Source organism: Photobacterium makurazakiensis (genome assembly GCF_050336715.1).
Classification (GTDB): domain Bacteria; phylum Pseudomonadota; class Gammaproteobacteria; order Enterobacterales; family Vibrionaceae; genus Photobacterium; species Photobacterium makurazakiensis.
Map to the genome: position 1 here is coordinate 57,672 of NZ_JAKJSJ010000015.1, position 57,671 is coordinate 115,342.

The 57,671-nt window shown below is 42.4% G+C and carries 41 protein-coding genes, 3 tRNA genes and 2 pseudogenes (2 of these 46 cut by a window edge); 28 read left to right on the plus strand and 18 right to left on the minus strand.

Annotation, left to right across the window (positions count from 1 at the left end):
• From L4D09_RS07500 to L4D09_RS07525, 7 genes and pseudogenes are all read left to right on the plus strand, one after another.
• Nucleotides 1-1,251: the 3' portion of an ABC transporter transmembrane domain-containing protein gene (locus L4D09_RS07500; protein WP_428456870.1), read on the plus strand. 405 nt of this gene lie to the left of the window's left edge; only the last 1,251 of its 1,656 coding nucleotides appear in the window; its start codon lies off the left edge, out of view; it ends in the stop codon at nt 1,249-1,251.
• Nucleotides 1,252-1,254: 3 nt separating this feature from the next.
• On the plus strand, nt 1,255-3,402 hold the full coding sequence (locus tag L4D09_RS07505; protein WP_428456871.1) for a peptidase domain-containing ABC transporter: 2,148 nt from the start codon (nt 1,255-1,257) through the stop codon (nt 3,400-3,402).
• A gap of 20 nt (nt 3,403-3,422) precedes the next feature.
• The gene (locus tag L4D09_RS07510) at nt 3,423-4,835 is read left to right on the plus strand and encodes an HlyD family type I secretion periplasmic adaptor subunit (RefSeq protein WP_428456872.1); all 1,413 of its coding nucleotides are present in this window, start codon (nt 3,423-3,425) and stop codon (nt 4,833-4,835) included.
• Nucleotides 4,836-7,217: a response regulator gene (locus L4D09_RS07515; RefSeq protein WP_428456873.1), complete on the plus strand. Its 2,382-nt coding sequence runs from the start codon at nt 4,836-4,838 to the stop codon at nt 7,215-7,217.
• A gap of 207 nt (nt 7,218-7,424) precedes the next feature.
• Nucleotides 7,425-12,695: pseudogene (locus L4D09_RS07520) on the plus strand (cadherin-like domain-containing protein); the annotation flags it as partial.
• A 348-nt stretch (nt 12,696-13,043) separates the two neighbouring features.
• Nucleotides 13,044-13,589, plus strand: a pseudogene (locus tag L4D09_RS28885) (cadherin-like domain-containing protein); the annotation flags it as partial.
• Nucleotides 13,581-14,681, plus strand: a complete 1,101-nt coding sequence (locus L4D09_RS07525) for a cadherin-like domain-containing protein (RefSeq protein ID WP_489685998.1) — start codon at nt 13,581-13,583, stop codon at nt 14,679-14,681. The pseudogene L4D09_RS28885 and the gene L4D09_RS07525, both read left to right, overlap by 9 nt.
• 89 nt (nt 14,682-14,770) lie before the next feature.
• On the opposite strand, the gene L4D09_RS07530 is transcribed toward L4D09_RS07525, so the two are convergent.
• From L4D09_RS07530 to L4D09_RS07540, 3 genes are all read right to left on the minus strand, one after another.
• A complete protein-coding gene (locus L4D09_RS07530) occupies nt 14,771-15,436 on the minus strand; it encodes a PEP-CTERM sorting domain-containing protein (protein ID WP_428456874.1) in 666 nt (221 codons plus the stop codon).
• A 368-nt stretch (nt 15,437-15,804) separates the two neighbouring features.
• The gene (locus L4D09_RS07535) at nt 15,805-18,990 is read right to left on the minus strand and encodes an efflux RND transporter permease subunit (RefSeq protein WP_428456875.1); all 3,186 of its coding nucleotides are present in this window, start codon (nt 18,988-18,990) and stop codon (nt 15,805-15,807) included.
• Nucleotides 18,990-20,105: an efflux RND transporter periplasmic adaptor subunit gene (locus L4D09_RS07540; protein ID WP_428456876.1), complete on the minus strand. Its 1,116-nt coding sequence runs from the start codon at nt 20,103-20,105 to the stop codon at nt 18,990-18,992. The genes L4D09_RS07535 and L4D09_RS07540 overlap by 1 nt, the downstream gene beginning before the upstream one ends.
• A 236-nt stretch (nt 20,106-20,341) precedes the next feature.
• Here L4D09_RS07540 and L4D09_RS07545 point away from each other — a divergent pair, with 236 nt between their 5' ends.
• Both L4D09_RS07545 and L4D09_RS07550 read left to right on the plus strand, forming a co-directional pair.
• Nucleotides 20,342-21,292: a M23 family metallopeptidase gene (locus L4D09_RS07545; RefSeq protein WP_428456877.1), complete on the plus strand. Its 951-nt coding sequence runs from the start codon at nt 20,342-20,344 to the stop codon at nt 21,290-21,292.
• Between the two features lie 8 nt (nt 21,293-21,300).
• Nucleotides 21,301-21,642 carry a bactofilin family protein gene (locus tag L4D09_RS07550; protein ID WP_428456927.1) on the plus strand — a complete coding sequence of 114 codons (342 nt, stop codon included), beginning with the start codon at nt 21,301-21,303 and terminating at the stop codon, nt 21,640-21,642.
• A 67-nt stretch (nt 21,643-21,709) separates the two neighbouring features.
• On the opposite strand, the gene L4D09_RS07555 is transcribed toward L4D09_RS07550, so the two are convergent.
• The 4 genes from L4D09_RS07555 to L4D09_RS07570 form a co-directional block, all read right to left on the minus strand.
• The gene (locus L4D09_RS07555) at nt 21,710-24,151 is read right to left on the minus strand and encodes a penicillin acylase family protein (protein ID WP_428456878.1); all 2,442 of its coding nucleotides are present in this window, start codon (nt 24,149-24,151) and stop codon (nt 21,710-21,712) included.
• A gap of 173 nt (nt 24,152-24,324) precedes the next feature.
• A complete protein-coding gene (locus L4D09_RS07560; RefSeq protein WP_428456879.1) occupies nt 24,325-25,629 on the minus strand; it encodes a TRAP transporter large permease in 1,305 nt (434 codons plus the stop codon).
• 3 nt (nt 25,630-25,632) lie between these two features.
• On the minus strand, nt 25,633-26,154 hold the full coding sequence (locus L4D09_RS07565; RefSeq protein WP_428456880.1) for a TRAP transporter small permease: 522 nt from the start codon (nt 26,152-26,154) through the stop codon (nt 25,633-25,635).
• A gap of 11 nt (nt 26,155-26,165) precedes the next feature.
• Entirely contained in the window at nt 26,166-27,197 is a 1,032-nt protein-coding gene (locus tag L4D09_RS07570; protein ID WP_428456881.1) for a TRAP transporter substrate-binding protein, read from the minus strand.
• A gap of 250 nt (nt 27,198-27,447) precedes the next feature.
• Between L4D09_RS07570 and paaZ the strand changes: the two genes are divergently transcribed.
• The 14 genes from paaZ (at nt 27,448) to L4D09_RS07640 (ending at nt 41,284) form a co-directional block, all read left to right on the plus strand.
• The gene (paaZ, locus tag L4D09_RS07575; RefSeq protein ID WP_428456882.1) at nt 27,448-29,505 is read left to right on the plus strand and encodes a phenylacetic acid degradation bifunctional protein PaaZ; all 2,058 of its coding nucleotides are present in this window, start codon (nt 27,448-27,450) and stop codon (nt 29,503-29,505) included.
• A gap of 273 nt (nt 29,506-29,778) precedes the next feature.
• The gene (paaA, locus tag L4D09_RS07580) at nt 29,779-30,708 is read left to right on the plus strand and encodes a 1,2-phenylacetyl-CoA epoxidase subunit PaaA (RefSeq protein WP_428456883.1); all 930 of its coding nucleotides are present in this window, start codon (nt 29,779-29,781) and stop codon (nt 30,706-30,708) included.
• A gap of 15 nt (nt 30,709-30,723) precedes the next feature.
• Nucleotides 30,724-31,011 carry a 1,2-phenylacetyl-CoA epoxidase subunit PaaB gene (gene paaB, locus L4D09_RS07585; RefSeq protein WP_428456884.1) on the plus strand — a complete coding sequence of 96 codons (288 nt, stop codon included), beginning with the start codon at nt 30,724-30,726 and terminating at the stop codon, nt 31,009-31,011.
• A gap of 14 nt (nt 31,012-31,025) precedes the next feature.
• Entirely contained in the window at nt 31,026-31,784 is a 759-nt protein-coding gene (paaC, locus tag L4D09_RS07590) for a 1,2-phenylacetyl-CoA epoxidase subunit PaaC (RefSeq protein ID WP_428456885.1), read from the plus strand.
• A 9-nt stretch (nt 31,785-31,793) separates the two neighbouring features.
• Nucleotides 31,794-32,300: a 1,2-phenylacetyl-CoA epoxidase subunit PaaD gene (gene paaD, locus L4D09_RS07595; RefSeq protein ID WP_428456886.1), complete on the plus strand. Its 507-nt coding sequence runs from the start codon at nt 31,794-31,796 to the stop codon at nt 32,298-32,300.
• 13 nt (nt 32,301-32,313) lie between these two features.
• Nucleotides 32,314-33,369 carry a 1,2-phenylacetyl-CoA epoxidase subunit PaaE gene (gene paaE, locus L4D09_RS07600; protein ID WP_428456887.1) on the plus strand — a complete coding sequence of 352 codons (1,056 nt, stop codon included), beginning with the start codon at nt 32,314-32,316 and terminating at the stop codon, nt 33,367-33,369.
• A gap of 12 nt (nt 33,370-33,381) precedes the next feature.
• Complete coding sequence (locus L4D09_RS07605; protein ID WP_428456888.1) at nt 33,382-34,167, plus strand: enoyl-CoA hydratase-related protein; 786 nt, start codon at nt 33,382-33,384, stop codon at nt 34,165-34,167.
• Between the two features lie 4 nt (nt 34,168-34,171).
• On the plus strand, nt 34,172-34,960 hold the full coding sequence (gene paaG, locus L4D09_RS07610; RefSeq protein WP_428456889.1) for a 2-(1,2-epoxy-1,2-dihydrophenyl)acetyl-CoA isomerase PaaG: 789 nt from the start codon (nt 34,172-34,174) through the stop codon (nt 34,958-34,960).
• 3 nt (nt 34,961-34,963) lie between these two features.
• A complete protein-coding gene (locus L4D09_RS07615) occupies nt 34,964-36,502 on the plus strand; it encodes a 3-hydroxyacyl-CoA dehydrogenase (RefSeq protein WP_428456890.1) in 1,539 nt (512 codons plus the stop codon).
• A 1-nt stretch (nt 36,503) separates the two neighbouring features.
• Complete coding sequence (gene paaI / locus L4D09_RS07620; protein WP_428456891.1) at nt 36,504-36,953, plus strand: hydroxyphenylacetyl-CoA thioesterase PaaI; 450 nt, start codon at nt 36,504-36,506, stop codon at nt 36,951-36,953.
• Entirely contained in the window at nt 36,946-38,151 is a 1,206-nt protein-coding gene (gene pcaF / locus L4D09_RS07625) for a 3-oxoadipyl-CoA thiolase (protein ID WP_428456892.1), read from the plus strand. Before paaI ends, pcaF begins: the two co-directional genes overlap by 8 nt.
• A gap of 95 nt (nt 38,152-38,246) precedes the next feature.
• Nucleotides 38,247-39,542: a phenylacetate--CoA ligase PaaK gene (paaK, locus tag L4D09_RS07630; RefSeq protein ID WP_428456893.1), complete on the plus strand. Its 1,296-nt coding sequence runs from the start codon at nt 38,247-38,249 to the stop codon at nt 39,540-39,542.
• Nucleotides 39,543-39,708: 166 nt separating this feature from the next.
• Nucleotides 39,709-40,635 carry a PaaX family transcriptional regulator gene (locus L4D09_RS07635; protein WP_428456894.1) on the plus strand — a complete coding sequence of 309 codons (927 nt, stop codon included), beginning with the start codon at nt 39,709-39,711 and terminating at the stop codon, nt 40,633-40,635.
• Between the two features lie 58 nt (nt 40,636-40,693).
• Nucleotides 40,694-41,284 (plus strand): acyltransferase, encoded by a 591-nt coding sequence (locus L4D09_RS07640; protein ID WP_428456895.1) that lies wholly within the window; start codon nt 40,694-40,696, stop codon nt 41,282-41,284.
• A 29-nt stretch (nt 41,285-41,313) separates the two neighbouring features.
• Here the strand turns inward: L4D09_RS07640 and L4D09_RS07645 are convergent, their stop codons facing one another.
• Entirely contained in the window at nt 41,314-42,111 is a 798-nt protein-coding gene (locus tag L4D09_RS07645; protein ID WP_428456896.1) for a glutathione S-transferase N-terminal domain-containing protein, read from the minus strand.
• Nucleotides 42,112-42,253: 142 nt separating this feature from the next.
• A complete protein-coding gene (locus L4D09_RS07650) occupies nt 42,254-43,264 on the minus strand; it encodes a DUF2860 domain-containing protein (RefSeq protein WP_428456897.1) in 1,011 nt (336 codons plus the stop codon).
• Nucleotides 43,265-43,963: 699 nt separating this feature from the next.
• On the opposite strand from L4D09_RS07650, the gene L4D09_RS07655 reads away from it, so the two are divergent.
• Entirely contained in the window at nt 43,964-44,359 is a 396-nt protein-coding gene (locus tag L4D09_RS07655; protein WP_428456898.1) for an H-NS family histone-like protein, read from the plus strand.
• A 222-nt stretch (nt 44,360-44,581) separates the two neighbouring features.
• On the opposite strand, the gene L4D09_RS07660 is transcribed toward L4D09_RS07655, so the two are convergent.
• On the minus strand, nt 44,582-45,685 hold the full coding sequence (locus L4D09_RS07660; protein ID WP_428456899.1) for a M20 family metallopeptidase: 1,104 nt from the start codon (nt 45,683-45,685) through the stop codon (nt 44,582-44,584).
• Nucleotides 45,686-45,857: 172 nt separating this feature from the next.
• On the opposite strand from L4D09_RS07660, the gene L4D09_RS07665 reads away from it, so the two are divergent.
• The 3 genes from L4D09_RS07665 to L4D09_RS07675 are packed head-to-tail and all read left to right on the plus strand — an operon-like array spanning nt 45,858 to nt 50,922.
• On the plus strand, nt 45,858-46,835 hold the full coding sequence (locus L4D09_RS07665) for an ATP-grasp domain-containing protein (RefSeq protein ID WP_428456900.1): 978 nt from the start codon (nt 45,858-45,860) through the stop codon (nt 46,833-46,835).
• The gene (locus L4D09_RS07670; RefSeq protein ID WP_428456901.1) at nt 46,822-48,255 is read left to right on the plus strand and encodes an ATP-grasp domain-containing protein; all 1,434 of its coding nucleotides are present in this window, start codon (nt 46,822-46,824) and stop codon (nt 48,253-48,255) included. The genes L4D09_RS07665 and L4D09_RS07670 overlap by 14 nt, the downstream gene beginning before the upstream one ends.
• 9 nt (nt 48,256-48,264) lie before the next feature.
• Complete coding sequence (locus tag L4D09_RS07675) at nt 48,265-50,922, plus strand: M14 family zinc carboxypeptidase (protein WP_428456902.1); 2,658 nt, start codon at nt 48,265-48,267, stop codon at nt 50,920-50,922.
• A 66-nt stretch (nt 50,923-50,988) separates the two neighbouring features.
• Here the strand turns inward: L4D09_RS07675 and L4D09_RS07680 are convergent.
• The 8 genes from L4D09_RS07680 to L4D09_RS07715 form a co-directional block, all read right to left on the minus strand.
• A tRNA-Val gene (locus L4D09_RS07680) sits at nt 50,989-51,064 on the minus strand.
• 40 nt (nt 51,065-51,104) lie between these two features.
• Nucleotides 51,105-51,181: transfer RNA gene (locus L4D09_RS07685), tRNA-Val, on the minus strand.
• 45 nt (nt 51,182-51,226) lie between these two features.
• Nucleotides 51,227-51,303 (minus strand) — tRNA-Val (locus L4D09_RS07690).
• A gap of 255 nt (nt 51,304-51,558) precedes the next feature.
• A complete protein-coding gene (locus tag L4D09_RS07695; protein WP_428456903.1) occupies nt 51,559-52,344 on the minus strand; it encodes a ParA family protein in 786 nt (261 codons plus the stop codon).
• Nucleotides 52,345-52,412: 68 nt separating this feature from the next.
• Entirely contained in the window at nt 52,413-52,673 is a 261-nt protein-coding gene (locus L4D09_RS07700; RefSeq protein WP_428456904.1) for a DUF5062 family protein, read from the minus strand.
• A gap of 95 nt (nt 52,674-52,768) precedes the next feature.
• Nucleotides 52,769-53,800, minus strand: a complete 1,032-nt coding sequence (locus L4D09_RS07705; RefSeq protein WP_428456905.1) for a DUF3080 domain-containing protein — start codon at nt 53,798-53,800, stop codon at nt 52,769-52,771.
• 98 nt (nt 53,801-53,898) lie between these two features.
• The gene (locus L4D09_RS07710) at nt 53,899-55,269 is read right to left on the minus strand and encodes an MATE family efflux transporter (protein ID WP_428456906.1); all 1,371 of its coding nucleotides are present in this window, start codon (nt 55,267-55,269) and stop codon (nt 53,899-53,901) included.
• Nucleotides 55,270-55,413: 144 nt separating this feature from the next.
• Nucleotides 55,414-57,234: a sensor domain-containing diguanylate cyclase gene (locus L4D09_RS07715; RefSeq protein WP_428456907.1), complete on the minus strand. Its 1,821-nt coding sequence runs from the start codon at nt 57,232-57,234 to the stop codon at nt 55,414-55,416.
• A 166-nt stretch (nt 57,235-57,400) separates the two neighbouring features.
• Here L4D09_RS07715 and L4D09_RS07720 point away from each other — a divergent pair, with 166 nt between their 5' ends.
• Nucleotides 57,401-57,671 carry the beginning of a riboflavin synthase subunit alpha gene (locus tag L4D09_RS07720; protein WP_428456908.1) on the plus strand. It continues 344 nt past the right edge of the window, so only the first 271 of its 615 coding nucleotides appear in the window; the start codon lies at nt 57,401-57,403; the stop codon falls past the right edge of the window.

Genomic DNA, 57,671 nt, shown 5'->3' on the forward strand with positions numbered 1-57,671 from the left:
TCCGTTAGGGATGTCGGTGAATTAAAAGAGTTCTACTCTGGTCAGTCATTGGTTGCTCATATTAATGCTTTCTCTGCCTGTATTACGGCAATCATTATTGGTTTGATGGAGCCACTCGCCTTGGTTGTCCCTATTATTGTCATTATTTGCTTGGCAGTAATGAATCGTATTTCCGATAAAAAGACACAGAAGGTTCTACAGCAGTCGCGTGAACTTGAATCGAATGCAAACTCCAGACTAATCGAGGTCATCCGTTCGGTCGATACGCTGAAAGGCTATGCGATGGAATCAAGGATTGAAAATTGGCTCAGGCCGTTATTTAAKCAGCGTGAACTGCTTAACTTCAACCATACTCTGCAAGTTGGCGAACAGGATAATCGTACACAATATATTTCAGGGTTAGCCGTTATTGTTCAGGTCGTAGTTTGTGCAGGTTTGGTAATTCAAGGGGAATTATCACAAGGTGCAATGGCCGCGATTGTTATGCTAATGAATCGCTTTAGTGGCCCGTTACAGCAATCCTTCTCTTATTGGTCTCGCTATAAACAGCACAAAATCTATAAACATGAAATAGAGCAGGTACTTAGTCTTGATAGTGGCGAGACAGATCGCACTCATACGTTAGCTGACAATTTTGAATTAACGGTTACGCAGGTCAGTGGGGCTGATGACTTACGTCAGTATCAATTAACCCCAGGTATGCTGGTCTGTGTCACGGGCAGTAACGGTTCAGGGAAAACCCGCTGGCTAACACGTTTAGCGGGACATGACTTTGCAAACACCAGCGAAGTTATGATCGCTGGGCGAGCTTTACAGCAATATGACGAAAGTGACTGGAACCGAAGGGTAACCTATATTGACCAAGACACCGATTTCATTACAGCATCGATTATCGATAATTTAACGTGCTTTAGACCTCACCTAAATTCGTTAGCTTTAGCTATATGCGATGCGTTTAAAATTCGAGATGAAATTAATTTATTATCAAAGGGCTTTTATACGCAAGTCACTAATGGATTGAAAAACACGGTCCCGAATAAAATCGCTCAAAGCTTGTTAATTGTTCAGGCCATTGTAAATGGTAGTCATGTGGTGTTACTTGATAACGTTGATTGGATATCCGATGAAGATTACATACGGTCTCTAGACCAAGTAATTAGAACCTTTTCCTCTCGACACATTTTTGTGGTGTCAACGCATAACCCAATCATTATTAATAATGCTGATCTTGTTATCAGCGTTGAGGGCTAGTCGATGCAGGGTTTTGTCAATATAGCCGATGTTAGCCAGCGACTGAAAACATTCAACCACAGTTGGATAGGGCAGGTTAATGAAAAGAATCCACTCGTATCAACAATGTCTACTTGGTTGGTGGCAATTGGTTGGGAAGGCACAGCAGAAAAGCTAGCCGATTTTATCATTTTAGAAGAAGAGAGTAACTTTGCGAATATCGAAAAAACATTTAGCCGATTAGGCTATAAAACATCACAAGAAACAATCAACCTTAAACATTACCAGAATATGACGGTGCCTTTTTATATTGAAGGCAACGGTGTTGAAGGGCTCGTGGTTGAATATAGTGAAGGTAACGCCGTTATTTGGGACCCTTATTCAGGGCAGTTAGAAAATTTTTCAATTCCTGAATACACAGTTGATATTATCTTCATTGATGATTACTCGCGTTATTATAAAGAGCCACCTCCACAAACAGCGGATAAAAGCAATTGGCTTAAGCATGCTTTTCTTCGCTATAAAACAGAGATAAACCTTTTATTGTTACTGAGTTTTTTCATTAACCTTATGGGGTTAGTAACTCCGCTTTATATCATGAGTATTTATAATTTGGCTCTGACCAGTGGCAGTTTAAGTACTTTAGGGTGGATAGCGGTTGGTGCATCGGTCGCTTGTACATTTGAGTTTGCGTTAAAAAACATTCGATTACGTATACTTGCCTCTTCTGGACGTGAGCTGGCAGAAACGATTTCTTATGAGGTGTTTTGTAAGCTGATTTGGCTGCCGTATCGACTGATAAAAAATGCGGGAGTAACCAACCAAATTGCCCGCGTTAAAGATATTGACCAATTTCGTAAGTTGGTCACAAGTACAGGTACGTTGGCGTACCTTGATTTACCTTTCATCGTTATCTTCATTGGTGCTTTGGTCGTGTTAGCTGGTTCTGCTGCTTTAGTAACACTGGGTGGTATTGTGTTATTTATTGGCTTTGGATTTTATGCGCGTTTCCAATACCAATCACAGATGATGAAGTCATCGAGAGCGAATAGTAATAAGCAAAGTAGTTGGTTTGAAATACTCAGCAACCTGCGGGGAATAAAATCATTGCCCCTAGCTCAAATATTGAAGGTCAGGTTTGATATAGCTAATGGGCAGTCAGCAAAAGACAGTTATCGACTAGCAGGGTTGCAAGGATTTATTGGTGACTTCGGCGCATTTTTGACGCAATTTATTGGTGTTCTAAGCATTGTCGTAACGGTTGAAGGTGTTTTAGCTCAAGAAATTGAGCCGGGTGTGATGATTGCCATGGTGATGCTGGTCTGGAAAGCGCTTGGTCCACTTCAAGCTATCTATAACACCATTATTCGAATGAAGCAGTTATCCATATCAGGGCATCAAGTTAATCGCTTAATGGGTTTAGATGATGAGCGAGCATCACTGAGCAATACACTGCCTATTGAACAACTGGATGGCAACGTTGAATTATTGAATATTAACTACCGTTATGCAGGAACAAGTACAGGGCTGTCCCAAATAAATGCCAACTTTTACAAGGGTGACATTGTAACAATTGTTGGCCCCAGCGGTTCGGGGAAATCAACGTTATTGCGCATTATCGCGGGTCTGTATGATAACTATCAGGGCAAAGTGGTGGTGGATAGCTATAACCTTCAGCAATTTCCATCGTATGTTTACCGTAATGCGATAACGTATATTCCACAAGATACATGGTTATATAACTGCACAGTACGTCAAAACTTCATGCTAGCTGTTAGTAATGTTGATGATCACACCATGGAAAGTGCGTTAAATAGCTTTGGATTAGATAAATGGTTACCTCATGGTATTGAAACTGTTCTCGATAAACTATTTCTTGATGCTTTGCCTAGCGGCATAAAAGTGAGATTAAAATTATCAATGGCATTTTGTAAACGCAGTGGGTTAGTGATTTTAGATGAGCCAGGCTTGGGATTAGATGTCGAGTCAAGTTATCAATTTAGAGCCAAATTAAAAGAGTTGAGCCGTGGTGCCACAGTTGTCGTTGCGACGCGTAATACCGAATATCTAAGGTTGTCGGATAAAGCATTGTTATTGGATGAAATGGGCAATCAAAAATATTTCGGAGCCTCCGATAAGGTCATAACAAGCTTGGCTAAACAAATAAAATAGCTATGTGAAAGGGAATAAATATGGCTGAAGAACCTGTTGAGCAGAGAAAAAATCAACTTGAAGTAAAAGATGAACGCGCCGAACTGGTCGGGCGAATTGATGCTATTAGTAAAGAGACGAGTCGCCATACAAATAGCGCTGTACATGTGCTTGAAGGTAAAATGTTAGCGGGGCGAAAGGCTACGCATACCGTTGTTGTGACGATTTTTTTCTTTTTTTTATTGGCGATTGCCTGGTCTTATTTTGCTAAGCTGGAGGAAGTGTCCACCGCGCGGGGAGAACTTGTTCCTGTTGCTGCGCTTGAGCGGTTACAGCATCTTGAAGGCGGTATGATTGAACATTACTCCGTTCAAAAAGGGGATGTCGTTCAAAAAGGCGATATCATTGCCAAACTTAAGGATAAAAGTCGGACTTCTCAAGACGCTATATCTAAAAATCAATTATTAAGCCATTTATTTGCGCGGGAACGTTTATTAGCGCTATTTAACGGTGTGCCTGTTCAATTTGATAATGTAAGCAATGATAGTAGCTTAAACTATCGTGCATTAAGGTTGGTGCATGACCAAATGTATCGCTCTGAATTAGCATTAATTACAGCTGAAGATAGGTTGTTATCTGGGCAGGTTGAGAGTAAAGAAAAGCTGATCAAAAGTATGAATCAACGCCTTGTCTCATCAAGAAAACAACTGGGGTTGATTAAAGAGCAAGTGCAAATGCGACAGACACTTTATGATCAGCAAACCTCGTCGTATTTAGAGTTGGTAAATAGCCAGATTCAAGAAATGAATATGATACGGGAAATAGAAAACCTGCAAGAGTCGATCATGACAACGGAAGATGCGTTAGTTGATTTGAATAACCAATGGTTACAAACAGTCTCTTCCAGAAATGCAAAATATAGTGCTGAGTTGAAACTTGAAGAAGACCAAATACAAGAATTAAGCCAAACACGGCATGTCGATATTGATAAAACCGAACGGCTTGTTATTCGTTCGCCAGTTTATGGCATCATTCATGATCTCCCTTTGAAACATGAGTCAGCCATACTAGAGCCTGGTGGAATACTTGCCGAGATCATCCCTCTTGAAGAAGGGTTAAAAGCGGAAGTTAAAATTAACCCGAAAGATATTGGCTTTGTCCAAGTCGGTCAGCCTGTTGCGTTGAAGTTTGATACTTATGATTTTACAAAATTTGGTGCATTGAAGGGTATTCTAACCAATATCAGTGCCAGTAGTTTTAAAGAAGATGATGAAATTTATTATAAAGGTGATGTTAAATTATCATCGAATGTCCTTTCTTCAACAGGGAGTCAATTTCCAGTTAAACCGGGAATGGAGATGAATGCGGATATCAGCACTGGTGAAAAGCGTGTGATTGAATATGTTGTTAAACCCGTGGTGTTTGGCTTAAAAGAAGCATTTAGGGAGCGGTAAATGTTTAGTGTGTTATTTAAATGGAATTATAAGCGCTTACTTCTTGCTGTAGGTACGGTTGGAGCAGCTATAGCCTGTTTTGCAATTGTTCTAATATGGGCATCGTATCGCCATGGCCTTGCTCAAAAAGAGCATGTCATTGAGTTAGTTAATGCTGACTACCACAATGAAACTTTACCTATTAGCTTGGTTGATGATAATCAACTATCAGCACAAGGTAGTTATATTCTGGCTATGCGACAAACATTGCTTGGACTTTCCAGTTCGCAAGAAGGGGAGCTAGAGGTACTTATCACGAGTATGATTAACCAATTGGATGGCTTGTGGTTAGTTGAGTCTGCGACTGAGTACGTTAATCGTGATGCCGATACTCTAGAAAGTTCATTGGTTGAACTAAAAGGGCAGATAGAAAATCTATTACAGGTAAACCAACGATTGCATGAAGAGAATAAGCTACAGCTTGGTTTTTCAATGGATATACCGTTAAAAGCTGTACTTCAAACCCTTGAGGCACATCAGAAAGGGACAAGTCGTCAACCGGAAGCTTTAAGGGGGCTTTTACGCTCTTCGAATGAGTTGGAAGAGCAATTAAGTAAGTCAAAACAACACTTTATTGTTCAATATGAGCAACAATTAAGTCAAGAAAAGCAAATGGCGATAATACTGACTACTTTGGTGTTAGTCATATCAACAATCTTGTTTTTTTTATTGATGATGCAATGGAAGTTGCGTCAAAAAGAAAAGGTACAACTACAATATTTAAGCAACTTGTTAGAAGCACATAGCCACATCGAAAAGGATAACAATACGAGTGATATTGATCAGCTTGCATCGCTAATTAAGCTGGTGATGAAAGCTAACTCACATAAGATTGAGCTTTTAAATGAAACTGAAATTGAGAATGATAAATTACAATCATTAGCTTCATTTTTGGGTTATGAAATACATGCATTAACCAGTATTGTTGCTGGGGGACTGTCCATCAATGATGATGTCGATAATGACAGTAAAAATGTATTTAGCTCTGAAATAAACATTGCCCTTGAGTCACTTGAACAACTTTCTGATAACTTCATTTCTGTCTTTTCTCATAATAAGCAATCATTAGATGAGAAAATCATTATCAGGGATCAAATTAAACGTGTTGTCGTACTACTGAATGCGAAATGCCGCGCTCTAAATAAAGAAATTGATTTCTATGTTACTCCTGCCGTACCCGAATCAACATTAGGCAATAACTATCGCTTTTATTGGTGTTTGTATAACGTGCTTGTGCGCTTGGTTGAGCAAGTCGGCCCTCGTAAATTCACTCTTATTGTTGACTGTGATAGTACAGCACTCGATAAGGTAAAGCTGTCCGTGACGTTATTGCCTGTAAAAGATGAATTGACGGCGTTAGACACCCTGCGTCATCAATTCCACCATGATACTGAACAAGGTACTGGTAAATTCGATGATAGTTTCTACTCTAAGCTCGTTAGTAATTTCTTTACGGGTGGTGTTGTTTTCAAACCTTTACACGATGAATCTATTGCTGCAGAAATTTCATTCGAGCTGGTTGCGACAGCCAGATTAGAAGCCCTCTCAACAGAACCTACAGCAAATGTAATTGTGTGTGGAGAACCCTGCCTTGAGCGCGAAATACTCTTGCTCAAACTACAGGATACAGGTCTGAATTATGAGGTTGTAAGCTCGTTGCACCAATTAATGAAGCGTATTGCAAATGGTGTTGGGTATAGCTGTGTCGTTCTAATGGATGGATTCAAAGGGGTCAACATGACCACAATGCTAAAAGGCGTGACTGGTCGAACCCAAGGTAAAACCGTTTTTGTTTCAAGACGAAACGAGTTATCTGAAGAGCTTAGTGAAAGGCTAACTGCGGTATGGCATTACCCAATTTATCATGATGATATTGCTGCACTGTCAGAATTTATTCGTTCTCAAGGCGCATCAGAAATATCTGCTAAACCAGCAGGAACGAAAGAAGAACGCTTTGTTGAGAAGCAACTTCTTGTTGTTGATGATGACCCCTCTCAGCAGTTTATTCTATCAAGAATGCTTAAACGCATTGGCGCGAATGTGAAAGTCGTTAATAGCGGAGAGAGTGCGATTGATGAGTGGCAGGATAATAATTATGACATTATTTTTATGGATTGCTTAATGCCAGGAATGTCGGGTATAGAGGCAACACAATCAATTCGTGACAAAGAGCGCACGATGCAACAAACAGGACAGTTAAGCCGTAAGGTTGTGATCATTGGTAATACAGCATTAACCACCCAAGAAGAAATTAATGAATGCCTAAATTCCGGCATGGATAATGTGCTACTCAAACCATATAAATATGAAACTATTTTTAATATGATTAGCCGCTACGCCTGATTTGTAACTATCTGATAATTAGAATATCCCTTGAATCCGCTCTGCTAAATGTATGGCGGATTTTTTGTATGTTTAATTTCTTGATCTGTGTACGATTTTTTATACATTTCTACGTGTTTTTTTGGCACTCCTATCAATAGGCGACCACAATTCTTATATTGCGAATAATATAATTGCGCTGCGCTGAAAATATTGAAGGGAGTCGGTATGAGTAATAACAATCAGCCATCTAAGGATGAAAAAATCTTAAACGAAGCTGTTGAAACTTCGGGAGAATCATCCAACTCGGAACAGGCTGCTCAGCAACAGCGACAACAGGAAAATCAGCAAAATGCCAATGTAACAACGAGTTCTGAAAACTTGCGCCAAGGTGGTCGTAATCAACATGGTCGTCAAGAACAAAGGCAAGCTCAAGAGCAAGGTGAGAGGGCGTCACCACAGCAAAATGGAGAGCCAGAAAATCAAAGTCAACGAGGCTCTCAAGAAAACTCGCAAAGCCAAGTTATAGAAGATAATGGTGGAGAGGGGTCTGACGAACAAAATGAATCAGGTGTTCAGTCGGTAGGCGGTCAATCTGGACCTGCGCCACAAGGAAGCGGCGGGCGTCAACAAAGTGAAGAGCCTGCGCAGCAAGGTGCCCCTCAAGCAGCACAAAACAATAACGCTTCTCCTCAAGGAGCAAATAACAGTCCGCAACAACAAAGCAATGATCCTGATGTTGCTGTCACATCAAAAGACTTTGCGGTCAATGTTGCACCGAGCGAAGGTGAAGAAGCGGCAAGTGATTGGGATCAGGAAATCACTGAACAAGTCTTCGAAATCAATGTTGAGGACGTAAACGATGGCCCCGAAGCAGGGGATCATATTGAAGCTGTCATGGATGAAGACGGCACGCTGACGTTATCGCAAGATGAGTTATTAGCCAATGCTAGCGATATTGATGGTGATGACTTAACGGCCAGCAACCTGACCTCGGCCAATCCCGATGTTGAAATCACTGAAAATCCCGACGGCAGCTTCACCATTTCGACACCAGAAAACTTTAATGGTGATCTATATCTTAGCTACGATATTTCAGATGGTATCGAGACCGTATCGAGCGGTGTCGATTTATCGGTAACGCCTGTCAACGACGGCCCTGAAGCGGGCGATCATATTGAAGCTGTCATGGATGAAGACGGCACGCTGACACTAACGCAAGATGAGTTATTGGCAAATGCTTCAGATATCGATGGCGATGACCTAACGGCAAGCAACCTGACCTCGGCCAATCCCGATGTTGAAATCACTGAAAACCCCGACGGCAGCTTCACCATCGTAACACCGGAAAACTTTAACGGTGAGTTATACCTTAGCTATGATATTTCAGATGGTGAAGAAACGGTTTCTAGCGGTGTCGATTTAACGGTTACCCCAGTTAACGACGGCCCTGAAGCTGGCGATCATATTGAAGCTGTTATGGATGAAGACGGTACGCTGACCATGTCGCAAGACGAGTTATTAGCCAATGCCAGTGATATCGACGGTGATGAATTAACAGCCAGCAACTTGACGTCTGCCAATCCCGATGTAGAAATCACTGAAAATCCCGATGGCAGCTTCACCATTACCACACCCGAAAACTTCAACGGTGAGTTATACCTTAGCTATGACATTTCAGATGGTATCGAGACTGTATCTAGCGGTGTTGATTTAACGGTTACTCCAGTTAATGACGGCCCTGAAGCCGGCGATCATATTGAAGCTGTTATGGATGAAGACGGTACGCTGACCATGTCGCAAGACGAGTTATTAGCCAATGCCAGTGATATCGACGGTGATGAATTAACAGCCAGCAACTTGACCTCGGCGAATCCTGATGTAGAAATCACGTCAAACCCAGATGGTAGTTTCACCATCGTAACACCGGAAAACTTTAACGGTGATCTATACCTTAGCTACGATATTTCAGATGGTATCGAGACCGTATCAAGCGGTGTTGATTTAACGGTTACCCCAGTTAACGACGGCCCTGAAGCGGGGGATCACATCGCCGCTGAAATGGATGAAGACGGCACGCTGACCTTGTCGCAAGATGAGTTATTAGCCAATGCCAGTGATATCGACGGTGATGAATTAACAGTCAGCAACTTGACGTCTGCCAATCCTGATGTAGAAATCACCCCGAATCCCGATGGTAGTTTCACTATTACCACACCAGAAAATTTCAACGGTGAGCTATACCTTAGCTACGATATTTCCGATGGTATCGAGACCGTATCAAGTGGTGTCGATTTAACGGTTACCCCAGTTAACGATGGCCCTGAAGCTGGCGATCACATTGCCGCTGAAATGGATGAAGATGGTACGCTAATCTTGTCGCAAGATGAGTTATTAGCCAATGCCAGCGATATCGATGGCGATGATCTAACGGCTAGCAACTTGACGTCTGCCAATCCCGATGTTGATATCACTGAAAATCCCGACGGCAGCTTCACCATCGTAACACCCGAAAACTTCAATGGTGAGTTATACCTCAGCTACGATATTTCTGATGGTGAAGAGACCGTTTCTAGCGGTGTTGATTTAACGGTAACCCCAGTTAACGACGGTCCTGAAGCTGGCGATCATATTGAAGCTGTTATGGATGAAGACGGTACGCTAACCTTGTCGCAAGATGAGTTGTTGGCAAATGCTTCAGATATCGATGGCGATGAACTAACAGCAAGCAACCTGACCTCGGCCAATCCYGATGTGGAAATYACGCCGAATCCAGATGGCAGTTTTACCATCACCACGCCAGAAAACTTCAACGGTGACTTATACCTCAGCTACGACATTTCTGATGGTGAGGAAACCGTCTCAAGCGGTGTTGATTTAACGGTTACCCCAGTYAACGACGGCCCTGACGCTGGCGWTCACATTGCCGCTGAAATGGACGAAGACGGCACGCTGACGTTATCGCAAGATGAGTTATTAGCGAATGCTAGCGATATTGACGGCGATGACCTAACGGCCAGCAACCTGACCTCGGCCAATCCTGATGTGGAAATTACGCCGAATCCAGATGGCAGTTTTACCATCACCACGCCAGAAAACTTYAAYGGTGASYTATACCTYAGCTATGAYATTTCWGATGGTGAAGAAACGGTTTCTAGCGGTGTTGATTTAACGGTTACCCCAGTTAACGACGGCCCTGAAGTGGGTGAACACATTGCCGCAGAAATGGACGAAGACGGCACGCTAACCTTGTCGCAAGATGAGTTACTGGCCAATGCTAGTGATATTGACGGCGATGACTTAACGGCCAGCAACCTGACGTCTGCCAATCCCGATGTTGAAATCACTGAAAATCCCGACGGCAGCTTCACCATTTCGACACCGGAAAATTTTAATGGTGATCTATACCTTAGCTACGATATTTCAGATGGTATCGAGACCGTCTCAAGCGGTGTTGATTTAACGGTTACCCCAGTCAACGACGGCCCTGAAGCCGGCGATCACATTGCCGCTGAAATGGACGAAGACGGCACGCTGACGTTATCGCAAGATGAGTTATTAGCCAATGCTAGCGATATTGACGGCGATGATCTAACAGCCAGCAACCTGACCTCGGCCAATCCCGATGTGGAAATCACGCCGAACCCAGATGGTAGTTTTACCATCACCACGCCAGAAAACTTCAACGGTCAGCTTGATCTGAGTTTTGATATTTCAGATGGAGAAGCGAGTATTGCAAGCAATGTTGACTTAACGGTTATCCCTGTCAACGACGCTCCTGATGCTGGTGATGAGATATTCCTAACGGCTCAAGAAGATACCATTGTAGGTGTCTCGATGCGCGAAGAGCCAATGATCCGTCTCGATCAAGAGCCTGAATTTGGCACAATAGAAGCACTTATTGATGATGAGTGGGTTGCCATGCAGGTTGGCGACGAGGTAACGCATGACACTGAAATTCGTTGTGCGCCTGATGAAGATGCCGTCCAAGCAGTAACTCACGATAGTATGATTGGTACGTTCGACGATAACGCCAAACTTGACGATTGGGGAGAGGCAATTGATAGCCATACCCGACAATTTACTGATGGTGATTTGACAGTAACTACCTCCAGTAATGATGGCCCGTTAGGTGCTTGGAATGGTAATACTCATGTCGGGCACGGTATTGGTGACAACGATAGAAATGGATTAAGTCGTGATGAAAAACTTACAGTCGAAATTGATGGCGAGAACATAAACCAAATTAGTTTCACGCTGGATGGTTTAGGTGGCTACTTTATGAAGTCATCGGCTAAGTTTACTGAAGTTGAAATAAAGGCTTTCGATGATGAAGGGAATGTTATTGATTCGGAAACTTACCATAAAGATGACCCGCATAGCTATGTTACCACTTACACGTTAACCGCTGATGAACCTGTTGCGAGTTTTGAGCTAGGGACGATTCAGGGAAATGGTACTTATGTTGTTCAGAACATGACCGTTTCGCAAGTGGCACCGGATTCAGCAATATTCACTTCAATTGATATTGATGGTTCGGAAATGACCGAAGAAGTGGCTTTCCATCATCAAGAAAATCAAGCGAATGAGCCCATTGAACTTTCGGCTCAATTATCTGAAGCCTATTCGCAATCTGAAGAGGCGACTCAGTTTGCCCCAGTCGTGATCACCGAGCAGCAATTACTTGAGCAAGCATCAGATATTGATAGCTTGGATCTCGATATTGTCGATCTTACTTTGGTGGGAAATGATGCCACTTTGCAGGATAACGGAGATGGTACATATAGCGTTATTCCGAATGAAGATTATAACGGCACAGTAGAACTTACTTATAAAGTCACAGATGGTGAATTGACGACTGAAAACAGTATCCATATTGATTTTGAAGCGGTAAATGATGCGCCAGAAGTGCAGCAGCCATTAGCTGCAGAAGTAAATGAAGATCAAGAGTTAATCCTTTACCCTGATTTCCTATTAAGCCAAGTCACTGATATTGAAGGGGATGACTTATCACTGGTTGGGCTTGAGATCAAAGCACCACTAGGCGGTACGTTGACACCAAATCCAGATGGAAGCTACTCGTTTGCACCTCCGCCAGATTTTAATGGCTTGGTTGAACTAACATACAGCGTTACTGATGGAGAACATACTGTTGAAGGCAATGTGAGTGTCGATGTGATCCCCGTAAATGATGCACCATTTGCAACGGGTAATGCTTCGCTCACAACGTACGAGGATGAAGGTGTAACCTTCACATCGGAATCGCTGCTGGGACTGTTCGATGATATTGACAGTGCGAGTGTTTCTATATCTCGGGTTCTGACAGCGGAGGGTGAAGAAGCTCAGGGAAGTGTGGTCGACAACGACGACGGTACGTGGACATTCGTGCCTGCCGATGATTTTGCTGGCAGTGTTGCCATGACGGTTGAAGTGACAGATGGTCAAGCCACCTATGAAACCTCAATGCCAGTATATGTCCGTCCTGTCGCTGATGGGGCAATGATAACGACTGAGCATGATGGCCCATTATTGATAACTGAAGACGGCAGCGGTTTACTCGATTTGAACATCAGTATGATGGATGATTCTGAATCGATGACAGCACTCGTTATGTCAGGTTATCCGGTTGGGTTTGTAGTGAGTGACGGCGTTAATAAGGTTGAAATTACAGAAGAAGGCCAACAGATCAATTTAATGAACTGGGATGTGGATGTTCTTGAAATCACACCACCAGAGAATTGGTCAGGTAATTTCTTTGTCACAGTTACTGCGACAACGGTTGATTACGGTGACGAAGTATCGAATATGCCAGCCGCTGAAGCGACGGTGATTAATGAAGTCATTCAAGGTGAGGCTAACGAAACATTAGAGTTTACAGGCGATGACTTACTTGAGTTATCTGAAGTAGAGGTTGAAAGTGATAGCTATACGATTGAGCACCTAAATCTTGTTGACCCAACTCAAGGCGTTATCACCATTGATCAAGACGGTAATGTGGCCTTTACACCAGCCCCTGACTTTACCGGGCAAGTTCATGTGACCTTCCAGGTCGTTGATGCCGAAGGTAATACCCAAGATGCTGGTATTACCTTAGGTCTGGAACTCTCTCAGCAGAGTGATAATACTGCACCACAAAGCTCGCAACCTATAACACAAGAAATAGCAGAAGGAGAGTCATTAAGTTTTAGTGATGCCGAGTTACTGGCCAATATGACTGACGTTGATGGTGATGATCTTACCGTAAGCCAAGTACAGGTGACTCAAGGCGAAGGGATGCTAACGGCTGAAGGTGGTAGTTATACCTTCATACCAGAAGCAGGTTGGTTTGGTGATGCTGAAATTAGCTACAGCGTAAGCGATGGTACAGATACGACGTTACAAACCATGTCAGTGACGGTTGAAGAAGCCTATCCAGAAAATGCAGTTACACTAACCGCAGATACATTATTGCAAAGCTGGCCTGCGGAGGATCGCGAAAGCTTAAGTATCGAGAATGTCATGGCCGATGACGGTGAAGGGCGGATTGTTGAAGAAGACAGCGAAACATGGACATTTATTCCGGAAGAAGGATGGAGTGGAGAAGCCAGCGTTTCGTATGATGTGAACGACGGCGACGCTAGCATTCCGGGGCTATATCCTTTTACCGTTGAAGAGTTAGAGCAAAGCCATGACCCCGTTGGTGCCTTTGCTGCTGATGAAAATGGTACGGTTACGTTTACAGATGACGATATACTGACCCAAGCAGGTATTGAAGACCAAGATAGCATCGCAATTAATGACGTGAGTTACGAAGGTGACGATGGCATGTTGTTTGATAATCCAGATGGTAGCTATAGTTTCTGGCCAAACGATGACGCTGATAGTGAAATTGCGCTTAATGTTAGCTATAGCGTTGATGGTGAGCCAGACCAACAAGCTGTGGTGTCTTTCCTACTCGAAGAAGATCTCGATCAAAATGAGCAAGATGTTGAAGAGGAAGCAATACAGGTAGAGTCTGCTGAAGCGGATTATTACGGTGTCCCTGGTGATAGCCTTGAGATTGCAATACCCGAGAATATAACTGATCAGCCAGAGGTTGATGTGGTTGTTATTTCTGGTTTAGAAGACGGTGTGTCTGTTGAGTCGGCACTCGATAATGGGGATGGAAGTTTCACTGTTAGCGGTGATGATAGCTTTACCCTCAGTGCAGAAAGTGAGTTCAGTGGTGAACTTGATATCACCATGACAGGCTTTGATAATATGGGAGAGCCTGTTGAAGGTGCTAGTGACACGATAACGGTGAATTTTGACGATGAAAACATTGGCAATACATCCCCGCAATCTTCAGAGCAACAAGATGATCAGCAAGACCAAGAAACTGATTGGACACAAGATAACAACGAGCAAGGTGGTTTTGACCCGCTGATGGATGAAGGCGCTGATAGCGGCGATGAAATCGATAACGGTCAGCAAGGTGATATGAGCTTTGATGATAGTAATTTTTAAGCTACCTACAGCTTCCGTATAATTGCTCGGAATTTAAAAAGCCATAACTGTCATGTTATGGCTTTTTAATTAATTTTGAGCGGGAGGTATTATTTACGAGTTTTTCTGCGAGAGAATCCAAGGCCGACCATAGCAAGGCTAAACACAGCTAATGAACCAGGCTCTGGTACATAATTAGCCACAAAAACCAGTTTTTCGAATGAGTTACTACCATTGAGCCCTGTATGATTTCCGCTACGCCAGCCACCCACGTTAAAATTAAGCGTATGCCAACACAAGCGGTCACGTTCGTTTAACCCATTAGTATCACATTGAGCCTTATTTACGCTATCGCCTAATCCTGCAAAGCCCCATGAATGATTTGGGTTGTAGTACCATTCAGCGCCATTAGAGGTTGTTGTTATACCATTGTTAGCTGCACCAGTATCTGTCGTTGCATCAAGAACAGAGGTCGCGGCCAGTACATCAAGGATGTTATTTCCAGTTTCTCTTCCTGCCAACATGATGTAGTCATTATTTTGGCAAGAAGCGTCCAGTGATGCGATACCACCAGCATTACCTTGTGAATAAAAACTCGTATCACAAAGCGTCCATCCCCACACATTGGTAACGGTCGCAATGTCGATGTCATTCTGAGGCCCTACTGGGATAAATAGCGCATGTACGGAAAATGAAACTAGTGAACTGATTGAAAGAGCAGATACTACTGCTAGCTTTCGTAGGGTGTTCAGAAAGAGGTTATTGATATGCGGCATTGAATCATTCCTTTTTAAGCTTAAAGATGGTGACGACGAAGTAAGTGCGACATATTTAGCTTTCTAACTAATGCTCTCCGATGTCAAAACGCTTCTTAAAATGCGTACCAATTCAATAGCAAGTAAAGTGCCAAATTTTAAATTCAGTAAAATCAATAATTTATTATCGTACTGAGATGGATGTGTAAAATTACCTGACAGGTGAACAGGCGAATATCGATATAGAAAAACATTCACGCGTGATTATGGCTTGAATATTACGGTTTGCGGTTTAAAAAGGTTGGCGCAAATAAGGGAGCCTGCATAGTTAAAAGAAAACAGCCACGCAGTGAAGCAGTGGCTGTTTTAATCAGAAGTCAAAGTAGATGTTATGCAAACTCTTTTTGAGCATGCTCTTTTGCACTGTCGATGCTTCTTTTAACAGTCACAGAGTTGTCTTCAATGTGGGGTGATGTTTGGCCAGCCTTGCTGGATTTATACTTATCTCTACCGAGCATCAGTAAGCACGGAGTTAAGATCAGAGTTAGCAGAGTCGCAAACGCTAAGCCACCAGCGACGGCTGTGGCAAGTTGTGACCACCATTGAGTACTTGGCGCGCCGAATTCGATTTTACGATTGATTAAATCGATATTCATTTCGAGAACCATCGGTAGTAAGCCAAGAATTGTAGTAATGGTGGTAAGCAGAACAGGGCGTAAACGTTGAGCCCCCGTTTGCATGATAGCTTCGACTTTATCTAGGCCTTGTTTGCGTAGCTGGTTAAAGGTATCAATCAGAACAATGTTGTTGTTTACGACGATACCCGCGAGCGCTATTACCCCAATCCCCGACATGATAATGCCAAACGGACGCTGGAAGATCAGTAGCCCTAAAAACACACCAACAGTCGAAAAGAGCACGGCACTTAAAATTAGCAGAGCTTGATAGAAACTATTGAACTGAGTGATCAGAATTAACCCCATGGCTGCCAGTGCTACCAAAAAAGCGGATTGTAAGAAGGCCGAAGACTTATTTTGATCTTCATTTTGGCCTCTTACTTCAACACTGGTGCCTTTAGCAATGGTCATTTGTGCAATGGCCGATTCAACATCGGGCAGGATAAGGCTAAGGTTATAACCTTCTGACATGTCAGCCATGACTTCCAGCACGCGCTGACCATCAATACGGTTAATTGTATTTTGTTTTGGTGCAGGGGAGATACTGGCAAAGTTGGTGATTGGCACCATACCATATTGCGTTTTAACCCTGAGTTCATCAAAGCGACCGATGTCTCGTTTGTCTTGGGGGTAACGGACGAGAATGTCGACTTCATCATCTGTATCATCAGGTAAGTAGTCACCGACTTTTAGCCCGTTAGTTACAAATTGCACGGTATTACCAACCAAGGTAGCATCACTGCCAAAACGAGCAGCATCATCACGATTGACCTTGATTGTCCAATCAATACCTTGTTTATCACCTGAGTCTGAAATATTGGTAAAGGCGGTTTGCGCTTCCATCCAACGTCTTATTTGAGCAATTGCATTTTGCATGTCTTGCTTATTGTTACCCGCTACTTCAATCACTAAATCATGATCGCTTGGCGGCCCAGCTTGCGGAAACTTAAATTCAAGTTCAATCCCTGCGATATCTGCTGTTTTTTCACGTAACTCGGCAATAATGTCTTTGATTGGTGCACGCTGCTGCCAATCGAGCGGGTTAAATTGTATTTGACCAATCTGATCATCGCCACCTGTGCGGGTATAGACACTTTTTATGCCTTCGGTTCCTAAAATACGCGCTTCAAGTTGTTGCATGAGCGCATCTTTTTCGTAGATAGAAAGGTCACCGTGCGAACGAGCTTTAATCGTGAAGTGGGGCGGATCAACCTCGGGAAAGAATACGACACCTAAGCCAGCTTTGGCATAAGAGAAGCCAACGATAACGGCAAGCAATAGCGCACTTAGCAAGATCTTAAAAGGGTGACGAATAGCCACCGATAAACTATTCAAGTAAAGCTTGGTTATTCCTCGAGCTTGTTCAAAATGACCATTTTCAATGGCTATTTTTCGCTGTTGCTCTGCTGAGCTAGTATATTGTGGTTTACCAATAACGCTGCCAAGCACAGGTACAAAAACCAGTGCCATCACTAACGAGGCTGATAATGTTGCAATGAGGGTTAGAGGAAGGTAGCGCATAAATTCCCCCGTTGTATCAGGCCAAAACAGTAATGGTGCAAATGCGGCTAACGTGGTGGCGGTAGATGCCGTTATTGGCCATGCCATTCGTTTTGCTGCTTCTCGATAGGCTTGCTTTCGAGGAATATTTTCCTGCATTCGACGATCGGCATATTCAGTAACAACAATCGCGCCGTCGACTAACATCCCCACAGCCATGATCAGCGCGAAAAGAACGATGATATTGACGGTTAGCCCGCTGATAGCCAGTACTAATAACCCAGTAAGAAATGATCCGGGAATTGATATGCCGACAAGAAAAGCAGTGCGAGACCCAAGAATAGCAAGAATTACAATGACGACCAGAATGATGGCTGACAGTATATTGTTTTGTAAGTCATTCAGCATGGTCTTTACTTCTTTTGATTGGTCAAGCGTATACTCAATCAAAAGGTTCGCGGGCCATTCTTCACGTTTTTGAGCTTCCTTGAGTACTGCTTTTACAATCTCAACAGTTTCGATGATATTTTCACCAGCACGTTTTTTTACATCGAGTACAACGGCAGATTGACCATTCAAACGAGCAAAGCTATCAGGATCACGATAGGCACGACGGATGGTGGCAATATCGCCAAAGCTAACCACTTTATTGCCATCAACTTTTATTGGCAGTTCAAGAATGTCTTTAAGTGATTCGAAAACCGATGGCACTTTGACAGAAAAGCGGCCGTAACCACTATCAATAAAGCCCGCAGCGACAACCCGATTATTACGTGAAATTAAATTGAACACATCTTCCTGATCAAGCCCATAGCTTTCCATCAATAGAGGTTCAACTAAAACTTCAACGACATCTTCTCTGTCACCAGCGATATCGACTTCTAAAATTTGACGAAAGCTCTCTAGCTTATCTTGCAGTTCACGGGCGATTTGAATCGTGGTGCGTTCGGGGACGGTGCCATAGAGTACCAGCGACAAAACAGGGTCTTCACCCGCGAGTGTAATTTCATTTACGGTGGGTTCGTCGCTGTCATCAGGCAATTTTACTTTGGCAATATCAACCGCTTCACGAACATCGGTTAACGCTTCATTAAGATCTGTACCAGCATTGAACTCAAGTACTACAGAAGCATGTCCTTCAGAAGCTGTGGCGGTCATCTCCTTAACACCTTCAATCGAACGAAGCTCCTTTTCTAATGGCCTGACAAGTAATCGTTCTGCGTCGTCTGGGCTAATACCTTGATGAGAAACAGACACATAAATAATGGGAATAGTAATGTCAGGGTTCGATTCTTTTGGTATGGCTTGATAAGTGGCAACTCCGGCGAGTAAAACCAAAACTAATAGAGTGATAATAGTCCGAGAACGGCTGATCGCGGCATCAATAATGGCAAACATTATTCACTCCTATTCTGATGAACTGGCAGAGCCGTATCACCATCACGAACAAAGCCTTGGCCAACCGTAATGACATCGATAGGCTCACTTATCCCACCAAGCCAAACTCCGTCGGGTTCAACTTTTACTAATGAAATAGGTGTGAACCGTACCACGTTATTTTCAATCAGTGCTTTAATCCCAAGGTTTCCACCTTCATCTAAAGCCAGCATGGATGGTGTGATTTTTATCGCGTCTTCGGTTTCTAAAACTAATTCGACATCAGCACTGATCCCAGCCGTTAATGTCATGTTTGGATTTGGTATTTCTATTTCAATAGGGTAAGTGTTGGTTTGTTCCGATGCGACTGATGCCCGGTAGCGAAGTTTTCCTTGTGTGGTATAGCCTGTCACTAATGTGATGTCTGCAAGTTGTTGTTGATAGACCTTATCAACATGGCGTTCACTGATATCAGCATTGATAACCAGTGGGTCGAGATCAACTAAGTTAACGACGGGATCACCAACTGCAAGGTAGTCACCTTGTTCAATGTGAAGGATCTCGACAATGCCATCAAAAGGGGCGTTAATGCGCGTATTATCTAGCGCAATTTGAAGGTTTCTGACTGTCGCTTTGGCTTCAATTAACCCTGCTTCAGCCTGACTTAAGGCGACCTCACCTTGTAAACCGCGTTTTTGAAGTGACTGAGCGGCATTGAACTCTTGATCTTTGACTTTCAATAATGCTTTAGCACGTAGTAACTGTAATTCGCGATCGGCTTTTGAAAGCTGTATTAAAGGCTGACCGGCTTTCACGCGTTCGCCTTTTCGGATGAGTAAGCGTTCGACTGTTCCGGATACCTCTGCGCCTAATGTCGCTTTTCTATCAGGCGCTGTTCGACCATAAAGAGACAGCGTTCTGGCGACAGGTTGGGGGGTAAACCGCTCGACAATGACTTTGGCTAGGGGAGGTACAGTGTTTTGTTTCTCTGCTGGTTTATCAATTGGGTGTTCATTCTCTTCTGCGGCAAGGTTTTGACTGTAGTAGCCACTAAAAAGCCACGCTGATAGTAGCAATAAAATTAAACCAGAAAAAATCCATGGCCGTTTTGAAAATAGTGATTTTATATGTGCCATCGCTCACATCCTTGAGAACTTCGACGAACAAGTTGATAGTACCTCGTATGCTATCAAAACTTTGCGTGCAATTGGTTAATTGTCTCTTCAATCTCGACATACAACACAATGATTACTTTAAGTGAAAGTGTGACGTGTCAGCTTTTTCTCAGATGTCGTAAAAAATAATTAAGATTAAGAATGTTCTAGTCGCTTCCTATTACTAGTTTTATTTGACGGTTATTTATTGATATTTAATGAAGCAGCGAATCTTGATTTCAGTATCCACGGTTGATGGATCTAAGTATCTCCAATTAGGAAGGAAAGCACAGCAAGGTTTACGTTGGGCTAGCTATAGCGTGTTTACTGTGGCTTTAGTCACGGTTGGAAGTCTTTATTACCTTATAAATGAGCGTGATTCAGCAAAATATTTACAAGCAGAGCTAGAGAAAAAATCGGATTCATTAACTCAAGATCTTGTGGTCTTACAAACGCTTAAAACGGAATTAGAACAAGATTTAGAAACGCGAGAATCTCGATTAACATTGGTTTCTGATCGTCTAGGTGATATTGAAACTTTGCTCGGTGTCCATGGAGACAGCGATACAGAAATAGAATCACGCTTAGATTTAGCCGCGGTTAACTCAGCGGTTAGGCTTGCCATTTTAGATCAAGTACCAAACGGGGCACCAGTAAAGGCCGCACGCCAATCTTCCCAGTTTGGGGTGCGAACTCACCCTATTACTGGCGCAAAAAAAATGCACCGGGGACTCGACTTCGCGGTTAACACTGGTACGCCAATCTACGCTCCTGCCGATGGTGTTGTTGAGGTTGTAAGGCCGAGTAAAACAGGGTCTGGTAACTTTTTACGTATACAGCATGCATTTGGTTTTTCCTCGTCATATTCACATTTAAATAAATTTGCGGTACGAAGTGGTGATTTTGTTAATAAGAACGATCTTATCGCATATTCCGGTAATACAGGCTTGTCGTCTGGCCCTCATTTACATTACGAGATTCGTTTTGTGGGTAGAGCGCTAAACCCTCGTCATTTTGTTGATTGGGGCATGGATGATTTTGAATCAATTTTTGAGCAAGAGAGAACATTAAAATGGGCATCTTTAATAAACAAAGTGGAGCAACGAGTCAGCAAGCAACTACAACTATCATCGCACACGGCTGCCAAATCAAAGGCGAACTCCAGCTAGAATGCAACATTCAAGTTGATGGTACGATTGATGGAAAATTGCGTTTAGAAAAGTTGCTGATGGTAAGTAAAACTGGCCGCATTACTGGCGAGGTGTTTGCGGATAAGATGGTTGTTAGTGGTATTATTAAAGGTAAATGTTACGCCAATACGATTGAAATCCTGGAAAATGGAAAAATAGAAGGCGACATTTATTGCGATGATTTAAGCATTGCTCGTGGTGGTAAATTCTTTGGTCAAACTCACCCTGAAGAGAAAGAGCAGGTTGTCGAATTAAACCACAAAACCAAAACGAATGAAAAGAAAGAGCAAACTAACAGTAAGCCTACGCCAAAAGCAGTAAATGGTTAGTGGGGAAAAAATAAGGGCTGTTTAATCGGAAATAAACAGCCCTTAACGTAATTTGTCTTATGCCCCGTTACTGAATGGTAAGCACTGTTTTTGATGCGTATTTCGCTTTTAATACATCACGCTCAAAATAGACAGGCTTAAGGCGGAAGTTAATGAAATCGTCGTATTGGTCATCATAGTGCTTAGATGGCGAGCCATCAGGTGCAATAAAGCCAGACTGCCCAGGCGCCGCAATTTCAAATGCTTCGATACTATCTTGCTTGAATACAGTCATGTTGTTTTCTGTACCACGGTTAAGCGCGATAGGTGTATCAGACACTTCATCGTCTCCGGCTTGTGGTACCCCAATATAGTTTTTATTATTGAAGCGTAATACGTCGACCTGCTCAAGCCAGTTATCACTGTTTGTACCATATTGCTGAGTTAATGAGGCTACGGCAGATGTAAGAGCCTGTAATTGAATATCGTGATTGTCTGAAGCTTTAAACAGCTGTGGGTTATTCATAATATTGGCCAGCGCTTTCGTACTGGTTTGGATATTGTAACTATTTGCGAGTACTTTATCTTTGTTGCCATAACCAGGATTGGTGAACCATGCGAGATTACTTTTTGGTATGACCGGTGAATAGGTGATCTCTAACACTTCTTGTAGCCAAGTCCGGAACAGGGCTGAGGCTGGGTGGTCATATTTACCGTTTTGGTTATTATCGGTATTACTAAAGTCCCAATCGTTCAGGATTTTAGCTGCCTTTTGGTGGGCTGGTTCATTACTCGATTGCGCTAAAGATACTAGAGAAGGGACAAAATGCCTCGCATTAGGATCGATAACCGATGCTTCCACCATAAGATCCCATGCTTCTTGAGACGACAAAGTATTCTTCGATTCAATACGACTTGTGAGTTCTACGTTACGATCAACAGTGCTCCAGCTGTACCACCACTGATCTGGATTCGGAAAGTCGGCTGCTGGGCGGTTATTCCAGTTTGCAATATAGCCACTGCTAGGGTTTAGTACCTGAGGGTTGGTGCTAAATGGGTACAAGCCTAGCCAATCACCACTGCCATCGCCAGGGGTTGGTAGTCTTCCATCGAAATCTGGGTGTCGTACCGGGTAATGACCACCCAAAGCGTAGGCAATATTGCCATCTTGATCTGCGTAATACCAATTGACGTTAATGGCACTATCAGCAACATAGTCAGACCATTGTTGATGGTTCTGTGCTTTAGACACCTTGTTCCAAGCCATTAAAGTTGAAAGTTCTTTGCCTGCCCAGCCTCGTTTTTTTGCGTAGGCGATGTTTTGTTCTGGCTCGTATTTAATCACAGGACCATGTACCGAGCGGTACACTGTAATGGTTTTGTCGCTGCTATTTTTAACGTTTATCGTTTGATCTTCTTGCTCAAAAGGGATGTACTTTCCTTGATACAGGTATTCTTCAGGATTGTTGGGATTAAGCGTTAATTGAAATAAATCGACATTGTCTCCCGCTCCCCATGTACTCCCCCAAGAGATCTGGCCATTGTGACCAAACTGAATTAAAGGATAACCTGCTGGTGAATTGCCGACAGCATCGTAACCTGCACCGTGTAAGCCGACAGAGTAGGTATAAGCGGGGCGATAGAAGCCAAACTGTGGACCATTAATTAAGACGGCATTAGCACCATCTGTTTTGTCTTTACCCAAAACTAAAATATTACTAAAAGGGGCTTCATTAAAGCCTCGCCAATTTAATGTACCTTGGCGACCGGATGATTCTAACTGCAAGTTGGCGGCAAGCAGCTTTACTGACTCATTTTCTTGTTGATCTAATTTGGCTACAAGTTCAGCTTTAATGTTTTTTCTGCCTGCTGATGACCATTCGCCAGCAGGGATTGTGTCAACAGCTTGATCGGTCATATGAGGCAGTATGCTATCAAAAATATCGTTGCCCAATTGTGGACCATGCTGGCTAGAAAGGGCTGTAAGTAACTGCTGGTTATCTAATTCTGTATTGTAATCACCAAAGCGGTTGATCATCGAGCCCACGAAGACCATGACGACATCGAATTCATCCCAGGTTGTGGGGGTGAATTGATTATCGATAAATTGTTTTGGCATTAATAGATCGGACGATTGGTTAATCTTGGTGATCCACTGGTTTATCCCTTCCGCATACCCTTTGAATATGTCTAAATCTTCTTTAGATAATGACGTCATTGCCGCTTTAATCGTATGGGGGTTATAGTGCTCGCGGACTTTTATATCCAGTGGAAGGAATTCCTTTCCAAGTACCGCAGAGACATTCCCTTGGGCGCTTCGCTTGGCCATTTCTAATTGAAACAGCCTATCTTGAGCAATGGCATACCCATAGCCATAAAATAAGCCGTAGGTCGTATCGGCGTAAATATGCGGGGTGCCATAATCATCACGTTTTATGGTGATCTCTTGTGTGGTTGAAAGGCTACTACAACCACTGATTAGACTCAGTCCGATGAGCGTTGAAATTGCCATGAATGATTTATTCAACATTACTGTTCCTTGTGCATGCATAAAGAATGTTGTGACAGCAATTGCCAGTAAATGCTGTCACAGGTGTATCTCGGCTTATTGTTTTACTTTATAAATCACAATCAATAAGCTGTTAAATACAGATGTAGATATAAATAGATAATGAATAATACGGTTATAGATTCTTATTTTCGCTAGACACTGTAGAGCATGCTGGGTAGCCATAGTGATAACGCTGGAATAAAGAGTAATAACACTAAGCGAATAATATCTGCACACCAAAATGGGGTGACGCCTTTAAATATTGTGCTGGTCTTTATATCTTTAATGACGCCACTTAAAACGAAAATATTTAACCCGACAGGCGGTGTAATTAAACTGATTTCCGTTACTACGACCACAATAATGCCGAACCAAACTAAATCAAACCCCATGCTTTGAACTAGTGGGTAAAAGACAGGAATAGTAAGCAGCAGCATTGATAAGCTTTCAAATACCGTGCCGAGCAGAATATAAATGCCAATAATGGCAAGCATCACGAGTACAGGATCTGCGCCAATCGATTCAATTAAATTGACTAGCTCTACGGGTAGGCCAGCTCGGTTGACAAAGTTTGAGAAAATAAGCGCGCCGATAATGACACCAAAAAGCATGGTGGTCGTACGGGCTGTTTCTATTAAAATGTCTTGTAAAATAGGCAGTGTGAGTGCACGGCGATATAGTGCAATGGCGAAAGCACCACCAGCACCGATACCGGCGGCTTCTGTCGGTGTGAAAATGCCGCCATAAATGCCACCCATGACTAAAACAAACAACCCTAAAATGGCAGAAACAGAGCGAATCGCGTGCCATTTTTCTTCTTTGCTCATTCTCTCGCCGCATGGACCCGCTTTAGGGTTACGCCATACCACATAGCGTGTGGCTAGCATATACAGCACGATCCCCATGATGCCTGGAATAAAGCCAGCAGCAAAGAGGTCACGAATACTTTGTTCAGTCAGTACGCCATAAATAATTAAGATAACACTGGGTGGGATCAAGATACCGAGTGTACCGCCAGCGGCGATTGATGCCGAAGCGAGCTCATCAGAATAGCCGTATTTTCGCATAGATGGCATGGCCACTTTTGCCATGGTTGCAGATGTCGCAAGGCTTGAACCTGATATAGCAGAAAACCCACCACAAGCAGCCACTGTCGCCATGGCTAAGCCGCCTTTCTTATGGCCAAAAAAAGCATAACAAGCACGATAAAGCTCTTGAGATAATCCCGCCTTGGTGATTAAGTTCCCCATCAGAATAAACATAGGGATCACAGAGAGGCCATAATCTTGTGAGGTATCAATTAAGCGCTTGGCACTCACTGATAACGCACCATTAAAGTTCCAGTCACCTAACGCGGAGTAGCCGATAAATCCAACGATCCCCATCGCAAAGGCAATGGGCATTCTAAGCAGTATCAACATCATTAATACTGCAAATCCAATTAATGTGATGAGCATATTCTATCCTTGATTATCGTACTGTTTGTTAAAGGCTTGAGTGATGACCAATACAAGAGAGGTAATAGCTGTTAACCAGCACGATACCGCAAGAAAGTAAGTGAAGTAGTAGATAGGTATTTCTAAGTACTCTGTTACTTCATCATAACGTTGTGATCGTGACGCTAAATCCCAAATTTTAAAACCAATAGTAAAAATACTAATACTGATGAGAATATTAAAAATATTGTCTCGTATTTTTTTTACTGATGTTGGAATGATTGAGTCGGTGAGATCAACACTAATATGTTCTTTACGCCAAGTAATAAGCGGTAAAGTGGCAAAAATTAAGCAGCCTAATAAAAGCTCAGTTAGTTCAACACTACCCGTAAGCGGCTGGGAAAATAAATATCGACCTATAACATCGACACATGTTACTGCCATTAAACTAAATAAAATAGTAGCAGCAAATAATTTGAGGATGCGGTCAAAGTGCTGGGCTCCCCATTCCCAACACTGTGCCATTTTTATGATTGAATTACGCATCGGCTTAATCCTTAAAGCTCGATAGGTTGATAGTTACGTGCTTCTGCTCTGAATGCTTTCAGTGCGGCTTCTGCATCAACACCACGGCGATTAGCCGATTTTATCCACTTTTGATCCATGCCTTGAATTAACTCATTGAAAAAGGCAATGTCTTCATTTGATGCATTCACGATTTGGCTACCGCTGGCAATAATGTCGGCTTCTCCAACCTCATCGGCCTTAGCCCATGCTCGTCCAGCCAGTGCAGACAAGCGTTCGCCTGAAACACTTCTGATTGCTTCGCGATCTTTATCTGATAGTTTGTCCATGAAGTCAGGGCTTAAGAAAATACCAAACGAACCTAGATATAAACCGTTTTGTAACTTGATTGTATAAGGGGCGACATCCTTAAAGCGGCCAACTTTCATCATATCCATTTGCATGAATAGACCATCGGCAACACCTTGAGATAGCATTTCATAAGCTTTGTTAGCAGGAGCGTTCACGCCCGTAACACCGAGGCGTTTACCAATCTCGGTTGAAATACCGCCACCAAGACGAATTTTTTTGCCTTCAAGATCTTTTATGGAATCAATAGGGGAGCGTAAGTGGATTTGCCCTGGACCATGAACAAAAAGCCCAGCGACTTCAAGGCCGTCATATTCACCTGATTCATTAAAATATTGATTATTGACGCGCCAGTGAGCGACAGACACAGCTTCAGCGCCAGCATCTAAACCGGGTAATTCAGTCATTTGGGGCAAGCGAAAACGGCCCGGCATATAACCATGGAATGTCCATGCGGCATCAATTGCGCCATCTTCTACCATATCAACCAAGCTTTTTGGGTGGCCGACATCGTATTCAAGTTTAACGGTAACGCGTCCTTCTGTTGCTTCTTCAATCCATTTTCCCCAAGTCGGGAAGACATCTTGGTTCATGGTATGAGTTGGACTTAACCATGTTGCGATGCGTAATTCATAATCGGCAGCCCATGACGTGCTTGCTAAAACCATACTTGCGGTAACACCGACGATGCCTTTCATCATTGCTTTTTTTAGCATTCCATATTCCTTTTAAGTCACGATTTGGGTTTTGGTAGAAATAAACATGACACACATTTTTGGTTTTCTCAAAGAAATTGTGTCATTTTTATTTGTCAAATGTTGTCGAGGTGTTACATTTGTGATCGAGAGGCAAGTTCTTTAAATAAGAAACCATTTTATTTTGACGTAGCCATTTTATTTTTGACTAAGTCGTAAAACGGTCATGTTTGGTGAGCCCGTTAGAAATTTCATTTAGAAGGATTAAACAATGGAACAGCTAAAAAGTTATGTTATGGGAAGTTGGCATTATGGAAAAAACACGCCAAGGATTGTATCCAGCGCATTAACAAATGAAGCGCTTTATGAGCTAGACAGCTCGGGCATTAATAACTTAGACATGCTTGAATATGGCCGTGAAAAAGGGAGTAAAGCGCTGGCTGCGATGACATTCCTAGAGCGTGGCAATATGCTGAAAGAGGTGGCAAAGCACATACTCGCCAGTAAAGAAATGCTGTATGCATTATCAGCTCACAGTGGTGCAACGCGGGTCGATTCTTGGATAGATATTGAAGGAGGGGCTGCAACGTTTTTTAATTATTCAAGCCTTGCGAATCGAGAACTTCCGAATGAAACGGTATGGGCAGAAGATGATCTGATCCCATTATCGAAAGAAGGAACGTTTGCCGCTCGACACCTTCTGACGTCAAAATCGGGGGTTGCAATTCATATTAATGCATACAACTTCCCGTGCTGGGGGATGTTAGAAAAGCTTGCACCAACTTGGCTTGGTGGCATGGCGGCGATCATTAAACCCGCTTCGGAATCGGCATATCTAACGCAGGCAATGGTTAAAGTTATCGTTGAAAGTGGCTTGGTACCAGAAGGCGCAATACAAGTTATTTGTGGTTCGGTTGGCGACTTGCTTGATTGCGTAGATTATCAAGATGTTGTGACATTCACGGGATCAGCGAAAACAGGCCAAATGCTACGAGCAACACCAAATTTGGTTCAAAAATCAGTACCATTTACGATGGAAGCAGATTCAGTGAACTGTGCTGTATTGGGTGACGATGTGACACCAGACTCGGCTGAATTTGGTTTGTTTGTCAAAGAAGTTTGTCGTGAAATGACGATTAAAGCGGGACAAAAGTGTACAGCCATTCGACGCGCTATGGTGCCTGCGAATTTATTAGACGATGTGACTGAGGCGATCAGTAAGCGACTAGCACGAGTCGTTGTTGGTGATCCTAGTGTTGAAGGTGTCACAATGGGGGCCCTGATTAGCAGGTCTCAACTTGATGATGTAAAAGAAAAAGTCACTTCATTGAGTAACCATTGCCGTGTTGTTACTGGCGGGGAGCTTTCGAACTTCACACCAACTGGACATGATAATGGTGCGTATTACCCACCCACACTACTGGTTTGTGATAACCCACGCACGGAATCTGCAATTCATGATATTGAGGCGTTTGGTCCTGTCTGTACGTTAATGCCTTATCAAGATCGTGATGATGTTGTTGAGTTAGCGCGATTGGGACAGGGAAGCCTAGTGGGAAGCGTGGTTACCGCATCACCGGGTTTTGCGGCCGAAATGGTTGCCCGTATTGGCCATGCGCATGGCCGATTACATATTTTAAATGCAGAGTCAGCGAAAGAATCGACAGGCCATGGTTCGCCTCTGCCAATGCTTGTGCATGGTGGACCAGGTCGTGCTGGTGGTGGTGAAGAAATGGGCGGGCTACGTGGCATTAAACACTATATGCAAAGAACCGCGATACAAGGTTCACCGAGCATGCTCGCGGCTGTTGGCAGAGAATGGGTCAGGGGGGCAGCGACGACGACCGACCTTGTTCATCCTTTTAAAAAGCATTTTGAAGACATTGCTATTGGTGAGAGCTTAACAACCGCAAGGCGAACCATTACGGAAGCCGATATTGTCAACTTTGCTTGTTTAAGTGGTGATCATTTCTATGCTCATATGGATGATATTGCGGCCAAAGAGTCGATGTTTGGTCAACGTGTTGCTCACGGTTATTTTGTGATATCTGCAGCTGCAGGATTGTTTGTCGAGGCAGCACCAGGGCCCGTACTTGCCAACTACGGAATGGAAAACCTGCGTTTTATTGAACCCGTTGCAATCGGTGACACCATTCAGGTTAAGCTAACATGTCAGAAGAAGATTAAGAAACGTCAACGTACCGTCGAAGAAACGCCACAGGGCGTCGTTGCGTGGGATGTTGAGGTAACTAATCAAGAAGGTAACCCCGTTGCGTTGTATACAATACTAACGCTTGTTGCCCGTTCAAGCGGTGACTACACCGTATAAGATAACCTTACCTCTTTTAGAGCCGGCTGACGTTTAACGTAAGCTGGCTTTTCCGCGTGGGCGCGAGATAGGCGTGTCGCCAAACACATGCATATTTCAGCGAAAGCCATACACATAAAACCATGCACATTCAGCGCAAAGATATTCTTCCCAAAAAACCACTTGTAAAATAAATGTGAAAATATTTTTAACTTTCAGGTTGTCATTTGTGTTTTAAGTGATACATTAAAATTAGATTAAGAAATAAAACGTATCATAATGGGAGCGAAGGGAATGTCTTCAGAGAATGTGCATTTTGAAAATAAGGTTGAGAAAGAGATTGCTATCGAACCTAAAGATTGGATGCCAGAGAAGTACCGAAAAACACTGATCCGTCAAATTGGTCAACATGCACATTCAGAAATTGTCGGCATGTTACCTGAAGCGAACTGGCTCACTCGTGCGCCTTCTCTGCGCCGTAAAGCAGTACTACTTGCCAAAATTCAGGATGAAGCGGGCCATGGTATGTATTTATATAGCGCGGCTGAAACATTAGGTGGTGACCGCGACGATTTGTATCAAAAATTGTTGAATGGTCGTATGAAGTATTCATCGATTTTTAATTACCCGACGTTGAACTGGGCAGACATCGGTGTTGTTGGATGGTTAGTTGATGGGGCGGCGATTGTTAATCAAGTCGCTCTCTGTCGTACATCTTACGGTCCTTATGCGCGAGCTATGGTGAAAATCTGCAAGGAAGAAAGCTTTCATCAGCGACAAGGCTATGAAGCTGTAACAGCTTTGGCTAATGGCAGTGAAGAGCAAAAAGCAATGCTGCAAGATGCGATTAATCGCTGGTGGTGGCCTTCATTAATGATGTTTGGTCCAAATGACAATGAATCGCCTAACTCTGCACAAAGCATGGCATGGAAAATCAAACGCCTAAGCAATGACGATTTACGTCAGAAGTTTATTGATAACACCGTACATCAGGTTGAAGCGCTAGGCATGACCATTCCTGATCCTGATTTGAAGTGGAATGAATCACGTGGCCATTACGATCATGGTGAAATCGATTGGCAAGAATTTAATCAGGTTATCCAAGGTAATGGAATTTGTAACCGCGAGCGTATTCAGGCGAAACAACGTGCTTGGGACAACGGTAAATGGGTGCGTGAAGCTGCTATGGCGCATATTAATAAACAACAAAAACACGTCGCATAAAACAAGGAGAGAGTAATGAGTTCTGTAACTTGGCCATTATATGAAGTATTTGTGCAAAGCAAGCAAGGTTTAGACCATAAGCATGTCGGAAGTTTACGTGGTGCTGATGATCAAATGGCGCTAGAGGCTGCCAGAGATTTATATACACGAAGAAATGAAGGTTGCTCTATATGGGTTGTGAAGTCATCGTTAATTACGGCATCTCAACCCGATGAGAAAGGGCCATTTTTCGACCCGTCAGAAGATAAGGTATATCGCCATGCGAGTTTTTATACTATTCCATCTGATATTAAGCATATGTAATTGAGGTAGGTAAAATGAATAATAATAATCCTGAATTACATTATGTCTTACAGCTTGCCGATACCAGCCTTATTTTATCGCATCGATTATCCGAATGGTGCGGAATAGCACCAGAGCTTGAGATTGATATGGCATTGGCCAATATAGGTTTAGACCTATTGGGTGAAGCGCGTAATTTATATCAATATGCAGGTGAACTTGAAGGAAAAGATCGTAAAGAAGATGACTTTGCTTATTTCCGTGATCAGTCTGGTTATTACAATTTATTATTAACAGAACAACCGAATGAAGGCTTTGATATAACGATTACCCGTCAATTTTTGTTTGATGAATTCCATAAATTATTCTTAGCTGAATTGAAAAATAGTACCGATCCTCAGCTTGCGGCAATCGCTCAGAAGTCAATAAAAGAAGCCGCTTATCATCAACGTTTTAGCCGTGGTTGGATGGTGAGATTAGGTGATGGGACAGTTGAAAGTCATGACAAAGTTCAGGCGGCATTGAATGAATTATGGCGCTTTACCGATGAGATGTTTATCCCGTCATTAGCTGAACAAACCTTGATTCAAACGGGTGTGGCTGCTGATGTCGCAAGCCTGAAATCGAAATGGTTAAACGAGGTGATTACTGTATTAGCAACTGCCAATTTAGAGCTTCCCGAATCACAGCACGGCCGCCAAGGTGGAAAGCAAGGGCTGCACAGCGAACACCTTGGTTACATACTCGCTGAAATGCAATACATGCAAAGAGTCTACCCTAATTGCCAGTGGTAAGGAGTTGATATGCTTGTTCAAACCATAGCCAACCTTGCCCATCCAAAGCAGGCCGTAGTATGGCAGTTGCTTGCAACGATTCCTGACCCAGAAATTCCTGTGATCACCATTGCTGAGTTGGGTATGTTGCGCGGTGTAACGTTTGAAGATGAACAGTGGGTTGTCACGTTTACCCCTACATATTCAGGGTGCCCTGCGACTGAAATGTTGATGAAGGACATTACAGATTGTATGACGGAAGCGGGTTATACACCCGTAAAAGTGAATATCAGCTTAGATCCGGCATGGACGACAGATTGGATGACAGATGAGAGCAAGCGCAAGTTAACTGCTTATGGCATTGCGCCGCCAGAAGGGAAGGCATGTTTTAGCCAATCCATACCCACTGAGCTTTCTTGCCCGCACTGTAATAGCAAAGAAACTCAACTTGTGAGTGAGTTCGGTTCAACTGCATGTAAAGCACATTATAAATGCCGTACTTGCTATGAACCTTTTGATTACTTCAAATGCATTTAATTGAGAACGTATCATGACAGACTTTTATCCGTTAACAATAGAACATATAGAACGAGAAACTGATGACGCAGTTGTTATGACGTTCTCGGTACCAGCATTATTAAAAACTACGTTTAACTTTCAGCCAGGCCAATATTTAACATTACGAACAACCGTAGGCAGTGAAGAGCTACGTCGTTGCTATTCAATTTGCTCGGCTGCTAATGAACCCGATCTTAAAGTGGGTATAAAAGCGATACCTAACGGTCGGTTCTCACAATATGCCAATCAAGAATTAAAGGTTGGCGATAAAATTGATGTTATGCCACCACAAGGCCATTTCGGTTTTGAACCGAAAGAAAGTACAAATAAACAGTACTTAGGTATTGCCGTTGGTTCAGGTATTACACCCATTATCTCAATGTTAAAAAGTGTACTAGCGCAAGAGCCGAAAAGTCAGTTTACCTTGCTCTATGGCAATAAAAACTTGAATTCGACCATGTTTAAAAATCAACTATCTGAATTTAAAAATCGTTATCCGGATAGGCTACATCTTGTTTATTTATTTTCAAGAGAAAGCAATGACGCCGAATTATTAAATGGCCGACTTGATCCTGAAAAGTTACGTGATTTAGGGCAGTCTCTTTTCGATTGGAGTCAATTTGACGCATGTTATATGTGTGGCCCTGAAGAGATGCTTGAAGCCTCATATATCGCATTAAGTGAGGGAGGAATGGATGAACGTAACTTCCATGTTGAGCGATTCAATACGGCATCAGGCCCTCGTCCAACCATCGAAAATAAAGCCGCATACAGTCGGGTTAATCTAAAGCGCGATGGTCGAGTATTGGATCTTGAAATGACCAGCGACGATGACAGCCTATTAGATGCAGCGTTGCGTCAGGGCGCGGATTTACCTTATGCCTGTAAAGGAGGCGTGTGCGCTACCTGCATTTGTAAAGTGACGTCGGGCAATGTTGAAATGGCGGTTAACTACAGCTTAGAGCAAGACCAGCTTGATAAAGGTTATGTATTAAGTTGCCAAGCTGTACCTACGACAGATGAAGTCACTATTGACTTTGATGTATAGAGGTTGGCAACCATGACGATAAATAGTGAACTTTCTTATCTTCAATGTCAGCAACAGCAAGGTGTACTCACCATCAGGTTTACGCACTATGAAAAGCGTAATGCACTGACGAATCAATGTCTTGAAGAGTTAGCAGGGGTGTTGGAATGGGCAGATCTTAATGGTGATATTGGCGCAGTAGTGTTAACTGGCGGTGAGCGATGCTTTGCAGCAGGAGCGGATCTTAACGAGTTGGCCAGCCAAGGTGCGATTGATACTTGGTTAAACCCTAGACCGCTGTTATGGCAGCGACTTAATGAGTTTAATAAGCCATTGCTGGCCGCAGTTAATGGTTATGCTCTGGGGGCAGGGCTTGAACTGGCTTTATTGTGTGACATTGTCATCGCAGGCAAAAAAACGGTATTTGGCTTACCAGAAATAACACTAGGCTTAATGCCCGGCGCAGGTGGTACCCAGCGATTAGTTCGAACTGTCGGTAAGTCGTTAGCCAATCAAATGGTGTTGACTGGGCAGCCAATTACCGCAGAACGAGCATTAGACGCTGGGTTGGTCAGTGAAGTGGTAGTGACGGAACTGACTATTGAGCGAACTCAGGCTATTGCAGAGACAATTGCTCAGCGTGCACCTCTAGCAATTAAGGCAGCTAAGCAAGCATTGCAGCAAGTGCCGAATACCACTCTCGATCAAGGCTTGAAACAAGAGCGCCAGTTATTTATTACGCTTGCAGCGAGTAATGATAGGCAAGAGGGAATAGACGCTTTTTTTAATAAGCGCTCTCCGAAATATAAAGGAAACTAAATTCATGGAAGACAGTGTACTTTACTCCGTAGAAGCTGGAGTGGGTTTGATCACCCTTAATCGCCCGAAACAATTAAATAGCTTTAATCCCGAAATGCATAAAACACTAATGAAGTGCTTAAAAGATGCAAATAAAAACGATGAAGTTAGAAGTATTGTTATTACCGGAGCAGGTAGAGCATTTTGTGCCGGACAAGATTTAAATGACCGCAATATTAGTGCAGAACAAGCAATGCCAGATTTAGGCGAAAGCATCGAACGTTTTTATAACCCCCTTATAAAAACAATCGCGGAATTAAATAAGCCTGTTATTGCTGCTGTTAATGGCGTAGCTGCTGGTGCTGGTGCGAACTTAGCATTGGCCTGCGACATGGTTATTGCGGCTAAATCAGCCAGCTTTATTCAGGCATTTTGTAAACTTGGTTTAGTTCCTGACTCCGGTGGTACATGGACGCTGCCACGTTTAATTGGCCCAGCAAGAGCAAAAGCCTTGATGCTGTTGGGCGATAAGCTACCCGCACAGCAAGCACAAGAGTGGGGAATGATTTGGCAATGTGTAGACGATAGCGAACTAATGGCTGTGGCAATGGGCTTGGGTCAGCATTTTGCAACGCAGCCAACAACGGGGCTTGGCTATATAAAACACGCCATTAACAGTAGCAGTAATAACACCTTATCAGAGCAGCTTGATTTAGAGCGCGATTTACAACGTTTAGCGGGCCGTACTGCTGATTATCGAGAGGGTGTCTCTGCTTTCTTTGAAAAGCGTCAACCTGTTTTTGAAGGAAAATAGCCAGTGAGTAAGTTAGCAATGAATACTGTAGCAGTGATAGGCGCTGGCGCAATGGGAGCTGGCATTGCTCAAGTTGCTGCTCAGTCGGGCTATCAAGTGTGCCTGTTTGATTTGGCTGAAGGCAAGGCAGGGCAAGCAAAAGCACAAATTGAAAAGGCATTAATGCGTCGTGTTCAAAAAGGCCGTTTAGAGCACAGTGAATTAGAGCAGACATTGGCTCGGATCCAATGTTCTTCACGCTTAGCAGAGGTTGCTGGCGCCAGTGTTGTTATCGAAGCAATTATTGAAAACCTTGAAGTAAAACAAAGCTTATTTCGTGATTTAGAAGCTATTTGCCGACCTGAATGCATTTTGGCATCGAATACATCGTCGATATCAATTACTGCTATCGCAAGTGCCCTTGAAACGCCTGAACGTGTTGTAGGTTTGCACTTCTTTAATCCAGCACCAGTCATGAAGTTGGTTGAAGTGATCCGTGGTGTTGCAACCGCTGATGATGTTGCCCAACGAGCACTCGAGTGGGCGCGTTCATGTGGGAAACATGCAGTGCTTGCTCGTTCAATGCCTGGTTTTATCGTGAATCGTGTAGCAAGGCCATTCTATGCCGAAGGTTTGCGTGCCCTAGAAGAGCAAGTGGCAAGTGTTGCAGATATTGATTACCTCTTGCGTAAAGCCGGTGGTTTCAATATGGGGCCCTTTGAATTGATGGATCTAATTGGGCACGACGTAAACTATGCCGTCACCAAAAGTGTTTTTGATGCCTGTTATCAAGACCGTCGTTATCAGCCGTCATTAATTCAGAAAGAGCTCGTCGATGCAGGATTTTTCGGGCGTAAAAGTGGGCGTGGTTTTTACTGTTATGGAGAAAAGAGCTCGACAGTAGAGCCTAATGTATACCGTGAGTTATTAACGCCTGTTGAAAACGTTATTCAAATAGGTCAGTGGCAACCAACAGAGAAAACTTTCGAAGCGCTCACCGCAAGCACTTTAATGAAAGGTTCGTCTTTATTACTTAAGAACACAGAGCAAGCTCTTAATATAAGCATGAGTGCAATGCTTGAAATTGATGGTGTATTGGTAATACCGACGAGAGGTAAAAGCGCAACTCAGCTGGCCGATGAATTAGGTTGTCCTGTTGTTGTCTTCGATTACTGCCAAGACTATCAATCATCACCACTTATTGCTGTGTCAGCCGCTTTGCAAAATACCATACAGCAAACTGAAAAAGCCATTGCTTATATACAGTCGCTAGAAAAACAAGTGATTTTATTTAAAGACTACCCCGGCATGGTGGTATGGCGAACCTTGAGTATGCTAACCAACGAAGCACTTGATTTGGTTAATAAAGGCGGAGCAAGTTTAGACGATGTAGATATGGCCATGAAGAGCGGCGTGAATTACCCATTAGGACCAATAGAGTGGGGTCGTGAACTTGGATGGCAAAACCTAAAGGAAACACTTGAGTATTTAACTCAATTTTATGGTGAAGAGCGCTATCGTCCATCACCGTTATTACGCCAGCTAGCATATGGGAATGAATGATATGGAACATCAGCAACAACAGCATCAGCAACTAGCATGGCGTTGTGCCGAAAAAATGTATAGCGATGATGGCTGTTCAAATCAGTTATCCATAAAGATTGAACAGATGGATAAAGGGCATGCCGTTGTCAACATGGTCGTGACGAAAGACATGTTGAATGGGTTTGGTACGTGTCATGGTGGCATGATTTTCAGCCTCGCAGATTCTGCCTTTGCGTTTTCTTGTAATAGTGAAAACCAAGTTGCAGTCGCGGCAGGATGTAACATTGAATATATCCGTCCGGCAAAAGAAGGGGATGTGTTAACGGCGACAGCCAATGTGAAATCGCAAGGAAAGGTAACGGGAACATACGATATCGAGATCACTAATCAAAATGGCAAGCTTGTCGCTTTATTTCGAGGGAAAGCACATCGTTTAGGCATGCCTGTTCTGGAGGCTGGAAATGAGTAATGCATATATCTGTGATGCTGTAAGAACACCAATTGGTCGCTATGGCGGCGGTTTATCACCTGTTCGCCCAGATGACCTAGCTGCTGTGCCGCTCAAAGCGTTGGCTGAACGCCATCCGAATATCGATTGGCGTAACGTCGACGATGTGATCCTAGGTTGTGCGAATCAAGCGGGTGAAGACAACCGCAATGTTGCCCGTATGGGGATCTTATTAGCGGGGTTACCTGAAGAAGTATCCGGCACAACGGTCAACCGATTATGTGGCTCGGGTATGGATGCATTGGCATTAGCTGCGAGGTCCATTAAAGCAGGTGATGCGGAGCTGATGATTGCTGGTGGTGTGGAGTCAATGTCTCGTGCCCCGTTTGTAATGGGTAAAGCAAACACCGCATTTTCTCGAAACGCAGAAATGTATGACACAACAATTGGTTGGCGTTTCATTAATAAGCAACTCCAGAAAGAATTTGGTACTGATTCCATGCCAGAAACGGCTGAGAACGTAGCGAGCCGATACAAGGTAAGTCGCGAAGATCAAGATACTTTCGCTTTACGTAGCCAACAACGGACAGAAGAAGCACGGCAAGCAGGGCGATTAGCAGAAGAAATTGTGCCTGTCACCATTCCTAATCGTAAAGGTTTACCAACCGTTATCTCAGAAGATGAACACCCAAGGCCGGAAACCACACTGTCTCAGCTTTCAGGTTTGCGTACACCTTTTGCCGAGCAAGGAAGTGTCACTGCGGGTAATGCTTCTGGTGTAAATGATGGTGCTGCGGCGGTGCTGGTAGCCAGTGATGCTGCGGTGGCTGAATATGGTTTAACACCAAAAGCCAAGATTATTGCTTGTGCCACTGTTGGTGTCGAGCCAGCTGTTATGGGTATCGGTCCAGCCCCTGCTGCCAAAAAGGTACTCGAAAAGGCCGGTTTATCAATTAATGACATGGATGTTATAGAACTGAATGAAGCATTTGCCGCCCAAGCATTAGCTGTTTCGCGTGAACTAGGGTTACCTGATGACGCAGAGCATGTAAACCCTAATGGCGGTGCGATTGCATTGGGTCACCCTTTGGGCATGAGTGGTGCTCGAATTGTGATGGCAGCAACGAATGAATTACATCGTAGAAAGGGGAAGTATGCTTTGTGTTGTATGTGTATTGGTGTCGGGCAAGGTATTGCCATGATCATTGAGCGCGTATAAAGTACTGATGATTTACATAGTTACAACAAAATAATAACGATTATATAAAGTAAGTTCAGCCAATTCAAATAAGAGCACTAAAAGGAAGCAAAGGAATGACCGATTTAAATCAACTTGAAGCCATTGAAAAAGCTTCAGTAGAAGAGCTACGTACGCTGCAGTTCGAACGAATGAAATGGACACTGGAGCATGCCTATAACAATGTACCTATGTACAAGAAGAAGTTTGATGATGCTGGCGTTCATCCGTCGGATTTTAACTGCATTGAAGATATTAGTAAGTTTCCATACACCACCAAGCAAGACCTTAGAGATAACTACCCATTTGGTACCTTTGCAGTGCCTATGGAAGAGGTGGTAAGGGTACATGCCTCATCTGGCACAACGGGTAAACCCACCGTTGTTGGCTACACTCAAAAAGATATTGATACTTGGGCCACCATTGTTGCGCGTTCGATTCGAGCGGCTGGTGGTAGCTCAAAAGATATGATCCATGTAGCTTATGGTTACGGTTTATTTACAGGTGGCCTAGGGGCGCACTATGGCGCTGAAAAGCTAGGCGCAACCGTCGTGCCAATGTCTGGTGGGCAGACAGAAAAACAAATACAGTTAATTGAAGATTTTCAGCCATCGATCATCATGGTTACTCCTTCATATTGTTTGAATTTATTAGACCAACTAGAACAAAAGCATGGCGGTGATGCGTCTAATTGTTCGTTAAAAATTGGTATCTTCGGTGCCGAACCTTGGTCAGATTCAATGCGAACGGAAATTGAGCAGCGGTTAGGGATAAAAGCACTCGATATTTACGGGTTATCGGAAGTAATGGGGCCTGGGGTCGCCATGGAATGTGCTGAAACTGCGGATGGTCCAACAATTTGGGAAGACCACTTCTTTCCTGAAATCATTAATCCTGCGTCAGGGAACGTTATGCCCGATGGTGAGCACGGTGAATTAGTGTTTACTTCATTGACTAAGGAAGCAATGCCAGTTATCCGCTACAGAACAAGAGACCTCACTCGCTTGTTACCTGGAACGGCAAGAACAATGCGTCGTATGGATAAGATTACTGGGCGTAGTGATGATATGTTGATTATTCGCGGTGTTAATGTGTTTCCTTCGCAAATTGAAGAGCAAATTTTAGAAGTGGGAGGGTTAAGCCCTCATTATCAGATCGAAGTTTTAAAGAAGGGTAATTTAGATACATTAACGGTGAAAGTTGAGCTGAAAGATTCGGCCGCAGGTTATAAAAACGATGAAGTTGTTAATGAGCTAAAGCATCGAATTAAAACAATGGTAGGGATATCCACTAAAATTGATTTACTGCCAAGTGGCGGAATACCACGCTCCGAGGGTAAAGCCCAGCGAGTACTCGATCTAAGGCATGCTTAAAAACGGACACGTTGCTTACTGTCTAGTTGAGTAGCGTGTTTTTAATTCGTTTTCACATTAATTTGTCTTTCCTATATATTTCAGCTTAGGTTTTAACGCTGTGAAACATAAAGCGGTGTTGCTATGATGCTTATTGTAAAGGAGTATAGATTCATTGAGGTAAACTTTGGATAATAAATTTGAGTCGTTTTTTTCATCCGCATCAGAGCATCACTCTATAAGTGGTACATCATTAGTCATCACCTTTCTTGGGGATTACCTATGCCATAGCGGTGGTGGTATCTGGATGGGAAGTCTAATTAACTTCATGGAATCATTAGGTTTTAATCAGCGATTTGTTAGATCGTCTGTTTTTAGGTTAAAGCAAGATGGCTGGCTAGACGTCAAAAAAGTTGGTAGAAAGAGCTATTATTTTATGACGCCAGAGCGCTTTGATGAAGTAAGAGCGGCGAATAATAAAATATACAGTGTTGAAAAGTTAGGTTGGGAAGGCAAGTGGAATATTATTCATATATCTTCATCAACGTTAAACGAATCAAAAACAAATGGTAAATTTTTAGCCAGATTTGGGTTTGGCATATTAGATAAAGGGATATACATTCAAGCGGATCAAAAGCAGTTAGCTTATTCTGATTTTGAAAACATTTTAGATAAATACCCAGAAGCTCATATTTTTAAACAGTCAGAATTGTTTTCACATGATAAAAAAAACAAAAAGAGCTTGGTCAGTAATGTATGGGATTTAGCTCGGATTAAAGATGACTATGATGCTTTTTGTCAGATGTTTAACCCAGTATGGCTTGAAATAAAAGATCTTCCCCCAGAAGAGATAAACCGTGAAGATTGCTTTAAACTGCGCTTACTTTTAATTCATTTTTACCGACGAATTATCATTCGTGATCCGTTACTACCTGATGAGTTGCTTCCTGATAATTGGAGCGGTGGTGTTGCACAAAGTTTAGCCATGAATATATACAAAAAAATCCACTTACATGCGCGAAACCATGTAACAGAGTTAGGTGAAACAGTTGCAGGGCCATTACCTTTGCCTGCGTCAGACTATTATTCTCGTTTTGGCGGGTTACTACCTTAAGCCTTCATTAATAACATGACCAACGAATGACGTTGGTCTAAATATTATAGGAAATATGATGCCAATATATCAACTTGATGGAATAACACCTGTTATCCATCCTGAGAGCTTTGTACACCCAAGTGCTGATATTATCGGTGATGTCATTATTGGAAAAAACGTCTATGTCGGGCCACAAGCTGCTATACGTGGTGATATGGGAAGTATTGAAATTATGGATGGCAGTAATATACAAGATAACTGCGTGATTCATGGCTTCCCTAATCGTGAAACGGTGCTTGAAGAAAATAGCCATATAGGGCACGGAGCCGTGATCCATGGCTGCCACATTGAACAAAATTGTTTAATTGGTATGAATGCCGTGGTGATGGATCTAGCCATTATAGGGAAAGAATCTATCGTTGGGGCCCATAGCTTTATCAAAGCCCATAGTCGGTTTGAAGCCAGAAGTATGATTTTAGGTAGTCCTGCTACAGTAAAACGCAAAGTGAAAGATGAAGAGCTTGCATGGAAAGAAAGGGGGACTGCCATGTATCATCAGCTAGTTTATCGCTGCCAAAATACAATGAAGGAAGTGGCCCCATTACCATTTGCTGAAAAAAACAGGCCGAAGATGGTGTTTGATAAAATACATGATATCAAATCCTAGTATAATCATGTATTAACGTTACCTAGCGACTAGCCCAGATTATTAGCGAGTAACTGACAGTCTTCGATATTGTGAATTGCGTAAGTTCTTTCTAAATATCGGAGAATATCTTTAGATTCAAACATGTCGATATTTGTATTCGGATCCATTAAATAGGGTACCTGAACGTTACCGTGTAACTTGAAAAAATCATCTCGTTTCGTATTTGGTAGTGGCTTATAAGGTTTTACGCTCCATCGCAAAGTTGCTGGCCCCATATCGGATAGTTGCTGTTTGCCCAAATTGATCAGTATATAAGTCAGCTCAAGTTCACACAGGCGCTCGCGTATCGGGCGAGCATAAGGGCTTGATTCAAAACTATATAAAATCAGAGGCTGTTCAGCTTGCCGAGCAGGTCTAGCTTTTCTTCCAGCACCTAAACGAATACCTGTCGCTAACTGGGAGGTTAGATTATTGCTCAGTTTTGTAATCAATGAACGAGGTGGATTAGTACCTTTGTACTGTGAAAATAAGTGATCGATGACTTCTTTAGCGCCATTAGCGGCAACCGAGTGATTGATATCAATAAGGATAGGAAGGGTTACTTTATCAAACTTAGCATGTAGCTCCTTAATGTTTTTACCATCAGCCGGACAAGGTCTAATGACGACATCTAAATTTAGCTCGGTTAACACTTCACGTACCAGCCGACAATCAGCGTTGCCTTCTTGATCAAATAAAAGCAATGATCCTTCTGGCTGTTTAACCGTTTTACTGGCCATTGTGCCACGCCAAAAGCGATAGGTGGAAGCAAGTAGTGATGTTGTAATGTTTAGAGCATGTTTCATACGCTTACCTACATCCGTGTTGGTGGCTAATTTAATGTTTTTAAATAGTATTATGCTTAAAGGTCATTAAATATGAAATTGTTATTCGTGACTACAACTTTTATTAAGTGAGTGCCAATTCAGTGACGCCAATATCGTAATTTTATTTAAAGCGATAGAGCATACCAAGGCTAATAAGCTGTACGGAAGAGTCATAAAAATTGATATCGCTATCTTCTTCAAACCAAACGATACCAGCGTTGGCTACCCAGTTATTCCAACCAAAGGGAGAAGCATAGAATGCAGTAAAACTCGCCCCATAGCGATTGGTATCTGCTTTTTTGCCGTAGATTGGGTTTTCAGTATCGTAATTTAAATCTGCGAGTGAGGCATTGGTGACAAAGTGCCAGCGTTTCATTGAATAGATATAATTTACATTGAAAGAGACACCATCGTAAGCCACAGAACTGCCATCAAGGTCTTGATCAATAAACGTAAATTGCGGGCTGATGATGTGCTTGTTTTTGTCTACGTTAAATGTGTATTTAACAGAAAATCGACGACTGTCACCATTACGATCGAGTAGGGCTTGGTCAGCTTCCGATAAACCTAAACTATCCCCACTTCTTTCATCGTCAATCTCGACCTCGCGTTGTGAATAGCTTAATTCGAGGTTGGTTCCGTACATTTTATCCCAAATTAGCCTAAAGCCATTACTGGTTCTGTCAGTACTTGTTCGGTCACTGCCTAGCAAAAAAGGGTCTTCCCACACTTCGGTTGCAAGTGGCGTTTGTAAGAAACTTGCACCAATGATACCTGCTTTACCAATTTCTTGTCGGATACCAGCTCGGGTCGAAAAGTCGAAACGTAAATAGTCTTCTAATTGGTTACCGAAAAATACCTGGGTACGAGTGCTAGCAAACATGTATGCGATTTCAAGGCCGACGACAGGTAAGCCTGTGCTCTTATCGTCTGGCGATTGGGTCAAAGATTCGATGGATTTATTGCCGAGGTTAATGCCAGAAAGCTCCGCCAATGTATTGGATTCGATGCTACTGATACCGGCACCAATATTCACAAATCCACTAAAGCCACTTTTTTGAGGAAGTTGCGCGACGGCAAAAGCGGGAGGGATCATTGTTGTAAATATGATTAGAATGTTTAAGTATCGCATTAGTAACTCAGCTGACTGTTTGACCTTATGAGAAACTGTAGATGAGCAGCGAATGATGTTTTGTTTTATCTTTGAGCCTATAAGGTCATTTTAGGACAGTTCTTATCATCTTACATTTGATACGACGATTGAGTTATATATTGGTTTAATGCACCAGTCAAGAGTAGGGCGTTACTGAAGCAGATATACACGGTGATTATGTTACAGCCTATTGTGAGTCATTTAGCTCAATTAGAGCTTAAATTAATCGAGTAACTTTCTGGCAGCCTGACTTGAAAGTGGTGAATATAAATAGGCGTATTAATTTTTACTTTCTTCAATACTCACATACCAACTAGCGCAGCTTTGCTAATAACGGCTTGTGATCGATGGTGATCAACTTGATCTGTAGAGTACGTCAATATTATGGGTGATAATGTAAAAATTAATCAATAGGTATTGCATAAGCGTATTAATAAAAATCAATTAATGTGATTCATTATTATTTTTCTTTATAATTCAGTTGTTTATATATTCGTTGTGGTGGTGTGAAAAACCTTATACTACTTATGTTAATAGGCTATTACTTCTAATGATAAGAAACTTAGATGTATTAATTATAGATCTGATGAAAATGGCATAGATAATTCAAGCATAAAGTTACCATATGAAAACGAAAATGCTAGAATCAAGCTGTTATTAATTAAATAGGCGGTAAAGATGTCAGACTTAATGAGCACCTTAACGAACTTAAGAACACTTCGTTCAGTAGCGAAAGAAATGTCACTAGATGCACTTCAAGAAGGTTTAGAAAAATTTAAAACAATTGTGACTGAACGTGAAGAGCAAGAAGCTCAATCTAATGCTCAAAATGCAGAAAAAAATGCATTAATTGAAAAATATCGTCTGATGCTACAAGAAGAAGGAATTACACCAGAAGAGCTACTTGAAAAAGTTCAAGGAAAGAGCAGTACTAAGCGTGCTCCTCGTCCAGCTAAATATAAGTTCCTTGATGAAAATGGTGAAGAAAAAACGTGGACTGGTCAAGGTCGTACACCAGCAGCATTGAAAGCTGCATTAGATGACGGTCGTTCATTGAAAGAATTTGAAATCTAATTTCAAACTGATGAACCTTTGAGTTCATCATTATTGTATTAGCGCTCAAACATACTTAAAGATGCAGCGAAGGCGGAACACTCATTGATGCCCAAGTCTCTTTTGCTGAATTAGAAAACGCGCGGAATCGAGAAGCCTGCACTATGTGCAGGCTTTATTTTTATGATATAGACAACGATATATTTGAGCACATTAGGCTGAGCCAAGGTAGTGACAGCGTTATTAACGCATCGTTTGAAAATGGCCAATAATTTTGGTGACTTCCCGGATCCTTCTAATAAAGCTTTGTTTTGATGCTCGTTCAAACTCAGTATGATCACCGTCACCAAATGGACCAAAACCATCCAAAGTTGGTACGCCTGCACCAGCTAGTACATTGGCATCGCTGACGCCCCCACGCTGTTCTGTGAGTAAGGGATAACCGAGTAGTGATGATAATGTTTCAACTAAGTGCTGCTGCTCGACAGTAGGCACCATTACATCACGCTGCAAACCGCCACTGATTTTTGTGGTAACGCCTTCAACGATAGGTGAGGTAACCAATGTTGGTATGGCGTCGAGTAAGCGGTTTTGTTCGCTGACTTGGGTAAACCTCGCTTCGACCATTAGTTGAGCATTAGGTGAGATAGTATTGGTACTAATCCCTCCATTAATTTTACCGACATTGACTGTTGTACCTTGGTCAATATTAGTTAGCTCAGTCAATAAAATAAGTAATTTAGCAGCAACGAGGTTAGCATTTTTACCTGTTAGGTAATGATTACCAGCATGAGCTGCAACGCCCTTTATATCAATACAAAAAGTCGCAACGCCTTTACGACCATCAACAATTTCATGGTTCTTACCTGCAGCTTCAAAATCAAGGCATGCGCAGTAGTGATGAGCAATACTTTGAGTAACAGCTTTACTGTCATCGCTACCTGTTTCTTCATCAGAGACTAATAAAAAATCGACGTTATTTAATTGCCCTACCTGATTGTAAATTTCACGTAGAGCCGTCAGTGCAACGAAGTTGCCGCCTTTCATATCGCATGCGCCAGGCCCGTAAATCCATTCGTTATCTTCTCGGAATCCTTCAAATGTATTGGGTGGGAATACCGTATCTAAATGACCTAATAACAGTAGCCTTGGTTGGTTAGTCGTTATAGGGCTGGTAAACAAGAGATGGTTGCCAATTTCCTTACGGTGGAAAACCTCTGTTTGCATCCCAAGTTCTTCTAGCCAACGTTGCATTAGTTGGCCATTGGCATCAACACCTACTTTATTGTGGGTCCAAGAGTTGATATCTATCAATTGTTGTAAATCCGCAAAGTCGACCTGTGTCACTTCCTCTCTCCTTGGTCATGATTCTTGAAGTTATTGAATATACTTTTTGCAAACATGAACTTTGATCACTGTTATCAAAAATATGCAACATTAAGCTATCAAACTAGATTAACATCGTGCAGTGGCATACTGCATGCTTTTTAGTAACTATTGTCAAAATTGAGGAGTGATCATGCCTAGCCATCGTGTCGGCTTATGGATGTATCAAAATTCTGGTGGAACAGAAATTGAAAAAAAGATTATTACCCAACTAAATGACAGGAATATTGCCGTCATAGCGGGGCTAGATCTTCGTAATGGGACTGCGAATAATGGCAATATTTTTTGTAATGGCCATATGATGGACGAACTTGATTTGTTTTTTTCATACAACGCGGGACAGCAAAGCCATTACCAGATGTACATGTATCAGGCGTTAAGCAGCATGATACCGACAATCAATAGTTTTTCAGCCTTTGAGTTAACGGAAGATAAGTTTCGTACTGCACATTTACTCAAGCGACATGGTATTCCAACCTCTGATTATATTGTCTGTAATAAAGATAATATTCAGCAATTGAAAGAGCATTTACATTTTTGGCAAGGAAAAGCCATATGTAAACCGGTCAATGGCTGGGGAGGGAAGGGGATTATCAAGATTGAAAGCGAACGAGACCTTGATCTAATTTGTTCTTATATTACTGATCATAGTTCCCCGCAGTTCTATATTGAACGAGTTATTGATAATGATTTTTCTGACTACCGCATAGACATTGTCGACAATAAATTTGTTGCTTGCTATGGCCGAAAGGCGGCGAAAGGAAGCTGGAAAACTAATGTTTCTAGCGGGGGGAGCGTGATAGTTCGCGAGCCAAATCCTGCTGTCGTTGAGCTAGCCTTGAGAGCTGCAAGGGCCACAGGGCTCGAAATAGCAGGGGTAGATATTATTTATGATCTTGAGCATCAGCAATATGTTGTCTTGGAAGTGAATGGTATCCCTGCCTTTGCGACCCCAGAGCAAGAGCGAAACGGCTTGGATTTTAATGATAAAAAAATTGGCTTTTTAGCTGATTTAATCGAGCGCACAGTAACAAACTCACCGCTAACTGAAATAACAAACACTATAACAACAGATAATGCTGTAAAGGAAAAAGACTATGACCACCTCTAACCAACCCTTACCTAAAATTGGCTTATTGTATTTAGATCATGTATTACGTTTCTTTGATACATCTAACTTTAAGGGTTGGCCAAATAAAATTGAAAAAGTCACTTATCATTGGGGAAATGATAAGCAACGTTTTATCAATGAAGTGAAAAACAAAAAAATTGATGTTTTGATTGGCAATATTCCTGCAACAGCGTATGAGACGTTTCGTGATATTGCACGACAGCTACCGAATGTTCGGTTTATTCCGTCAATGGATAGCCAGTTTAGTAATAAATCGAAAGAAAACGTCACGCATTTTTGCGAGAAGTACCAGCTACCCATTCCGGCAACAAAAATATTTTATCAAGTTGATGAAGCACTAGCGTATTTGCATAATACCCAGTACCCAAAAATTGTTAAACGCTCTTATGGACCGTCAAACTATGGTGGCTATTTTGTCCATAAGGTTGATAGTGTTGATGAAGCGGTACGGTTATTTACCCAAAAACGTTATTACCCGGCATATATTCAAGATTTTGTGCCAATGAAAGCGGATATTCGTGTGATGTTGGTAGGGCACCAACCAGTTTGCGCATTCTGGCGTCGACCACCTGAAGGTGAATGGTTAACGAATACTAGCCAAGGTGGCAGTATGGATTACCAAGACGTGCCACAGGAAGTATTGGATCTTGCCGTTAAAGCATCAAAAGCTGCCAATGCTGAGTATTGGGCCTGTGATATTGCTGTGAGTATGGATGATGATTACACCATTTTAGAGTGTGCGACGGCATTTGCTGCATTCCCTTATATTCGCGATTGGATTGGACAATATCTAATGTGGCTGCTTGCCCCTCAGCACTTCAAGAAACCTTTTTTTGCCCACAAAAATTGGGAAGAAATTGGTAAAATTGATGCATCACTGCTGCGTACCATGCGTCATATTTCTTTTGGTCAACCGTGCTATTCCACTGATACGGGTGAATATGCGCCTGCGGATGAGCAGTACCGCTTACTACGTACAGAAGATCAGTCATTAGAAGAGTGGCCAAGTGAAGCATGGAATTTTCAGGATTTGAATAAGCTTGAATCATCCAATCCGTATGCCATTAATAACCAGCATCAACAGTCACAGCTACAAGCGATGGATACAGGAATTGAAGAGTGCAAACGCCCAGTAGGGATATACGATACTACTACGGAAATAGCATCCGATGCAGTAGCAGTGAATGCCATGACAGAAGAACAGCTTTTTTCATTTTTTATCGGAGTGAAAGGAGTGGGTAACGCATTGGCATCAGATATTTTGAATACACTTGGCGTTGAGGGGGCTTTAAATGCATTAAATCATGCACCAGAGCAACTGACGACGGTTCGTAACCTTAAGCAGAAAAAGCTGGAACTCATCATTGATAGCTGGCTAGAGCATGAGCTTACGGTGTAAGGGAGCGTGATGAAAAAACAATATCTATCGTATCAAGATACGATCGACTTTCTAACGCAAGCGATGGAGAAGTATCCCAACTTAATTCGATTAGAAAGCATTGGTGATACACATGAAGGTCGCCCGATTATGATGGTGACCGTATCACAGGATGTTGCCTATGCGAATCTAAAGCCTGCGTTACTTTATACGGGAACCATTCATGCCCGAGAGTGGATTGGGATAGAGCTTGCGGTTAATTTCATTCAGTACATCTTAGATAACTATCCAAGCAACCCCGATGTAGTGGAGGCGCTTACGCGCAATACACTGTATATGGTGCCGTGTTTAAACCCTGATGGGTTTGAGTACTCACGAAAGCAGTTTTCATTTTGGCGTAAAAACCGACGTGATAACGGTGATGGGACGTTTGGTGTTGATTTAAATCGTAATTTCGGGGTTAACTTCCACCGCTCGTCAGACACACAGTCAAATATTTATGGTGGTCCGGCTCCTTTTTCAGAACCTGAAACTCAGGCAATAAAAGGATTTGTCGAAACCCATGAGAATATTCGCATTGCCTTGGATTATCATTCGCAAGGTAACGTTTTCTTTCCTGCTCATAAGTTTAATCACGAAGCAGAGATTGAAGGAACCGATCTGAATATTTTGTGTGCCAATATGGCGAAAGAAATTTATAAAGTAACGCAACGAAGTTACGGTATTCACCGAGGGAAGCCGCCAGCGAATCTAATTCATGGTAGTGGGCGAGAGTACTATTATGATCGCGGCATTATGGCGACGGTTGTAGAGGTCGGTAGCCGTAACATTCCCGATTATTTGATTAATATGTCGCAAAGTGTAGATGAGAATATTCCTGCATTGCTTTATGCGCTTAGAAGCGCGATTAATTACTCAGATCTTGCACCGAAACGCCCTGAAAATTTCACAATAAAAGAGTTAACATCGAATCAAGTTGAATTAACGTGGGATCTTTCCGTAGGTGAAGAGGGCGGTTATTACGAAGTTTATCGTAGCGAATTGCCAAAGCATCACTGTACGCGTGGAAACCTCATTGCTATCACGTCTAACAGTAGTTATACCGACAAACAACTGCAGTCTGGTCATCGCTATTTTTATAATCTGCGTAAAGTCGATCGGGTGAATAAAATAAAATCACCTTTTGCCCCAGAGGTGAAAATTAAAACCAGTTTAGATAAGGACGAGTATTCATTCACCTTGTTTCCTCGTCAGGATCAAATTGGCTATGTTGGTGAGTTAACATCTTCTGCTAATGCTGATCATTTTGGCCATAATTCGCTGTTTATCGGAGTGAATAAAACCAAAGGTGTCTGTTACGGTGTGATTGACTATGACATGGATCGTATCCCGAAAGATGCCATCATCAAGAAAGCGATATTTTCACTATATCCAATGAACAGAGTAGGGGCGAAAATTGAGAATTATGGTGAATGGTCGGTCTCTATACTTGATCCTGAAACGATTAACACGATCAGCGATTTTGATGAAATTAATGCAGCACTACCAATCCAAACGTTAGGTAATGCGATTGATTCTGATCAGTTAACACAAGGGATCTGGAAAAGCTGGCGTTTTACCGAGGTTGAAAAGCAATTAGTTCAAGACCAACTAGAAAAAGGTCGCTTACTGCTGCGTATTCAAGGCCCCGATAATTTACCGCTGGGCAACGACTCGCAGATGATGCAGTTTGATATTGGCTATGGGCGCTTTGGTGGCGGTATCCATTATCGGCCTAGTCTTGAAATTATTTATACGCGGCGGCCTTACCACGTAGCTGTTGTACCAAGCGAATATCACACAGTGAGCCAGAGCGGGGTTGAGGCTTCTGTGCTTCGTTGTGGTTTTGATAAAAACGGTGAACGAGAATTTGGTCAGGTGGCTTTTCCATTAGATTGCATTGGTGATCAGTCTGATATCGTGATCACCCAAGCCTACCTTGAAATCGAAAGTGAATCGTTAAATGGTATCTCTCAGCCCATGCGTTTTGTAGTCGATCTGGCGGAACTTGACGAGCTTAGTTTAGACAGTGTGCTTAATCGTGAAAAGGTCGAGTATGTAGGCTATGAAGTGAGTAGTCGAGAATTGTCACAGACTCCTAAACAAACATTTATGTTTGATAGTTCTGCAAGGCAACATCTGGAACGGCTACATGATGAAGGTAAGCCAGCTAATTTTATTATTCGAGCAACGTCTGCTTCAAAACAAAAAGATGCGATAGTTAACTGGATGGCATTGGAAGATGGGCAGAAACCACAGTTAGTACTTGAGTATATAGAACGTAGAAAGTCGCCGCTATCAGCCCCACAATCATTGGAAGCGGAGTTAGTCGATGGAGCCGTAAAGCTTACATGGTCAAACCCTGAATCTTCCGATTTTGTTGGAACGTATGTGGTTCGCAATAGCTTTCACCCTCCGCGCTCACCTTTTGACGGGGTGAAGTTATACGCAGGGAAAGACAGTTTCACGTTTGATAAGTTTGGCAATGCCAATATAACTAAATACTACTCGGTGTTTAGTTACGACAATGTACCTAATTACTCATTACCGACTACCGTGATGTTTAGTAGTGATGAAGTGATTACTATAGAGCATGGTGATTTTGAAGCACAAGATGAAGCTGAGCAACGTTACCGAGAAGGTGATTAGGGTCCGACCATAGAAAACAAAAAAGCCTGCACAATGTGCAGGCTTTTTTGCTTCTCTACGAGAATATGGTGGGCGATACCGGGCTCGAACCAGTGACCCCCTCCTTGTAAGGGAGGTGCTCTCCCAACTGAGCTAATCGCCCGTAAAACGGGTTGTTGCTTGGGRTTAATGCAACATAAAACTGGTGCTCGCTACTGGACTCGAACCAGTGACACCTTGCATGTCATGCAAGTACTCTAACCAACTGAGCTAAGCGAGCAAATTGTACTTTTTTGACAATAAGCAAAAGCWTATTMTCTAAATWTGGTGCTCGCTACTGGACTCGAACCAGTGACACCTTGCATGTCATGCAAGTACTCTAACCAACTGAGCTAAGCGAGCAAATTGTAAGCTTTAAATAGATTAAATATTAAAAACTTATGTACGACCTAATCGGCTGTCGTACTGTGTTCCCTAGGAACAAGACGGATATTAAACACTTCATTCTGGACGTGCAAGAGCAACTATCGATAAATTCAGAAAAAAAAGTTCATTTGCTTACTGTTTGTTCAACGCGTTCATAAAACTGGTCAATATGATTAATTTTACGCCAGCAGTTATCGCTGGCGTAAAGGTAATTAATTGTTATTGAAGATTTTATATGGCTTTTTCTGTTGCTTCTTCAAGCGCCTCGAAAAGATCTTCGAAAGATTTTGTGAGTTTATGTGTGGGTAAAAGATGAATTAATGGCTTTTGATGGTAATGGGATTCTTTCATTTTGATAGAAAGTGGTAGATAAGGTTTAAGGATAGGTAACCCGAGTCCTTGTAAGTCATTAATAATCTGTGCCGGGAATTTGGCTTGGGCGTTGAACATATTTACAATCACCCCTTCAACCTCAAGTTTCGGGTTATGATCTTCGCGTAGTTCTGCCACATTGTTCATTAAAGTTATGAGTGCTTGTTGCGAAAAGCTATCACAGTCAAATGGTATTAATAGCTTTTGTGCTGCAATAAGAGCTGCTTTACTGAAAAAATTAAGGTTTGGTGGTGTATCAATATAGATACGGTCATACGTTTTCTCGAGCTCTTCAAGCGCATCGCGTAGCTTGTATATTTTATAACGGCGTTCTAGTTCCGATTCAATTTTTTCTAATTTAGGGCTAGAAGGGATAAGGTCGAGATTGTTAAATGTAGTCGGTTGGGGAAAGTCTTTCATTGGCGTTGAAACAGAAAACCAGCCAACCGTTTGATTGAGTAAATCAGCAATGGTTTTATTACTGTCACTGGTAATGTCGTAGCCAAGATAATGACTACTATTACCTTGTACATCCAAGTCGATGAGTAAAGTTTTGTAGCCATTTGCCGCGCTAAGTGCAGCGAGGTTTGCGGTGATGCTAGATTTACCGACGCCACCTTTTTGGTTAAATACCACCCGACGCATAAATGTTTCCTACCTTGGAATATGTTTATTCAGAATACGTTACCTGAGCTGAATATGAGCTGCAATGCTTATTTAAGTAACTCGTGATCAGGCGGTAATAACCGTGAAATCCACAACACCAACTTATGCTTCATATTGGGGCCATCTTCTTGATTTGTTGCCAGAGGAGTGATTTGTTTGGCGTTAACCAATAAGCGGTAAATGCATTCGACTTTATCTTTTGCTGACACAGTTTTATCTAAATCACCGTAGCCTTGCTTTTTAGCGAAAGCAAAACCCAATTCAAGCGCTTTTTTTAATAGTTTGGCTTCATTCTTATGTTTTTTCATTACTGGTTCCAGTCGTCGCATATCGTCTGTTCATAGTAGAGATTATGGCGGGGTTTTAATAGCCTGATTTATCAATTCTTTGCATTAAAACCTAACTAGTTAAGACCTACTTTTATGTTACAGCGCTTAAATGTACGCTGCCAAAATTCCACATGTCTTAATGTAGCCTCACGAAAAGACTGATGTAGTTGTCCAGCGATATAAAAATGGTAGTAAGCAGAGAGTGAATCATTAAGCTTGAGTTGGGCTGATAATAAAGGCGCTACGATGGGTTGGATCTGTCGATATTGAGAGTCTAATTCAGCGAGATAGCGTTGAATATTTGTTGCAAAGTACTTGTAGAAGACGTTGCTTAGGTATTGTACCTGTTGTTGGTTTCTATTCGCGCCACAAATGATGGTGTTTTCTTTTTTTTCGAGCATCAGTGTAATGCTTGATAGCCACTCGGTAGCAGTTGCCATTGAAAAAAAGAGCTGCCCTAAATAATGGTGAGGATGAATTTTTTCTTGATGGAATAAGATTCTTTCAGCTTGTGAATTAGAGATGCTAGATTGTTGGTTAATCGCGTCTGAAAGGTGGCGTAGGTATGTGAAAGCATCAATCGCTTCATTAAACCCATAGAATTCATTTAGCGAAAATGGTCGATGATGCAACCTGAATTGCTGACGCCATTCTTGCCCTGTTGTCATCATATTCCAGAGATAAAAGGGAAGTTGTTTTTTCTTTTTCTGTTCAAATTCGAGAAGAATGCCACTTAACTCATTGTTTTCATCTATGGTCGATAAGCAGTGTGATAAGCCATTGAGTAAGAGGATCTCATAACGTAATTGACGTGATTGATCTTGTACTTTGCCCAAAACTGAATTTCGCTCGGCAATAAGGTGAAATAAGCCGCATGCTTTTAATTCATAAGCATCCAGTAAGCCGATGCGTATATCGTCGATGGGTAAGGTGAGCGATCTAGTTGAGGGAAACTCAATGTATTCTATTTTATTGGGCTTTGAAGGCTGCGCATCAAGGACACTGGCAAGGCGCTGACTGTAATTGCTGAAATTTGTTGTAGCCGAGTTTTGGTCACAGCCTGAAACTAAAAGTAACAAGAACAATAAAACAACGCTGTTATGCATGAACCACTAGCCATAAAGTCATTTTATTAATTATACGCAGCAAAACAAAAGGCGACCAATGGCCGCCTTAATATTCTGTTTTTTAACTCAGCTTCGCGTTATCTTTGCGACATCGCTAGCTGGCTCTCATCATCTTGACGGTGAATCCAGCGAAGGCGTGTTGCTAGCATTATCGCTGCAGCCGTTAAGCCGATGATGTTACCGATCCAGAATCCATGTGGTCCCATAGGGTCACCGAGCCAATCGGTCATACCTAACACGTAACCAATGGGCAGTCCTAAAATCCAGTATGCGATAAACGTACGGATGAAAATTGCCCGCATATCTTTGTAGCCACGTAATGCACCAGCAGCAACAACTTGGATTGCATCAGTGCATTGATAGATAGCAGCAAGGAAGAGTAGTTGGCCCGCGATAAGTATAACTTCCGGGTTATCGGTATACATCAATGCAATTCGTTCGCGGAAAACCACGGTTAATATTGCTGTTAACATAGCAACGATTAGGCCGACAATTAAGCCACAGCGAGATGCAATTTTAGCTTCAACAAGATCTTTCCGTCCCAGTAAATGGCCCACGCGGATACTCAGCGCGGCACCAATACTCATTGGGATCATAAAGATCAACGATGAAAAGTTACTTGCTACTTGGTGTGCTGCTACCGTGATAGAGCCTAGTGGTGAAATCAATAGTGCGATAGCGGCAAACAGTGACACTTCAAAAAAGATTGAAGCTGCAACGGGCAAACCAAGCTTAAACAAACGTGCGATTGCAGACCATTTAGGTTTATACCAATGGCTAAATAAACCAACACTGTTAAGGCGTTTATTCAGCTTGATATAGACGAGCATTGAACCAAACATTAGCCAGTAAACGATGGCAGTTGCTACACCACAGCCAACGCCACCGAGTGCAGGTGCCCCAAACTTACCGTAAACAAAAATCCAGTTCAGCGGGATGTTGGCGGCAAGGCCGATGAAGCCAATGACCATTGCAGGTACTGTTAGTGATAAACCTTCAGAGAAACTTTTAAGTGTTTGAAAAAACAAAAAGCCAGGTACAGCAAATAACACGGCATTGAGATAACCAATGGTTTTTTCTGCCAGGGCCTCTTCAACATCCATCATGTTGATTAATGCACCAGCATTATATAGAACAAGAATTATCGGAACAGAGATGATAGCGGCGAGCAAAAAGCCATGTTGAACTTCGAATGGAATTTTATCTTTTTTACCTGAGCCATTTAAGGTCGCGACTATGGGTACCAGCGCGATGAGCAAACCCACACCAAATAATATTGATGGAAGCCAGATACTTGCAGCCACTGAAACGGCGGCCATATCAGTAGCGCTTACGCCGCCAGCCATAACGGTATCGACGAAACCCATTGAGGTTTGGGCCACAGATGCGATAAGAACTGGAATGGCTAGTTTGAGTAAATGACGTGTTTCACGCCGATAATTATGCACGGAAGCGCTCCTGATGGACCTGAAGGTAAAAAACGCGTGAATTATAACGGTTTAGTGGTTTGAAACAATTGTTCTGTGAGTAAATGAAAGATATTTAATAATTTAACAATAAACCGCTTATGCATTTGCTCAGATATTAAAATGTTATGAAGGAATCTTTTCGATAATAGMGCGAGACTTACCAGCATGCTTGGCTTCGTAGAGCAACTTGTCTGCAACCGCATAAGCTTTTGCTGTATTCCCGATGCAAAAACTGGCACCGATACTGACGGAAACCGCAACTGTATGCTGTTGAGAATAGTATGGAGATGCACGAAGTGCCATCATGATGTTCTCGGTTAATGCGTAAATATGTTCACGGTTAGTTTGTGAATACCATATCGCAAATTCTTCACCGCCAATTCGGCCTATGAGGGTTTCTTCATTGAGCACCTGCTGACATATGTGAGTGAAGTGCTTTAATACTTCATCACCGACAAGGTGGCCGTAATTATCGTTTATAGTTTTAAAATTGTCTAAATCAAGAATCAATAGCCAACCATGGTTTACGGTGCTTGCTTCTTCAAATTGATCCCAGAAGTGACGTCGGTTTGCAATACCCGTTAATGTATCAAAATATGCTAGCTTTTTAAGTCTGTGATTTGCTGCGATTAAGGCGTTCGTTCGTGTTTTAACTTGCTCTTCAAGTTTATTGTTTTGAGCTTCTAATAACGCATTTAGCCGCGCGGTTTCTTTTTGCTGGCTATCTAATTGACTGATTGTATTCGCAAGGTTTGAGGTCATTTGGTTAAATGACGTTGCAAGTTGCCCCAGTTCATCATCTCGCTCGTTATCGTTGATACTTTCCTTTCTTCCAAGACTTATCTGCTTTGCTGCTTGAGTTAGCTTCTTAATTGGAGACAGGATATGAATAGTGGTAATTCTGCCAAAATACAGAGCAAGAATGACCATTAGGCTGGTGAACGCGATTGCTGAGTTTTTGGCTGCAATGAGGGTTGGCGAAAAGTCTGCTACTGGTGAGTAGAAGACAAGGCTTAGGTTATATGCAGGGCCAATCGGATAATTGGTAACAAAACCAACCCATTCATTGTCATCATGTGTGAAATTTTGGATTATTTCGCTATTTTGCTTATAGCCATGGGTGAGTTGATACAGAATTGGTGTGTCTTCTTCTGTTATGTATTGGAGTTTTCCGTTGGTTGCAGCATGCTCAATATCAGTACTGGCAAGGATCTTTTTGTGTTCATCAATGATAACGACTGAGCCATTTTCACTTAATTTACTGCCTTTGAGCTTATTGATAACACTGTTCAGTGTTAAATCAATCCCCCAAACACCAAGAGGAGTACCGTTTTCATCGCGAAGTGCTTTGGTTAAGCTTATGCCGAGTATATTATGATCAATGGCGCCAGGGTATATATTGCTCCACACAGCCCGCTCTGATTTCAATGCATTCTTGTACCAGTCTCGCTCTCTTGCATCGAAGAATTCTATTTGTTTTATTAATGACTTAGTTTTGCCGTAATAGTCGGTTGCATAGCTGGATAATGGTCCTGCCATAGCATTATCAGACTCAATACGTGTAAATCGTTTCTCTGGGTCAATGCCAAATGAAACTACCCCCCCATCGAGGTTAGAGAAATAAAAATAATCAATGGCATTATGATGGTTGAGCATATGCACGATATGCTCAAAAAGCAGCTCTTGGTTTTCGATCAGCTTAGGAAGGTCATCATTGTAGCGCTCTTGGTGTAAGTAGACGTGGTCTGCTTCAGAAAAGAAGTTATCGATTTGAGCTTTAACTGACTTGCTTGAATGTAGATAGAGTCTTTCAATCGTTTGTAGAACAATTTTTTCAGAACTTTGGTACCAAAGAAGGCCAATAGGTAATGCCGTTAATAATACGAAAACTGTCAGTATCAGTTGTATGTGTATACCCAGATTGTTAGACAGTTTTTTTAGCATGATGAACCAGACAGTAGTGATATATATTGGTAGCATAAAATAGCATTGGAAGAATATCCTGTTCTTGGCAGTAGTTCAAATACACTTACTTTTTAGATGCCAACCAAGTTGATATTATGTGCGTAATTGAGTGAGTATTAAGAGTTAATAAATTAAAGGTGTCTATATGTTTACCGGAATTGTGCAAGGAACAGCAAAGGTCATTGCGATTGATAAAAAAGAGCGCTTTCAAACTCATGTCCTTAAGCTTCAGCCTGCTATGCTGTCAGGGCTCGAGATTGGTGCATCTGTCGCGCATAATGGCTGTTGTTTAACGGTCACCCAGATCGATAATGATTTAATATCGTTCGATTTAATGCAAGAGACGTTAGCAGTAACGAACTTGGGTTTGTTAGACGTTGCTGATTCGGTAAACATTGAGCGTGCAGCGCGATTTG

Excerpts from the sequence above, each read along its gene's own strand:
- L4D09_RS07530 (WP_428456874.1), bottom strand. The coding sequence starts at position 15,436 with ATGCCGCATATCAATAACCTCTTTCTGAACACCCTACGAAAGCTAGCA.
- paaZ (WP_428456882.1), top strand. The coding sequence starts at position 27,448 with ATGGAACAGCTAAAAAGTTATGTTATGGGAAGTTGGCATTATGGAAAA.
- L4D09_RS07705 (WP_428456905.1), bottom strand. The coding sequence starts at position 53,800 with ATGCATAACAGCGTTGTTTTATTGTTCTTGTTACTTTTAGTTTCAGGC.
- paaG (WP_428456889.1), top strand. The coding sequence starts at position 34,172 with ATGGAAGACAGTGTACTTTACTCCGTAGAAGCTGGAGTGGGTTTGATC.
- paaI (WP_428456891.1), top strand. The coding sequence starts at position 36,504 with ATGGAACATCAGCAACAACAGCATCAGCAACTAGCATGGCGTTGTGCC.
- L4D09_RS07645 (WP_428456896.1), bottom strand. The coding sequence starts at position 42,111 with ATGAAACATGCTCTAAACATTACAACATCACTACTTGCTTCCACCTAT.
- L4D09_RS07700 (WP_428456904.1), bottom strand. The coding sequence starts at position 52,673 with ATGAAAAAACATAAGAATGAAGCCAAACTATTAAAAAAAGCGCTTGAA.
- L4D09_RS07555 (WP_428456878.1), bottom strand. The coding sequence starts at position 24,151 with ATGTTGAATAAATCATTCATGGCAATTTCAACGCTCATCGGACTGAGT.
- L4D09_RS07570 (WP_428456881.1), bottom strand. The coding sequence starts at position 27,197 with ATGCTAAAAAAAGCAATGATGAAAGGCATCGTCGGTGTTACCGCAAGT.
- paaB (WP_428456884.1), top strand. The coding sequence starts at position 30,724 with ATGAGTTCTGTAACTTGGCCATTATATGAAGTATTTGTGCAAAGCAAG.
- paaC (WP_428456885.1), top strand. The coding sequence starts at position 31,026 with ATGAATAATAATAATCCTGAATTACATTATGTCTTACAGCTTGCCGAT.
- L4D09_RS07655 (WP_428456898.1), top strand. The coding sequence starts at position 43,964 with ATGTCAGACTTAATGAGCACCTTAACGAACTTAAGAACACTTCGTTCA.
- L4D09_RS07650 (WP_428456897.1), bottom strand. The coding sequence starts at position 43,264 with ATGCGATACTTAAACATTCTAATCATATTTACAACAATGATCCCTCCC.
- L4D09_RS07560 (WP_428456879.1), bottom strand. The coding sequence starts at position 25,629 with ATGCTCATCACATTAATTGGATTTGCAGTATTAATGATGTTGATACTG.
- paaA (WP_428456883.1), top strand. The coding sequence starts at position 29,779 with ATGTCTTCAGAGAATGTGCATTTTGAAAATAAGGTTGAGAAAGAGATT.
- L4D09_RS07695 (WP_428456903.1), bottom strand. The coding sequence starts at position 52,344 with ATGCGTCGGGTGGTATTTAACCAAAAAGGTGGCGTCGGTAAATCTAGC.
- L4D09_RS07545 (WP_428456877.1), top strand. The coding sequence starts at position 20,342 with ATGAAGCAGCGAATCTTGATTTCAGTATCCACGGTTGATGGATCTAAG.
- L4D09_RS07675 (WP_428456902.1), top strand. The coding sequence starts at position 48,265 with ATGAAAAAACAATATCTATCGTATCAAGATACGATCGACTTTCTAACG.
- L4D09_RS07670 (WP_428456901.1), top strand. The coding sequence starts at position 46,822 with ATGACCACCTCTAACCAACCCTTACCTAAAATTGGCTTATTGTATTTA.
- L4D09_RS07505 (WP_428456871.1), top strand. The coding sequence starts at position 1,255 with ATGCAGGGTTTTGTCAATATAGCCGATGTTAGCCAGCGACTGAAAACA.
- L4D09_RS07515 (WP_428456873.1), top strand. The coding sequence starts at position 4,836 with ATGTTTAGTGTGTTATTTAAATGGAATTATAAGCGCTTACTTCTTGCT.
- paaD (WP_428456886.1), top strand. The coding sequence starts at position 31,794 with ATGCTTGTTCAAACCATAGCCAACCTTGCCCATCCAAAGCAGGCCGTA.
- paaK (WP_428456893.1), top strand. The coding sequence starts at position 38,247 with ATGACCGATTTAAATCAACTTGAAGCCATTGAAAAAGCTTCAGTAGAA.
- L4D09_RS07665 (WP_428456900.1), top strand. The coding sequence starts at position 45,858 with ATGCCTAGCCATCGTGTCGGCTTATGGATGTATCAAAATTCTGGTGGA.
- L4D09_RS07605 (WP_428456888.1), top strand. The coding sequence starts at position 33,382 with ATGACGATAAATAGTGAACTTTCTTATCTTCAATGTCAGCAACAGCAA.
- L4D09_RS07565 (WP_428456880.1), bottom strand. The coding sequence starts at position 26,154 with ATGCGTAATTCAATCATAAAAATGGCACAGTGTTGGGAATGGGGAGCC.
- L4D09_RS07510 (WP_428456872.1), top strand. The coding sequence starts at position 3,423 with ATGGCTGAAGAACCTGTTGAGCAGAGAAAAAATCAACTTGAAGTAAAA.
- L4D09_RS07540 (WP_428456876.1), bottom strand. The coding sequence starts at position 20,105 with ATGGCACATATAAAATCACTATTTTCAAAACGGCCATGGATTTTTTCT.
- L4D09_RS07525 (WP_489685998.1), top strand. The coding sequence starts at position 13,581 with ATGTCAGTGACGGTTGAAGAAGCCTATCCAGAAAATGCAGTTACACTA.
- paaE (WP_428456887.1), top strand. The coding sequence starts at position 32,314 with ATGACAGACTTTTATCCGTTAACAATAGAACATATAGAACGAGAAACT.
- pcaF (WP_428456892.1), top strand. The coding sequence starts at position 36,946 with ATGAGTAATGCATATATCTGTGATGCTGTAAGAACACCAATTGGTCGC.
- L4D09_RS07535 (WP_428456875.1), bottom strand. The coding sequence starts at position 18,990 with ATGTTTGCCATTATTGATGCCGCGATCAGCCGTTCTCGGACTATTATC.
- L4D09_RS07640 (WP_428456895.1), top strand. The coding sequence starts at position 40,694 with ATGCCAATATATCAACTTGATGGAATAACACCTGTTATCCATCCTGAG.